Below are 53,414 nucleotides of genomic sequence, written 5' to 3'. Positions count from 1 at the left end.
CCGCCGTCGCCCCGCGCCGCGGGGGTGGGGGGGCGGGGCCCCGGGGGGGGGGGCGCGCGGGCCCCGCCCCCCCCCCCCCGGCCCCCCCCCCGCCCCCCCCCGGGCCCCCACGGCCGCGGAACCCGCCGGGGCCGACCGGCTCCCGCCGCTGGACGGCTCCTTCGAACTCTCCGACGTCTCCTTCTCCTACGGCGCCAACGCCGACCCGGTCCTGGACGGCTTCGACCTCGCGGTGCGCGACGGCGAACACCTGGCCGTCGTCGGCCCCTCGGGCATCGGCAAGTCGACCCTCGCCGACATCGTCGCCGGCGTCGTCGCCCCCGGCCACGGCAAGGTCCTGCTCGGCGGCGCGGCCCCCGCCGAACTGACGGGCACCGACCTCGCCCGGGCCCGGGTGCTGCTCCCGCAGGACCCGTACGTCTTCACCGGCACCGTCGCCGAGAACCTGCGCTGGCTCGCCCCGCACGCCACCGACTCCGCCGTCCTGACGGCCGCCCGGGCGGTCGGCGCCGAGCCCCTGCTGCAGCGCCTCGGCGGCCTGGACGGGCAGCTCGCCCCCGCCGCACTCTCCCCCGGCGAGCGCCAGCTGATCGCCCTCACCCGCGCCCACCTCAGCGACGCCCGCCTGGTCATCCTGGACGAGGCCACCCGCCACCTCGACGCGGCCGCCGAACTCCGGGTGGAACGCGCCTTCCGCGCCCGCCCCGGCACCGTCGTCACCATCACCCACCGCCCCGGCCCGGCCCGCCGTGCGGACCGGGTCCTGTTCCTGGACGGCTCGCAGCCCCGACTCGGCACGCACGCGGGCCTGTTGGCCGACGCCCCGGCCTACCGCCACCTCACCGGCGAACCGGCCCCCGACGCCCCCGATGCCGCCGGTGCCGCCGGTGCCGCCGGTGCCCGCCCCTCCTCCGGGACGTGACGGGCGGCCCGTGCCTTCGGGCCGCTCACTCCGGCTCGCCCTTGCGCAGCCGGATCATCTTCGCGAGCTCCTGGAACCCGACTCCGCTCAGCACCCCGTCCCGGTAGTCGCGGGCCTCGGGGCGAAGGGTCTCGGGGAGCGGGCAGAGGTAGCTGAAGAACCAGACGTGGGCCGCCTTGTCGCGGTCGTCCATCGTCCTCCAGTGGTGTCCGCACTCCGCCGCCAGCGCGCGAAGGCAGGCGGCCAGGGCGGCGGCCTCGTTCCCCTGCCACAACAGCTCCACCCACAGCTCGAAGTTCCGCGCGGCCTCCGCGGTGTCCTCCGCCGAGCCCTCGCCCCTGAAGATCCGGGTGACGATCACTGCTTGCCGTTCGGTCTTCTCCGTCATGGCGTCATGATCGCCGCCGTGTGCGGATGTGGCAATGGACCCGCAGGCGGCCGAGCTGGCCGACGCTCGTCGGCCGGCTCGGCACCATCGGGATCAGGCGACTCGGCGGCTCAGCACCCCGGACGGATCGTCAGCTCGCTCAGCGTCCCGTCCAACGGGAAGTCCAGCACCCCGACGAGGGCCTTGGCGGCGGACTCCACGGTCAGGCAGATCCCCGGGTCGTACTCCAGGCCGAGCGCGCCGTGCAGCCGGACCTGCATCGGCGTGTCGACCTCGCCCGGGTACACCGACGTCACCCGCACCCCGTTGCGGAACTCCTCCGCACGCAGCGACTCCGCCAACGCCCGCAGCGCGAACTTCGAGGCCGCGTAGCCCCCGAGGCGCGGCGGCGCGTGCAGCCCGGCCCCCGAGTTCACGAACACCACCCGCCCCGGGGCCGCCCGCAGCGCGGGCAGCAGCGCGCGGGTCAGCTCGGCCGGCGCCAGCAGGTTGACCGCCAGCATCTCCTGCCAGACGGCCGCGTCGAACTCGGCCACCGTGCCCGGCTCCAGGGCGCCGGCCACGTGCAGCAGCGAGTCCAGCCGGTCCGGCAGCTCCTGCTTCTCCAACTCGGCGGCCAGCGAGGTCGGTTCCGCGAGGTCGACCGCCACCGTGCGGCACCCCGGGAACCGCGACCGCAGCACCTCCGCCCGTGCCTCGTCCCTGGCCAGCAACCACAGGTCCTCGCCGCGCTCGGCGAGCAGTCCGGCCACGGCCGCACCGATTCCGGAGCCCGCTCCGGTGATGAAGTGAACGCCCATGGCCGCCCACCTACCCCCGACCACCGCGCCGGAACGGCGCATCGGCGCCGGCCTGACGCACGCCCCGGGGCACGCGCCCGGCCACGCACACGCCCCCATCGGCCGGCGTAACTCCCTGCATTCATAAGCCTGTTGGACCGAAGTGGCCGATCTCCACGGCGCCGCGCCCACACCATCGTTCGCATCCGCACAGCATTGCCCCGGGCACCCTCCGTGACCGGCGGGCGGGAGCCGTGCGCGGAAAGTCGGCGGGTCCGACTTTCCGCGCACAGGCACCCCGTCGTCGCCGACGACGTCGACGGGACCCGGCCGGCCGCACCGGAGCGTTCGCGGGAACTTTGCGCCCGCGCGCCACCTCCCCGGCGACCGGCCCGTGTCGATCGTGTAGGGAGCTTCACGGTGCCGCATACTCGCAACCGCAAAAGCTCCATATGTGAGCAAAACACCCGCCAGAGTCTGGCGGAACGAGTCCAGCGGAGGACACATGGCCACGCCTCAGAGCAACCCGGCCGACGACCCCGTCGTCGCGGCGCCGACCTACCTGGCGGACATCCGCACCTACTTCCGGCCTGAGGACGTGGCCCACATGGCCGCCAAGGGAATCGACCTCGGCACCTACGACGGGGTGAAGAAGAACGCCCTCGCGGTGTTCACCCACACCGCGCCGCCGAACGCGGACATGCCCCCGGACGCGGCGGGGCAATGGAGCGCCAACCGCTCGCAGACGTTCAAGAACTGGATCGTCAACGGCTTCCCCCTCGGCACCGCGCCGACCGCACCCCCGGCGCCGGGCCCGGCACCGACCCGGCTGCGCAAGGACATCACGACCCTGACGGCCGACGAGTTCGCCCTCCTCACGACGGCGTTCAACGGCGTACTGGCCCGCAGCACGACGGCGCCGGACGGCTACTTCGTGCTCGCCGGGAAGCACGGCCTCCCGGAGAGCTGGTGCCTGCACCACGAGAACCGCTTCAACCCCTGGCACCGCCAGTACCTGATCGAGTTCGAGGACGCGCTGCGCTCCGTCCCGGGCTGCGCGGACGTCACGCTCCCCTACTGGGACATCTCGACCCCGCTGCCGGACCGCCTCCAGCACCCGCCGTTCGACCGGTACGTCCTGCCGACCGACCCCGGCGCCACCGCGAATCCGCCCGTGACCGGGTACTTCCCGTACACGACCCAGCGCTACTCGCTCGCCGACATCACGACGAACCTCACGACCTACAACGTCCTCGGCGAGATCACCACCTCGCTGGCCCAGTCGCTGTGGGGCGCGTACAACACGAACGGCTACCAGGACTTCTCGATCCAGGCCCACGACGGCGGCCACGGCTCGATCGGGCCGACGATGGCCGACCAGAACGTCTCCTCCTTCGATCCGGTGTTCTGGTTCTTCCACTGCAACATCGACCGGCTCTGGCTGAGCTGGCAGACGAACACCAACGCGACCACGCTCGCCGGGTTCCGCACCACACTGGCGGGCCAGGACGACACCTGGCTCAAGAGCTCCCCCTTCGACTCACTGCCGCCCTTCACCCAGACCGCCGAGCAGATGATCGCCACGGACATCTCGTACGACCGCCTGGAACTCGCCGGCCACGCGGAGACCACCATGGAGAACCTGTCCGGCAGCATCGACGCCGCCCGCACCTTCGCGTTCCGGAGTTCCGACCCGGTCTCGGTGCGGGTCAAGGGCATCGACCGGCTGAACATCCCGGGGTCGTTCAGCGTGACCCTGCTCGCCGACGCCGAGCCGATCGCGTCGCGGTTCTTCTTCCAGCCGAACAACCCGCGGGGCTGTGAGACGTGCATGAAGAACGGCGTCATCAACCTCGACTTCCGGATGCCCCAGGCCCAGCTGATCGATCGGACGCTGTCCGTCCGGATCGACGTGGCGGGGCACTCCGACGAGATCGGCACGGCCTTCCCGCTCTCCCAGGCGGGCAATCCGACCGTCAACGCGCGGCTGCTGGTCGGCGAAGCGTAGGAATCGCGCTACTGCCGTCGGTGACACCGCCATCACTCGTTCGTGTGACGCGCGATCAGGACGTTCCGGCGCCGCCCCACCGTGGGCGGCGCCGCTGCCGTCTGCCCTCTGGTGTGTAGATCAGTTGATCTGACAGTGTCACGTCGCTCCCCGGTGACCGGAATTCGATCTTGCTGCCGGGCGCGGCCCTCCCCAGGATGACGCACCGGCGGTGGGGCCCGCGGAGGCAGGGCTGTGCCCTCCGACCTGTCACCGACTGCGAAGGGCGCGCCTGATGGCTGATGCCACGATCGACCTACCGCTGAGCTTCGACGTTCCCGAGGCCTTCACCGACATCGACTTCTCCGTGTCGGCGGAGGTGAACACCAACCGGCTGATCGAGCGGCTGAACATGGTCGACCCGAAGCCGTCCGACGAGGAGATCGGCGCCGCGGTCATCACCCAGCAGTCGATGTACGAGCTGCTGTCCGCCGCCGGCGCCGTCTACGCGGGCACCCTGCTGTACGGGCCGTCCAAGGAGCAGCCCGAGGCGAAGCTGGCGTCGGCGATCCTCGCCGTCACCGCCCGCCCCAGCGAGCTGGCCAACGACCAGACCGTGCACCGCCTCGCCCGCACCATGGGCGCCATCTACCCGGACGCCGAGGTCGGCGTCGTCCGCCTCGAAGCCCCAGGGGCTGGATCAAGGACGACCGGCTGTACGACCTGATCGACATGGCGCTGGCGCTGCAGGCCGAGCTCCAGTTGCAGTGCCTGCTCACCGACCGCGAGTTCACCCGCGTCATCCAGACCCGCGGCCAGGAGTTCGCGTGGCTCAAGGCCGAGGCGGCCCGCAAGGCCGCCGAGGAAGCAGCCAAGGGAAGCTTCTGGGGCCTGTTCGGGGACATCCTCGGCATCGTGTCCGCCGTCGCCGGTGTCCTCGCCCTGATCCCGGTCCTGACCGCGATCGCCGGCCCGGTCGCCGCGGTCACCGCGATCGCCTCGCTCGGCGCCCACACCGTCGACGCGGCGATCAAGGGCGACTGGGACGCGTCCACGATCGTCGGCCTCGGTGCCGACGCGCTCGCGGCCCTGCCCGGCGTGGGCGCGGTCGCCAAGGGCCTCAAGGCGGGCCGGGCGATCACCAAGACGATCGGTGTCGGCGCCAAGGCCAGTTACAAGGCCAGCGTCGGGGTCCGCCGGGCCGGGCTCACCTTCCTCGCCGAGACTGGCGGTTCCGGGGCCTCCGACGCGACCAAGGTGTTCAACTACATCGGCACCAAGGGCGCCAAGGTCGTCGGCGCCTCGGAGAAGGCGGGGAAGCTCACGGGCAAGGTGCTCCAGGGCTCCGTCAACCTCTCCACCCAGGTTCCGCTGGTCGTCGAGATGTCCACGGGCGCGGACATGGGCCAGGAGAAGGACTACGCCAGCCGCGCCGCGCTGACCGCCAACTACGGTCAGACGATCGGCAGCTGGGGCGTGGTCGGCAGCGCCGCCCAGAAGGCCGGTACCGTCTCCCTCGCGACCTTCGCCAAGATCATCGGCCGCCGCTGACCCCACCCCGTCCCGCCCCGCTGCCCGGCCCCGGGCGAGCGGACGCCCCCGAAACCACCGCGACAGCAGGAAGAGAGCCACCGTGGAACCCGGAGACGACCGCCCCGCCCGCACCGCCCCCAGGGCGGCCGCGGCCGCCCTGGGGGCGGTCTTCTTCGTCCTCGCCGTCACCGTGCCCGCCCGCTGGGCCTACGGCGTCGGCGCCCTGCTCCTCGGCGTGTCCGTCCTCCTGGGCCGTCGGCCCCGGCGCTGACGGCCCACCTGCCGGCCTCGTCCCGCACAGGAAGTCGGCGGATCCGACTTCCTGTGCTCGTGCCTCGATTCAGGGGCTGATGGCGTGCTCGACGAACTGGCCGCAGTCGCGGAACCCCAGGCGGTGGTAGACGGGGCGGCCCTCCTCCGATGCCTGCAGGACGGCGGTGTGGTGGCCGTGCGCGCGAGCGGTGCGCAGGGCGGCGAGGGTGATGGCCCCGCCGTAGCCGCGACGGCGGTGGGCGGCCAGGGTGGCGATGTTGTAGAGGCCCGCGACGTCCGCGTACAGGAAGACCTCCGCCGAGCAGACCGGCCGGTCGTCGACGTAGCCGACCAGGTAGCGGGCCGGGCAGTCGGCGGCGCCCAGACGGGATGTTCCGTCTCACTCATGGTGTTGCTCCCCTCACGTGGAAGTCGGGGCGTTCTCTTTCAGGAGCGGCCGAACCAGCGGCGCTTGGGGCGGGGTTGGGGCACGGCGCCGTTAGCCGCGACCACTGCCGGGTCGTCGTACTCGCGGGAGATCACGTGGACCCGGCCCGACGCGGCATCCACGCGCACGGTGTCCAGGCCCTGGCGGTCCAGGTCGGCGATGGCGTCGGCGTGGGTGGTGGTGTTCAGATTGAGCATCCCGACCTCCGGATGCTCCGGACCGAGCTCCACCTCCTCGCGGAGCAGGACCTGCATCAGGCGGTGGGCGGAGGCCGAGGGCAGGTCCTCGTCCACGGCGATGTGCAGCATCAGCTGTTCCTTGCCGCCGACCCGCCACCGAACGTGCGTCACCCACGCCGAGCGGACGGCCGGGAACTCGCGGATCCGCCGGGCCAGCGCGTCGCGCAGGGCGACCGCGACCGGGTCGGCGGACCAGTCGAGCTTCATCTCCGCGCCGGACCCGAAGGTCGCCCAGCGCCGCAGTGCCTGCTCAGGGAGGATCGCCTGGCCGTTCCCGGAGCGGACCGCGAGCACAGCGACGCCGGCCTTCTCCAGGATCTCGCACAGCCGCGCCGCGTCGCAGTGCACCATCCCGGCGGCCGCCGGCAGCAGTCGCGCGCCGACCGCCGCGTCGGTGAACCCGAGCAGCGTCGGCGACTGCTCGTCGTCGACGCCGAACACCACCGATCCGGCGTCAGTGACGGGAACGAACACCCCGCCCTCGAACAGTTCGGTCAGCACCGCCTCCGGCCCGGGTTCGTGCCCTTCCGTCCAGCGGTCGAGAAGGTCGGCGAGAGGTACGTTCGCATGCTCGATCACGCGTGCAGCGTAGTGCCCGGGCGGCCAATGCCGACAAGCGCCCCATCGGCAGTCAGCCGTCACCCTGGCCGTGTCGGCCAGCAGAAGCCTCGTGCCAGGCTCACCAGTTCGTCCGGCTGCTCCAGTTGGACGGCGTGGCCACTGTCGATCTCCGCGTACCCGCTCGCGGGGATCGCGGTGTGCGGGGCCTTGGCGTGGTGGGCGGTACCAGATAGTCCTGGGCAGGCCGACGACGAGAGTGGGCGGGGTGATCCGGCCGAGGTCGATTGACCGGCTGGGCGGAGCTGCTGCGCGAGAAGGCGGCGGGTCCGACTTCTCGCGCAGGCCACGGCCGGCCCATCCGGTCACGTGAATCGCCCCCTGACCAGACGCGGCAAGGCATACCCGATCAGCCGGAATTCGTCATCCCACCCAAGGGAACACGCCGTGCCGACACCTTGCGATGGCTGATCCGCCAGCCGTCCGCGGTGCGCACGACGGTGTCGTCATAGCTGACGGAGCCGCAGGAGCCGTCCGCCTTGATGCCCAGCCCCTTGGACCGGACGTGCACCCGGCCGTCCGCCGACGCCGTCACGACGACGTTGGTGACGTGATGCGCGACGGGGTTGGCAAGTCCCAGCGCCCAAGCGGCTTCTCGGACGGCGTCCAGCCCGAGCAGCGGCCCCTGGCCGAAGTCGGTGAGCTCGTAGACGACATCGGAGGTGAACAGTTCGTCGAAGCGGTCAAGGCTTCCGTCGTCGACAAGGTGGCCGTGCAACGAGATCAACTCGTGGATGGCCAGGCGATCTTCGAGAGTGTGTGACATCCCGCGATCGTCTCCTACGGTCTTGAGTGGGAAGTCGGCGGGGCCGACTTCCGGTGCGCATGCCGCGGCCGCCCGGTGGGTCCGGCCGGGCGGCTCGGGCGGCTCGCGACGCGGCGTCTGGTGACAGAGCTACGGCGAGCGCCGCATCTGTCCGGCCCTCAGCGGGCGAGCTTGGAGATCTCGGCGGCGACGGCCTCCGGGTCGGCTGCCACGCTCACCCGGGCGACACCGTCCAGGCCGGGGTGGGTGCCGACGCGGACGGAGTGCCGTGCGTTGCGCAGCAGGTCGAGGTCGTTGATGTCGTTGCCGAAGGCGTTGTAGTCCTCGATGCCGAGCGAACTCAGCGCCTCCCACTTGTTCGTGGCGCCGGGGGCGAAGTCGATGATCGCCTCGTCGAGGTGGTGGTTGACGGTCATCCCGAGTCCTCGACCGGCCTCCGCCAGCGCCGCCAGGTCCGTCGCGGCGACGACCAGGAACTTCACGACGGCGGGCAGTTCGGGCAGCTCGACCCGCCGGGCGAGCGCACCCTGGTCGACGCGGCCGAGGATCGGGTGGTCGGCCGGGCCCGTGTAGGCGTAGTCCCAGGGGCCGTCCGCGAGGTACCCCGCCTGGAACCGCTCCACCTCGGCCAGCAGCCGGCCGAGCTCCTCCGCCTCGAACGCGGCCCGCGCCCGGACCTCCCCGTCGACCGAGACGAGGCTGCCGTTGCCGCCGATCAGCGTCGCGGCGGGGAACGCCCCGCCGAGGACGGGCAGCAGGTCGCGGACCGGCCGCGCGGAGGCGAACACCAGCCGGTGTCCGGCGCGTTCGCAGCTCTCGACGGCCGCGAGGATCCGGCCGTCGATCGCTCGCCCGTCGAAGCAGAGTGTGCCGTCGATGTCGAAGACCGTGGTGCGGGCGCTGGAAGTGATCATCAGAAGATCGTAGCGAGTCACCGCCGTACACGATCCATCGGCCTCCGGGGTCAGCCCTGCTGACGGACACCCCGGGCCTGCTCGACCTCGTCGAGGTGGGATTCGCCCCACGCCAGCAGGGGTTGCAGTGCCTGCCTGAGCGATCGTCCGAGGTCGGTGAGTTCGTACTCCACGTGCGGCGGCACGACCGGGTACACCGTCCGGCTCAGCAGGCCGCTGTGCTCCAGCGAACGGAGGTGCTGGGTGAGCACCTTGGGGGTGATGCCGACGACGGACCGCTGCAACGCGCTGTAGCGGGCCGTCCCTTCGGACAGCACGCACAGGATCGACAGCATCCACTTGTCGGCGATCAGGTCGAAGACCCGACGGGTCGTGCAGCCCTGCGCCAGCTGCGTCGGGGTGGTGACACTATCCATGAGGGAAGTATGGCACTTTGTTGTGCATACTTCCTGGTCAGGGGCGTACTCCCGAGACTGGACGCGTGACTACATCGGAATTCACGGACACGCCCACGGCCGTTCAAGGCTCCGGGGCGGTCCTGGCCGTCCTGTGCACCGCTCAGGCGCTCGACATCATGAACCTCTCCTCCGTCAACATGGCGCTGCCCGAGATGGCGCGGGACTGGAACGCCTCCCCCGAGCAGCTCTCCTGGGTGGTGTCCGCCTACTCCCTGATGTTCGCCGGCTTCCTGATGGTGGCCGGGCGGGCCGCCGACCTGTACGGGCGGCGCCGGGCGCTGCTGGCTGGGATGGTGCTGTTCGCCGCGGCGTCCGCGGTGGTGTGGGCCTCCCACTCGCTGCTGCTCGCGGTCACGGCCCGGGCCGCCCAGGGAGCCGGGGCGGCGGTGACGGTCTCGGCCGCGCTCGGGCTGATCGGCGCCCTGTGGCGTCACGAGCCGGGGCGGTCGAGGGCGTTGGGCGCGTTCGGCGCCATGGGCGGCGTGGGTCTGGCGTTCGGGCTGGTCGTCGGCGGCGCGCTGGCGGGGTCGATCGGGTGGCGGGCGATGTTCACGCTGAACGTCCTGGTGGTGCTCGCACTCGTCGCCGGCGTGCTCGCGCTGATCCCCGCGGACGACCCGCGGGACCGCGCCCGCGGACGCCTCGACCTGCCCGGCGCGGCGCTGGTGACGCTCGGTCTGCTGGGCCTCTCCCTGGCCCTGACCCGGCTCGGCGATGACGCGGCCGACAGGGCCGGTTGGGCGGTCGCGGCCGGTGCGGTGGCCCTCCTGGCCGGCTTCCTGCTCTGGCAGCGCCGGGCGGCTCAGCCGCTGGTCCCGCCGGCGGTGTGGCGGCGGCCGAACCTCGCCGCGGCCCTGGCGGTCGCCGTGTTCATGTACGCGGGATGGGTCGGGGTGAACTACTTCGCCGCCCTGCTGCTGCAGAACGTGCTCGGGTTCAGCCCGCTCGCCACGGGCGTGGCCTTCCTGCCGTTGGCCATCGGCGGCACGCTCCTGCCGCTGGCCGCGGGGCACCTGGTCCCGCGCGTGGGTGTTCGCCGGCTCATGCTGTTCGGCCTGACCTGCTACACGATCGGTCTCGCCCTGTTCGCCCTGGTCGGCCCGGGAGCGAACTACTGGGCCGTCATCCTGCCGATCCTGGTCGTCCTCATCATCGGCCTCTCGCAGACCTTCGTGTCGGCGAACATCACCGCGCTGTCCGGTGCGGGAACCGACGAACAGGCCCTGGCCGGCGCCATGTTCAACACCGCGCTACAGATCGGCGGCGGGCTCGGCCTCGCGGTCCTGTCCACCGTCGCCGCCACGGCCGGGGACGACCTGCTGACCGGCTACCGCACGGCCTTCCTCACCGCTGCCGGCATCGCCCTCGCCGGGCTACTCACCGTCCTGGCCGGCATCCGCGGCCCCCGCGGCGCGAACGGCTGAGAGCGGCGGAGAGCGGCGGAGGGCCGCGACCCCGCGCAGCGGTCCGCGGCCGTCCGACCGCGCCCTACGCTCTGCCCCACGGCCGGGGCCCGCCGACTGCCACGCGGCCGGGCACGCGGCCGGGGCCGAGGACAACGGGCGGGGAGCAGGCCTGAGCGACCGCCGGCGTCGCCGGGTTCTCCGCCCACCCGGTTCCGCGCGAAGTCCTAAGGCTTCGTCATGCGCCGGACCAGTGCGACCAGGGCCTCCCGGTCCGCGGCCGGGTCCGCCGCGCCGCCGAGGAGCAGGCGGACCATCTGCGGCAGGGTGAACCAGGCGTTCACCAGACCGATCACCGCGAACATCGTCCGCCCCGGGTCCACGTCGTCGGCCACCCAGCCGTCGCGCTGCGCGGCGGCGACCACGGCGACCTTCTCGCCGAGGTGCGCGGCCCGTTCCGGCCCGGCGGCCAACTCCTCGTCGGGCGTGCCGCGTTGCAGCCCCTCCCAGGCCAGCAGCCGGGAGAAGTGCGGACTCGCCGTGTGGTGGTCGTAGACGCGGCCGGCGTAGTCGCCGAGGTCCCGCCCCTCCCCCAGCACCATCGGCACGGCCTCCGCGAGCTTGCCCAGCTCGGACCTCAGCACGGCGGCGAACAGCTTCTCCTTGTCGCCGAAGTACTGGTAGATCCGCTCCTTGTTCACGCCCGCCCGGGTGGCCACCCGGGCGATCCGCGCCCCGTCCGGGCCGAATTCGGCGAACTCCTCGACCGCGGCGTCGAGGAGGAGCTGCTGCGTGCGTGCGGTGTCCCAAGCCATGGCCCAAGGGTAACCCAAATCTCCAACCGCATGGTTGGACATCCGCGCCGACGTCTGCCAGACTCCAACCAACGGGTTGGAGATTCGGGCTCCAACCGCCAAGGGGAGGCACGCATCATGAGCACCGACACCATCACCGCGCCCGCCACCGCGGCTCCGACCATGCCCGCCATGCCCGCCGCGCCGGCCATGCCGTCCGTGCACCGCCGGGCGCTGATCACCTGGCTCGCCGTCTACCCGACCATCACCGCCGCGTTCCTGCTGCTCGGCCCCTACCTCGGCAGCCTGCCCGTGGCGGTGCGGACCCTGGTGATGACCGCCCTCGTCGTCCCGGTCGTCGTCTACGCGGTGATGCCCCTGCTGCTCAAGGCGGAGCGCAAGCTCCCCCGCCGGAAGTGACGCCGCCGCCGGCCGCTCCGGTCCGTTCAACCGCGGAACGGCGCCTCGGCGGCCCAGGCCAGCAACATCCGCAGGGCGTCGTGCGACGCGCCGCCCGGCTCGGCGGCGTACATGATCAGCGCCTGGTCGGGATCGTCCGCCGCGCGCAGGGTCTCGTAGGCCAGTTCCAGGTCACCGACCACCGGGTGGTGGAACCGCTTGGTTCCCGAGGTCTTGTCCCGCACCGGGTGCCCGGCCCACCAGCGCCGGAAGTCCTCGCTCTTCATCGACGACTCGCCGATCACGGCGGGGACGGCCCCACACGGGTGGCGTGGAGACGTTCACCCGGTACGTCCCACTGTGTGCGAAGCGCCCTGGGCGCGCCACTCGCCGGCCGAACCGGCAAGCGCCGCTTGACGATCGGCGGGGTGCACGCCGGGTGAGCGCGACCGTCAGCGGTCGGCCTGGAAGCCGTTGATCTTGCTCAGCGGGCCCTTGCTGTCGTCGGCGTAGACCGGCTGCATCTGGACGTCGCCGACGATCTGGAACAGCTTCTTCGCGGGGTCGGCGGTGGTCGGGTTGCAGTTCGGGTGGCCGACGCACCAGGAGCTTATGATCCCAAGTTCCTTTGTTTGCCGACGAAGCGTCTTGCCGCCCACCCCGTTCGCGCCCCGCCCCCGCCGCAAAACCCCGTGCGCCGAACAGCCGAGGCCTCACCCGACCGGCCGAGGGCGACCGGCCGAGGGCGACCGGCCGAGGGCGACCGCTTGGTCCGTACCGCCCGAGCGCCCGATCGGCGCCCGCGCCTGGTGGACGCACCCCGGCGCCGCGGCGAGGGCCCGACAACGGGCGGCCTCCCGGCAAGCACTCCCCGCGCCGAGGCAAACGGCATGTCAACTTCCCGCCCCCACCCTTGTTGACGTGACCTTGCCCTCACTACGGTCATCGAGCTCTCGGCTTGACACTCCGTCACCAGACCCCAGGAGAAACCGCCTTGCGCCTGAGAAGAATCGCCCTGCTGGTCGGCCCGGCCCTGCTCGGACTCTCCCTCGTCTCCCCCGCCTCCTCGGCCGCCGCCGGTCCGGCGCTGCCCCAGGGCACCCAGAGCGACGACACCTACGCCGCGAGCCAGGCCGCCGACGCCGTCAGCAACGTGCAGGCCACCGCGGGCGTCGTCAGCTGCTACCGCCCGGAGGCGCCGTACGGCGTCAACAGCGGCCCGGCCGAGGGCTACAGCGGCATGACGCCCTGCCCGGCCTCCGGCGCCAGCACCGGCGAGGACACCGGCGCGGCCGGCCCGTACGCCAGCCAGGCCGGCAGCAACCCGGGCTACCCGGCGGCGACGCCGATGCTGGTCAAGGGGCACTCGGAGTCGGACCTGCGGATCGACCCGACCAACCCGAACCACCTGATCGGCGCCTCCAAGTGGGTGGCCGGCGCCGAGGGTTACAACCACCTGCTGGGCTTCTTCGAGTCCTTCGACGGCGGGCACAGCTGGCCGGTCCAGGGCCACATCCCCGGCTACGAGGGCTGGACGGACAACACCGACCCGGTCGGCGCCTTCGACACCTGGGGCAACTACTACTCGCTGCTGCTGCCCTACCAGTTCTCCTACGACCCCGACGGCACCCACGACTTCAACCCCGGCACCACGGTGGAGCCCAACCCGGCCGTCCCCTCGCAGGTCATCTCGGTCGCGGTCCGCCCGCACGGCGCCACCACCGCCACCCAGTGGTCCAGCACCCACGCCGGGCACCCGGACTACGTGGCGAGCTACGACAGCGTCGGCAACGGGCCCGACAAGCAGTGGATCGCGATCGACACCAACCCGGGCAGCCCGCACCTGAACCGGATCTACGCGATGTGGGTGGACTTCCACAGCAAGACCCCGGTGCCGTACGTCGCGTACGCCGACGCCCGCCCGGACGGCACCCACACCGACTGGTCGACCCCGCAGGTGCTCCCCGAGCCGGCCGCCACCCCGCAGGGCGCCACCTACCTGCTGCCGCACGTCGCCCCGGACGGCACGGTGTACACCACCCTCACCAACTCCGACCCGGCGCACCGGTTCTGCTGCGACCAGATCTTCCTGGACGCCTCGCACGACGGCGGCCGGACCTGGTCCACCGTCTCGACCCTGCCGGGCACCATCACCCCGCCGCCCGGCTCGTACGCCAACACCACCTTCCGCGACGGCATCGAGGACACCTTCACCCTCGGCAGCCAACCGGTGAACGGCCTCTACCCGCTGTACGTCGCGTACGAGGACTACGCGACCGGCGTCGTCAACGTGCTGCTCACCGCCTCCTACGACGGCGGCGCCAGCTGGAGCGCGCCCGTCCGGGTCAACGACAACACCGCGGCCGTGGACGAGTTCCAGCCCAACCTGACCACCGGCGCGGACGGCACCGTCGGCGTCGCCTTCTACGACCGGCGCCTGGCCTGCCCCGCCGCCGGCACCGCCGAGGCCCAGGCCGCCGGGCTCGCCCTGGACACCGCCAACCCCAAGCACCCCGGCGCGCCCTACGGCGCCGCGAACTACTGCGTGAACACCAGCGCCCAGTTCTACGACCCGACGCTCAACCCGCTCGGCCACAACATCCGGCTCAGCGCGCACTCCTTCGACCCGCAGCTCGACGCGCCGGTCGAGAGCGGCAGCACCTTCATCGGCGACTACTTCGGCACCGCGATCGGCGGCGGCACCGCGTACACCACCTCGGTGACCACGTACGACGACGGCACCAACCCGGGCCACCTGCAGCAGCAACAGGTGACGGCGGTCGCGGTGCCGCGCCACTGAGCCACCCGGCTCCCCCGACCGCCCCGTCCCCCGGTGTCCGCCGCTCCGGGGGCCGGGGCACACCCGAAACGCCGCCCGTCCGGATCATTGGCCGGCCCGCCCCGGCTGGATAGACTCCCCCGCCTGACCGGGTCTCACCAACGCCCCGGTACGGGAACGGCACAGCACCACCCAGGACAGCAGGCACCAACCGCCGACCATCATGGGGGTCTCCATGCAGTTCCGCAGCAAAGCGTCGCTCGCCACCGCGACCGCGACACTCCTCCTCGCCGCCGTCGCGGGCGGCAGCACCGCCGGCGCGAGCCCGGGCGACGCGAGCACGGGCGACGCGAGCACGAACCGCGCACCACTCGCCCTGATCTCGCCCGGCGACCCGTACGCCGCCTGCGACATCAGCGGGGACGGCCCCGGCACCAACCACCCCTCCGCGGAGGACGAACCCTACGCCGCCGCCAACCCGCTCGACCCGGCCGACACGATCGCCATCTACCAGCAGGACCGCTGGTCCAACGGCGGTGCCCGCGGCCTGAGTTCGAGCTACAGCACGGACGGCGTGCACTTCACCCAGACCGCCCTGCCGTTCACCCACTGCGCGCCCGGCGGCCTGCCCTACCAGCGGGCCTCGGACGGCTGGGTGAGCTTCGGCCCGGACGGCACCGCCTACGCCAGCGCCCTGGTCTTCGACGCCACCACGGCCCGCAACGCGGTCGCCGCCGCGACCTCGACCGACGGCGGGCGCAGCTGGCAGCACGTCACCGAGCTGATCAAGGACAACGACCCGGCGATCGGCGACGACAAGAACGCCGTCACCGCCGACCCGGTGCACCCGGGCGTCGCCTACCAGGTCTGGGACCGGGTCGACCAGGCCGGCGCCCCGAACCCGGTCTTCGACGGGCCGGGCTACATCTCGATCACCCGCGACTTCGGCCGCACCTGGTCCACCGCGACACCGTTCGTGATCACCGCGACGACGCCGAACACCCAGACCATCGGCAACCAGATCGTGGTCGACCCCCGCACCGACACGCTGTACGACTTCTTCGACTGGATCACCTTCACCGACGCGACCTCCACCACGGTCAGCGAGGTGCACTTCGGCATGGTCAGCTCCACCGACCAGGGCCGCACCTGGAGCCAGCCCGTCCGGGTCACCGCCGACACCTCCGTGCCCGAGGTCGACCCGAACGCGCCCACCGACGCCACCAAGAACCTGCGGGCCGGCGGCGGCCTGCCCAGCGTGGCGATCGACCCGCAGACCGGCGAGCTCTACCTCGCCTACGAGGGCTCGGACTTCACCGGCGGCCAGTACGACGCGATCCAGCTCGTCCACTCCACCGATGGCGGCAGGACCTGGAGCAGCCCGACCCGGCTCAACCAGGCCCCCGGCGCCCCGGCGTTCACCCCGTCCATCGCGGTGACGGCCAACGGCACCGTCGCCGTCAGCTACTACGACCTGCGCTACCTCACCCCGGGCAACACCACCACCCTGCCCGGCGCCGCCTGGCTGCTCAGCTTCCCGCGCGGCGGTGAGAACAGCCCGATCGAGCGGCAGATCTCGCCGGTCTTCGACTGGCTGCAGGCGCCCTACGCCGGCGGCCACTTCCTGGGCGACTACGAGGCGCTGATCAACGACGGCCGCCAGATCCGCCCGGTGATGGTCACCGCCAACACCGACCCGGCCAACTCCACCGACGTGTACAGCGGCCGCTTCCAGCCCGGCACCCTGCGCAACCCCGCCGCCGGCGCCCCGGACGCACTGGCCGCCCCGGCGGCGCACGCGGCCGGGCCGCGCACCTACGAGCACCTGCGGCGGTAGGCGAGTAGTTCCCGGTCAGGAGGGTGTCCAGCTCATCGGTCGTCACAACCCGATGCTGGACACCCTCCCTGCGTGTCCGAAGCGGAACCGCCCGGGGGCAGCGCAAGGAGTACGAGGTGTTCCCCGCCGGGCGGCCGGCGCTCACCGGGTGGGTCAAGTGGCTCACCCAGGCCATCGCGGGTACGGCGGAAGAGCTCTGACGGTCCCTGGGGCCTTGCCAGGCCCTGGCTAGGCCCTGGCTAGACCCACCCGAGGATGATCCCCGGTATGCACAGCACGGCGAACCAGCCGGCGGCGAACGCGAACGGGGAGTACACCACGCACACGCCCACCGCCCACAGGTACGTACCCTGCGCACTGTCGACGTCGTCCTCCCTGCCCGACACCGCCAGCATCGTATGGGTCATCCCGTGAGTGCTGGAGCTTTCGTGGCGCCGGATCCGGCCGTGCAGATCGGTGAACTCGTAGGCGTACACCGTCGTGGTCACGGACCTGGACGAATGGCTGGCGCTGTTGTAGCGGCGGCTGTGCCGGGTCCGGATGCCCGCGAATCTGGCCTCGAAATGGACGCCGTGCCGCCAGACCCGCCAGGCCCTCCCCAGGAAGAGATCTGCCCCTGCGAGCATGAGGAGGGTCGCCGCCCAGAGGACGACACCGATGACGGTGCCCACGGCCGCGCCGAGGCGATGCGCGGACAGCAGGTAGAGGAACTGGGCGAGCCACGCCGCCGCCAGCACGGCCACCGTGCACCAGAACACCACCTTGCCCTTCGTACTCAGCTCGCCGGACGATTGCGCACTGTGTGGTGTCGCATCGTGCGGCTCCGCGTCCGAGAGCAGGCGGTTGACCACCTCCGCGAAGGCGAGCGCGTCGTTGCGCCCGCAGCGCACGGCCAGGACCTCCACCTGGTCGGATTTCTCGGGGACGACCTCGATGCGCAGGATGCGGCTGCGGCGGTGCTCCGGCTCGGCCGACACGCGGCGGACCGAGTCGTACGGGATCAGGCGCTGAGTCTCTCCGTCCTGCTCCCAGGCGATCCCGTCCTCGGTCAGCTGCGCCCTGGTCCGTCCGGAACGGGCGACCACCGGCGGTACTGGGGTTGCTGAGCTGCTCGACATCACTGTGCCTTTCCCCTGTCGGCCGCTGGTGATCATACGGCCGAACGGGTGAGGAAAGTGGCTCTCGACGCACACGATGGCCTGGTAAAAGGAGTTTCGAGGCGCAGGGCGAGCGTGTTGTACTGACCCGCATGGGGGTTGGCGACGGGCGGATGCGGCTGCGGGCGACGAGCCATCCTGTGGCCGATTCCGGATCCGGGCTCAGCCGGATCCTGAGTGCCGGCCCCATGCTCCGCGACACCTTCGTCCACCCGCCCACGACCCGCGTCGGGTTCCTGCACGCGAGCCGCGCCGATCTCCTCCGGCTCGGCGCCCTGTTCCGCGTCGCCGCGACGAGCCCGCACAGCGCGATCCACATCCCCGTCCCGCCGGTCGTCCCTCCGATGCCCAGCGTCATCGGCGACATCCGCCCGCTGCCCGTGCTCCTGGCCCGCGAGGACACGGGACTTCGGCCTTCCGACTGGCCGGCTCTGCGGCGCGGGATGCGCCGCGCCTCGACGCCCCTGACGGTGACCGCCCCGGCGGCGCGAACTCCCGATCGGCCCGACGACGTCCGCCGCCGGGCCGATCGCCACCCCGCCCGCTTCGCCGAGCACGCCGCGACGATCGTCATCACCGCCCGCGCCGAACTCCTGTTCTGGATCGGTGACTGGCTCACCGACGTCGGCGACCGCGTCGCCGGGGACCCGCACGTCCATCGACACGGCGAGGGCTTCCTCGGCGACATGGTCGGCTTCTTCGACCCCGAAGGCACGAACGACCCCATGCACGCGTTCTGCGTCGTCGCCGTCGACCCGATCTTCCACCGGGACCGCTGGCGGAAGCAGCGAACGGCCGAGTCGGCGGACGTCCGGAGCTCCTGACTCAAGACGCTGCACCCGCGTCGCGCTGAGCACCACCACGTCCCGCGGCGGTCGCCCGGGGCAGACCGAAGAGGCGGCGTGGATCCGGCTGCGGGCGTGCCTCGCCGGACACGCCTGGCACTTCCACGATGCACCCGCCACCGCAGGGCCGCCCGCCAATAAAGCCGCGGGGCCAGGACAGCACATAACTCGTACAGGCCTGTTCAAGATGGTGATCTTACGGTATCCCTTAACTCAGACACCATCGTTCGAGTTAGGGGACCTCCGATGGCCCACACCGCGCACCACGCCACCCACCCCGCCGCGCCGGACACCCCGGCCGACCCGCGGCGCTGGATGCTGCTCGCCCTGCTCTGCCTGGCCCAGTTCATGCTCATCGTGGACGTGACCGTGATCAACGTCGCGCTGCCGAGCATCGGCGCCGACCTGCACCTCGGCCGCGCCACCCTCACCTGGACGGTGACCGCCTACACCCTCTGCTTCGGCAGCCTGATGCTCCTCGGCGGCCGGCTCGCCGACGCCTTCGGGGCCCGGCGCCAACTGCTCACCGGCCTGGCCCTGTTCACCACCGCCTCGCTGGTCACCGGGCTCGCCGGGAACGCGACCGTCCTGATCGGCGGACGGCTCGCGCAGGGCGTCGGCGCCGCGCTGCTCTCCCCCGCCGCCCTCGCCACGCTCACCCGCAGCTTCCACGGCGCCGAGCGGACCAGGGCGCTCGGCATCTGGGCCGTCCTCGGCGGCGCCGGCTTCGCGGTCGGTGCGATGCTCGGCGGCCTGCTCACCGCCGGGCCCGGCTGGAACTGGGCGTTCTTCGTCAACGTCCCGGTGGGGCTGGGCCTCCTGGCCGCCGTCCCCCGGCTCGTCCCCGGCTCGCTCGGGTACGGCGGCCGCCGGATCGACCTGCCGGGCGCGCTGCTCGCCACCGCCGCGACCGGATCGCTCATCTACGGCCTGATCAAGGCCGGCGACACCGGCTGGGCCTCGGCCGGGACGCTCCTCCCGCTGGCCGGCGCGGCGCTGCTCTACGCCGTCTTCGCTCTGGTCGAGCACCGGGCGGCCACGCCGCTGATCGACCTGCGGATCCTCGGCAAGCGGCCGGTCGCGGCCGGGTCGTTCCTGATGCTGGTCGGGACGGGCCTGCTGCTCGGCTCGGTCTTCCTCGGCTCGCTGTACCTCCAGGAGGTGCGCGGCCTGTCCGCCCTGGCCACCGGCGCGCTGCTGCTGCCCGTCGCCGTCGCGACCGCCGTCGGCGCCCACCTCACCGCGCACCTCATCGCCCACCTCGGCGCACGCCCGACCGCGGCCGGCGGCCTGCTCGTGTCGGCGTCGGGCAGCCTGCTGCTGTCCCGGGCGGACGGCACCACGGGCGTCGTCCTCGGGCTGGTCGTCGGGGCCCTCGGCGTCATCCCCGTCTTCGTCGCCGCGACCACCACGGCGCTCGGCTTCGTCTCCCACCACGAGGCGGGCATCGCGTCCGGCCTGGTCAACACCTTCCACGAGGTCGGTGGGGCGGTCGGCACCGCGACCGCCTCCACCGTCGCAGCGGCCGGGATCGCCGCCCACACCGCCACCGGCTTCTCCGGCGCCTACACCGTGCTCGCGGCGGTCGCGGCGGTGGCGGCGGTCGTCGGGCTGGCGGTGATCCCCCGGGGCCGGGCCGACCTGCCCGCGGGCATCCACGTCCACTGAGCCCGCGCCCGCGCCCCGGGCCCCGATCCCTAGACTCCGTCCATGGCATCCGAACAGCACAGCGGCACCACGAAGGCCCGGCGGGGCGCCTCCGCCCAACCCCGCCGGGCCGACGCCGAGCGCAACATCGCCGCGATCCTCGCCGCGGCCGCCCGCTCCTTCGGCAAGGACCCCAACGCGAGCATGACCGAGATCGCCGCGGCCGCCGGGGTCGGCCGGGTCACCCTGTACGGGCACTTCTCCTCCCGCGAGGAACTGCTCGGCGAACTGATGGAGCGTGCCCTGGCCGAGGTCACCGCCGCCATCGAGGCCACCGGCCTCGCCCAAGGACCGGCCGACGAAGCCCTCCTGGCGTTCGTCCGCTCCTCCTGGCAGCTGCTCGATCGCGACCTGCGGATGCTGGCCGCCGCCCGCCGCGCACTGCCCGCCGAGGCCGTCCACGACCACCACGCCGCGATCCTGTCGGCGATGGACGCGCTCGTCGCCCGTGGCAGGGAGGAAGGGTCGATCCGGGCCGACCTCCCCGCCTCCTGGCTGCTCGATTCCGTCTACGCCCTGGTCCTGCTCGCCGGGGACCAGGTCGAGGCCGGCCGCCTCACCTCGACCGAGGCGCTGGCCGCCCTGGAGACCACCCTCGCCTCCGTCCTCCGGCCCCCGGCCCGGTAGCCCCCCCGGCGGCCCGGCGGCTTCCGGGAAACCACCGTCGTCCTGGCCCCGCCGTGATGGGATGGGCCTCCCGTGTCCGACCGTGTCCGAACCCAGGGAGGCCGCCGTGCCCGCAACCCCGCAGGAGATCTTCCAACGCTACGTCCACGCCGGGTCGTTGACCCACGACGCCGACGCCCTCGCCGAGACCTTCACCGAGGACGGCGTGTTCGAGGTACCGCTCCTGCCGGCGGACGCCGTCCTCCCCCGGCGGATGGTGGGGCGCGAGGCGATCCGGACGGCGATGGCGGCCTACTACGAGCAGCTGCCGAAGGACGGCCGGGCGCCGAACTTCGCCAAGTCCGCCTTCGTGCTGCACACCACCGCCGACCCCGAGGTGTTCATCGCCGAGATCGACACCGTCTTCGACGGCGAGGGAGGCGGCGAGGACGAGGTCGTCTCGCTGGTGCAGATCTTCCGCACCCGCGACGGGCGGATCGCCCGCCTGCGCGACTACTTCTCCCCCGCGGCGCTCGACTGATCAGCCGCCCGCCGGGACCTTCAGGCTGCCGTAGCGCTGCATCCGCTGCCAGCGCAGCCGGGACCCGGCGAGGGCGGTGAACACCGACTGGATCACCACCAGGTACATCAGCTGCCGGTAGACGAACTGCTGCAGCGGCAGGCTCCACAGCGGGCCGAGCCGTTCCTTGTCCAGGCGGAACGCGTAGGCGCCCATGAGGAGTTGGAGCAGCAGGAAGGCCGACCAGAGGCCGACGATCCGGACCGGGTCGAGGAACACCAGGCCGTACAGGGCGAAGACGTCGACCACCGGCGCGAGCAGCGGCAGCAGCACCTGGAACATCAGCAGGTAGAGCAGCCCGCGGCGGCCCAACTTGCCCGCCTGGCCGCCCTGGACGAGCGCGCCGCGGTGCTTCCACATCGCCTGCAGGGTGCCGTAGCACCACCGGTAGCGCTGGCGCCACAGCGCGCTGAGGGAGGCGGGGGCCTCCGTCCACGCCTTGGCGTGCTCCTCGTAGACGACCCGCCAACCGGCCCGGCAGAAGGCCATGGTGAGGTCGGTGTCCTCGGCGAGGGTCTCCTCGCCGACGCCGCCGACCGCCAGCAGCGCGGAGCGGCGGAAGGCGCCGACCGCGCCCGGCACGGTGGGCATGCACTCGGCCAGGTCGAACAGCCGGCGGTCCAGGTTGAACCCGACGACGTACTCGATGTGCTGCCAACGCCCGAGCAGGCCGCCGCGGTTGATCACCTTGGCGTTGCCGGAGACGGCCCCGACCGAGGGGTCGGCGAACGGCTGGACGAGGTGGCGGACGGCGTCCGGCTCGAACACCGTGTCGCCGTCGACCATCACCAGCAGCTCCGCCCGCGCGGCCGCGATGCCGGTGTTCAGCGCGATCGGCTTTCCCGCGTTCTCCTGCCGGATCACCCGGGTGTACGGGAGGTTGAGCGATTCGACCAGGTCGGCGGTGCCGTCCGTCGACCCGTCGTCGACCACGATGATCTCCACCGGGTGGTCGGAGGCCAGCAGCGAGCGCAGCGCGGCCTCGATCCCGGCGGACTCGTTGTACGCGGGCACGATCACGCTCACCGGTTCCGTCACCGGCGGCCCCCAGGCGCGGCGGCGCAGCCGCTTGTGCCGGAACGCGGCGACCAGCACCGCGACGGCCCGCAGCACGCTGATCGCGCCCGCCGCCCAGAGCAGCCATCCGAGCACGGTGAGCGCCCAGTCGCCGCTCCGGAGGATCCAGATCAGCGCGACCCCCTGGAAGCGGTCCGCCGTACCCGCCCGGTGGACCGGGTCGGCCAGGCCGACCGCCTCGCTGACGGTCGCGAAGTGCAGGCCGCGCGCCTTGAGTTCGGGCAGCAGCGTCTGCAGGGCGGCGACGGTCTGCGAGCGGTCGCCGCCCGCGTCGTGCATCAGCATGATCTGGCCGGGGCCGTGCGGGGCGGCGTCGAGGTTCTTCACGATCTGCGCGACGCCCGGCCGCTGCCAGTCCTCGCCGTCCTGGGTGGTGAGCACGGTCAGGTAGCCGTCGTGCCCGGCCTGCCGCACGGCGTTCCATTCGCGGTCGTCCAGGGCGTTCGCGCTGGAGGAGTACGGCGGGCGCAGCAGGGAGCTGGTCACCCCGGCCGATCCGGCGAGCGCGAGCTGGGTCTCGCGCAGTTCCAGTGACCGGCGCCAGCCGGGCGCCGGGCCGAGGTCGGTGTGGGTGAAGGTGTGCACGCCGATCTGGTGACCCTCGGCGACGATCCGCCGGACCAGGTCGGGGTGCTCGGCCGCCTGGGTGCCGACCACGAAGAAGGTCGCGTGCACGCCTTCGTGGCGCAGCACGTCGAGCACCTTCGGGGTCCACTGCGGGTCGGGGCCGTCGTCGAAGGTGAGCGCGATGGTGCCCGGCTTGGGGCCGGCGCTGCGCGGCTGCGGGCCGGCGGCGTCGATCACCGGGCCGCCGTCGCGGACCGCCGCCGGCACGCCGTCCGCGGCCGAGGGCGTGGCGGCCTGGTCGGGGCGGTCGTCGAAGCTGTGCTGGGTGTAGCCCTGCAGGACGAGGGCGCCGGAGAGGGTGAGCAGCAGGGCGGTCAGCAGGAGCCAGTGGGTGCGGACCGGGCCCTGCCGGACCACGCCGCGCCGACCTCGGCGGGAGGAGGCGGCTGCGGGGGCGCTGGAGGCGGGGGCTCGTCGGCGGCGGGCGGCGCTCATGGTGCTGCTTTCGGAGGTTCGGGGTGGTCCGGGGAACGGTCGGGCTCGGGGCTCGGGGCCCGGAACTCAGGGCTCAGGGCCCGGAACTCAGGGCTTGGGCCTCGGGGCTCAGGGCCCGGAGCTCGGGCCTCAGGGCTTGACGGGCTTGCCCGGCGGAGCGGTCGGCCGGCCGTGCGTGGGCACCGGCGCGGGCGTGCCGACCGGCGTGCTGTTCGGCGGTGCCGCGGGCGTGGTGGCCGGCGCCGGCGCGCCGGCGGCGGCGGGGGCGCCCGCCGTCCCGGGCCCGTGCCCGGCCGGAGCCGCCGCGCCGGCGGTCACCGGGTGCTGGCCGCTCGCCTGGCCGGTGCCGCCCTGGTGGACGGGTGCGGCCGTGCGCGGCGCGCTCGGCTGGGCCGCGGCCTCCGGGGCGGCGGGCGGTGCGTCGGAGGGCGTCGCCTCCGGAGCCGGTGCGCTGGGCGCGGCCGGTTGGGGCAGCGGCAGGAACGGCGCGTTCACGGTCGGGCCGCCGAGCAGGGTACTCACCAGCAGCACCAGGTACCCGCCCGCCGGCACGGCCGCCACCGCTCCGAGCCGCCGCATCCGCCGCTGCCGCCGCCCGGACTCGTCCACGAACACCGGCGGGGGCGCCTCCTCGACCGGTTCCGTGCCGGCCGGTCCCGTGACGGCCGGCAGCTCGACGGTCGGTGCCCCCGCCGCCAGGTCACCGTGGGCGAGCACCTCGGTGGGCGCTTGGTCGGCGATCGGCCACGCATGGTCCAGGTTGGCGGTCACGGCATCGAGTCCAGGGAGGTAGTCGGTTCACAGGCCTGCCCGAGCGCGCCGGTCGGTCGACGGATGCACGGGTCGTATGGTTCAGCGCCGCCGCCACGCGTCCCGTCACACCGTTCCGGAAGAAACCGAAAAAAGGTGTGGCCTCACGCCCGGGCGAGCACGACCGTGACCGTCGCGGTTCCGCCGGCCGCGCCGCCGTCGACCGCGGCCGGCTCCACCCGGTCGAGCACCAGCCCCAGGCGGTCGAATGACGGCACGAGGACGGCCGGCGTCCAGATCGTGTCGAAGACGTCCGAGACGACGCACCGGATCCGCCCGTCCGGCCGCTCGACCGGCACCATCGCCGTGCGGTGCAGCAGGCCGGTCGCACCGTCGAACCGCATCGACCAGTGAATCAGCCGCGCCGCGCCCGCGGTGTCCCGGAAGGTGTCCAGGGTGTAGTGCCCGTCCAGGTGCGCCAGTTCCTCCCGGGCACCGTCCGCGAAGATGCTCAACCCGATCCGGCCGCCGGGGTTGAGCAGGTCCCGGGCCCGCGCCAGGAGTGCTTCCACGTCGGACAGTTCGGTGAATCCGTTCAGCGAGCAGTCGGCGACCAGCACGGCGTCGAAGGTCTCGTCGAAGCGGTGCTCGACGGCGTCGCCGCGAATGAGCGTGACACGCCCCGCGGCCCGGTCGGCCGGGCTGATCCTGGCGGCCGCGCGGTCGAGGGCCGGGCGGGAGGTGTCGATGCCGACCAGGCGGGCACCGGCGGTGTTGGCGGCGAGGTCGGCCAGGACCCGGCCCATGCCGCAGCCGATCTCCAGCACGGATCCGTCGTCCGGCACGGTGGAGCGCAGCGCCGGGAGGTCCCACTCGGTCTCCCCGGACCGGGCCTCGAAGTCCCGTTCGTAGGCGTCGAACAGCGGCGAGTCGAAGTAGTACCGGTCGATCCGGACCTCGACGTCGCGGGCCCGGAGCAGGCGGTCGAACGGCGGCAGCAGGGTCAGCTCGACCTGGTCGTTGCGGGAGTAGTCAGCTCTCATCGTGTCCTCCTGATCGGGCCGGCGGCAGAGCTGTGGTCCAGAGCACGCGGGTGCGCCTTTCCCCCGACTGCACGACGATGACCTCGCGGCTGAGTTCCGTCAGGCCGGTCGCGCGCAGGAACGCGCCGCCGCCGGTGTTCTCGGCGACGTGGCAGTCGACCCGCAGCCGGGTGGCACCCCGCTGCGCGGCGAGGTGGTCGGCCGCGCCCCGGAGCAAGCGGGTGCCCAGCCCACGGCGCCGGTACCCGGGGTGCACCAGGAGCATCCCGACGACGCCCTCGGCGGGCGTCGGGTACCCGCTGAGGAAGTCGATCGCCGCGACCAGCGCCGTGCCCGACCACACGCCGAGCAGGTGCTTGTCGGCTTCCGGCACGTACTGCAGGCCCTCCAGGAACTGGCTCTGCGCGTCCGCCGCGCCGGTGGGCAGGCCGAAGGTGACCCGGGCGTAGTCGTCGCACGCCTCCATCAGGCCCTGCAGCGCCCCGCCCGAGTCGAAGTCGAGCGGCGCGACCCGGTGGCCGGGCATCCGGAAGCTGTCCTCGATCACGCGTCGGCCTCCGACAGGCTCAAGTCGAACGGGTCGGGCTGCGCCCGCGGTGTCGGGTCGGCCGGGGGACGGACGATGCCTACCAGGCCGAGCGTCAGGCTGGACAGCACGGCGACACTGCCGGCGACCAGGTACACCGCCCGGCTCGCGTGCTGGGCGAACGGCGTGACCGTCACGATCCCGACCACGATCGCCGCGTTCACCCCGGAGAGGAAGACGCCGAACGCCCGGGGGGCCTGCCGGGGGCCCGCCAGGCGGTAGATGGTCGCGCGCAGACTCGCATTGAAGACGGCGTTGGCCAGCCCGCCGAAGACGAACAGGACGACCAGCGTCACCAGACGGGGCAGCGCGCCGGAGCCGGCGTAGGCGAGCCCGATGACGAGTCCGGCCAGCGACAGGCGGGCCACCGCCGCAGTCCCGCCCAGCCGGGCGGCCACCAGCCCGCCGGCCAGGATGCCGACCGCCCAGGCCGCCGTCGCGAGACCGTACGCCTGCGCGGCGTGCGGCACGTGCTCCCGGACGAGGAACACGAAGGCGACGTCGGTACCGGCGGTCGCGGCGATCACGAGGAAGACCGCGGCGACGATGAGGAGCACCGGGCCGGACAGCCGAACCGCGGGCACCTGCGGGGTGACCGGCTCCGGCCCGGGCTCCGGGGCGGGTGCCGCCGTGGACCAGTGCGCCAGTCCGTAGGCGCTCACCGCCAGGAAGCTGGCCGCGTCGATCGCCAGCGCCGGACCGGCACCGACCGTCGTGTACAGGGCCGCGCCCAGCATCGGGCCGACCAGCATGGCCACCGAGGACATGGTCTGCGACAGGCCGTACGCCTGTTCCGGCTCTCCTCGGTGGAACACCGGAAGGCTCGCCGTCAGGGCCGTCGCGCTGACCGTGCCGACGACCGCGAGCAGGACGACGAGCGCCACTGTCGGCCCGACGGCCCCGGCCGCCACCAGCCCCACGGCGGCGGCCGCCTGCGCGAGGGCGGCCGCCGCGAGCACCCGGCCCGGCGGACGGCCGACCAGCCTGGCGCCGACCCAGGCCCCCAGGAGCACGCCGGGCAGCAGGTTGGCGATCTGCAGGAGCGCCACGACCAGGGGCCCGTGGTCGGCCAGCTTGAACGTGAGCACGAACGCCGCGATCTCGTCACCGGCCGCCGTGACGAACAGGACGAGCAGCAGCCGTGCCGTCCCGGTTCGCCGCCGCCGCACGGTCATCAGCCGTGCCCCGGCACCACGTCGATCGCCCGCCAGCTGCGCAACCGGTAGAGCACGGCTGCCACGACCTCCGCGCTGTCGCCGGCGAGGGCCTCGGCCGAGCGGCCGGTCACGACCTCACCGGCGTTGAGCATGTCGATGAGTTCGGCGACGGCAGCGCTGCCCGGCACGGTGACCGCGTGCCCGTTCCCGGCGACGATGGTCCGGGTGCCGTTCGTGGTCGGGCGGTACAGGACCGGGAATCCGTGCAGGCACACCTCGTCGTCGCCGTCGACCGGCTCGACGTCGAAGGCCGGGAACGGGTGCCCGAAGCCCTGTGCGCTCACCCGGCGGAGCCAGCGGGACGTCAACCGGTCGCGCACCCGGTCGACGTCCATCGCCGCCCAGGCGTCCACCGCGTTCCGGACCGCGTCGGGCAGGGCCGTGCCGTGGCCGTCCTCGCGCCGGTTGTAGAGGCCGGAGGAGTCGACCGGCCCGACCTTCGACCGGAGGTCCGCGGCCACCGTGGCGATGAGCGCGTCCACCGGATCGCCGTCGAAGAACAAGGCGATGTTGAAGGTCGCCGAGGCTCGGGCGGGTGAGACGCCCACGTGCCAGAACCGGGCCGGAAAGTACCCGACGTCGGTGGTGCTCGCGACCAGCTCGACGGCCCGGTCCTCGGCTCCGGCCCAACTGGGCGTGTTCACCGGGAGGTTGTCGCTCCGGTCGGGCGGCCAGACGAGGATGCTCTTCGTACCGGAGAGACCGAACATGAAGTTGCCCGCGTCGTCCTGATGGATGCCGACCGGAGTTCCGGCGTACCGGCCGATGAAGACGTCCGTGTCCGCGAAGCCGCAGGTCATGCCACCGAGTTCGCGCCACAGGCCCTCGACGAACCGCGCGCCGCGCTCCCACAGCTCGAAGCTGGCCGAGTGCAGCCGGCTCATGCCGAGGTTCCATTCGCGGTCGCCGGCCCACGCGTCCACCCGCCGGAGGTAGCCGTCGACGGAGCCGTCCGAGTGCCGGGGCAGGTAGGGGCTTTCCGCCAGGTCCGCCTTGGAGCCGTCGGCCCACAGGCGGACCAGCGGACCGTCCGCACGGGGCGGGGTGGTGGCGGCCCGGACGAGCACGTCGAAGAACCAGTCCTCGCCCAGCGCCAGGTCCACCGGGGGCGGGCCGACCGTCGTCGCGCGCTGCTCCCAGGTCTCGGCGACGAACTCCCGCCAGAAACCGGCGATTCGGTCGGGCACCCGTACGCCGCTCGTCATCGTCATCCGTATCCTCACCCGGCTCGTCGGGAAGTGGTGAGCACCTGCTGATCGACCAGCAGGACGAGGTCCTGGGTCGCCATCCCGCGGACCGCGCGCCACCAGCGGGCGGGGTCCTCCGCGCCCTCGGGCCCGGGGGCGCGGCCCAGCCCGTCCCAGAGGAGGTAGGCAGCGGCGTTGAGCCGGACCTGACGGCCGGTCGCCGCATCGACCATCTCCACCAGTTCGCCGTCCGCCGACATCGCGGCGCGCCAGCCCCGCACCGGCAGGGCGGCGACGGTGCCGTCGTGGTCGGTGGGTGCCTCCGTGTACGCGTCGATCTCCAGCGCGCCCAGTGCGGCCAGGCGGGCCAGTTCGGCGAGGGCGTCGAGCGCGGCCACCCCATCCGCCACCAGGGTGTCCAGGACGTCGGCGACCGTGCCCGTGGAGGCGGCGAGGCCGGTGAGGACCGTCCGCCACGCGGGCGAGCCGGACACCAGGGCATCGGCCCGGGGGCTGTGGACCCGGACGCCGTCGCTCCGCTGCCGCCACCCGATGTCGGCCGCCGGCCGGACCGCGGTGTCGCGGCTCGGCCGGAACACCCGCGCCGGGAGCGGGCCGTGCGGCTCGGGGATTCCCGCGGCGTGGACGCAGCGGAGGAAGGTGTACTCCTCCGACTCCCCCACCAGCCGCTGGTGCTGGAACGGGGCGTCCGCCGTCGCCCACCGGTCGACGTCCGTACCGGCCGACGCCCGGGCCGCCGCGGCCTGGTCGAGCCCGTCGACCACGTGGTAGTCGGCGCTGAGCGCCAGGTCCTCGCCGGCGGGAGGCGGGACGACCCGCACGCCGAAGGCGTCGGGGTCCGTCCCCACCGGCGACAGCAGATCGAGCACGAACGGGCCGTTGACCGAGGTCGAGTACGGGATTCCGTACTCCTCCCGGGACCGGCGCAGCGTGTCGTCGACGAACCGGGCGGTGCGCTCGGCCTCGTCGGGACGCTCTCCCGGGAAGCCGGTCATGCAGAACAGGTGCACGGGGACTCCGGCGCCGAGCAGGGCGTCGATGTTCGGCGCCACGTCTTTCACGTCGACGCCCTTGCGCATGAGGTCGAGGACGCGCTGGTTGTACGACTCCAGCCCCAGGTCCAGCCGACGGCACCCGGACCGGTACAGCAGGTCGGCGAGGTCCGGGGTGAGGCCCTTCGCGAACCGGGTCTCGCCGTACCAGCGCAGGTCGGAGTCCCGGCGGACCAGTTCGGCGCCGACCTCGCGGAGGGTCCGCTGCGTCATGATCTCGTCGACGAACATGAACGTCCGGGTGCCGTAGCGCTCGCTGAGGTGTTCCAGTTCGTCGGCGACCGCGGTGGCCTCCCGGTGCCGGAAGCGGTTGCTCGCGAACGGGATGGAACAGAAGGCGCAGTCCCAGGCGCAGCTCCGGGAGGCGAGCACCGGGAGCACCAGGCCCGGCGCCAGGTAGGCGTGCAGGTCGTAGTCGTCGAAGTCCGGTGCCGGCAGGGAGTCCAGGCGCACGTCGCGCGGACGGGCCCGGGTCAGGCCGTCCGCCGTCGCCCGGACCAGGCCGGGCACGTCGGTCCGCCCGTCGCCGAACAGGTTCTCGCACAGGGCGACGATCGCGTCCTCGCCCTCGTACAGGATGAAGTCGTCGACGAGGTCGAAGAACGGGTTCCGGCCGGTCCACCGGCCCACCACCCGGGTGATGAAGTTGCCGCCCATCGTGATGTGGACGTCGGGCCGCAGTTCGCGGACGATCGCCGCGACCGTCATGGCGGCGATGAGTTGGGTGTCCGCGGAGACCGATATGCCGACCAGCTTGATCCGGGGGTCGTCGAGGTGGGGCGGCAGCAGCCGCTCGAAGCTCCATCGGTAGGGATTGCGGTCGGGGTCGCGACTGGCCAGCAGCACCTGGTCGGTGGAGCGCTCGCTGTAGAACTGGCGGTTCGCCGACAGGTCGCCGCGGAAGCCGGGGAACGCGGCCGAGTGGCAGATGAGCGCGTTCCGCACGGTCGCGACCGCCGACCGGAACCGGTCGTGGTCGAAGAGGACGGACGCGTCCCCGGTGAGCGACTTCCAGGCTCCGTCGACGTCGCGTTCCACCGAGGGCAGGAGGACGTCGGCCAACGCCCGGATCGAGGCGTCCTCGGCGGCGGGCGATCCGCCGGCCAGGCGTTTCCCGGCTTCGCCCACCCCCTCGCCCGACAGGGTCCAGGCCATGTGGCGCGCGCTGAGATCCAGCGCCCGGACCGGCCAGCCGTGCCGCCGGAGCACGCCGGTGAGCAGCGGGACCGCGAGGTGCGGCGCGTAGACGTTCCAGAGCGGCGGATTGATCAGCAGCGTCGTCGGCCGCTCGTTCATGTGCGCGTCCCCCGTCGTCGTGATGAGCAGCGGCAGGCCCGAAACAGCCACTGCGGTGCCGGAGCACCACAGTGGCTGCCGGCAGACCGCGGGGTCAGAGAGTCTCGCTCTCCTCGTCCGCCAGGACGGCGTCCTTCGGGACCGCGAACGGCGCGTACTTCGAGGTCCGGATCTGCGGGTCGAGCGTGGTCACGCTCGGCTCCTCGTTGTCCTCGGCCGCGATGGCCTTGAGTCGATCGAGGTCGATCTTCTTCACAGTTCTTCCTCTCCTTTCGTGTGATCGGACTCGTGCACTTCCTCGACAAGCCCCTTGGCCAGAAGGTCGCGCAAGCCTTCCTCGACCATTGCGCGGGCTTGCTCACCCCGGCCCGGCATGACGTCCTGCAGGGCGCGGGCGATCTCCTCGGCACTGGTCTGCTGGCACAGCTCCAGGAGCAGCCAAGAATTCGAGTTCAGCCAGTGCAGTGCCGGCTTGTCCGGCGTGTAGGCCATGGCCGCGTGCCACGGTTCGTACGGGCGCAGCCGGAGGCGACTGTTCTGCCGGTAGAGCACGGTCATCATCAGACTCCCGACATCGCGGCCGGCGCACCGAACGGCAGGTCCACGATCCGCGGCGGCAGCTCGGTCAGGTCGACCCCGCTGTTCATGTGCTCGCAGTACGGGTCCGGCGCGTCCCAGGTCCCGTTGAAGGCGAACGCGGTCGACCGGCAGCCGCCGACCCGGTTCTCGTCGTTCTCGGAGCACTCGACGCATCCGCCGGGTGTCGACGCGGCCCGGACCGCCCGGTAGGCGGGATTCCGCCAGGTCTCCATGAATGACATCCGGCGCACGTTCCCGTAATTCGCGAAATCCCGCAGGTACGGGCAGCCGATGCTGTTCCCGTAAGCGTCGACTGCGCTCATCTGCCAGCAGCAGTTGGGGTCCTTCGGATGCCACGACTGCATGAGTTGAATGCCGTCCGGAACGACCAGCGAGTCGAGCGTGGCGATTTGCCTCGACAGCGGGAGGGAGAGTTCCTTCCAGTTCTTCCGGGCCATTCCGAGCGGGTACAGCCGGAGGACTCCGAGTTTGTCCGCACCGATGTCCGCGGTGAGGTTCAGGAGTGCCTGCATCTCGTGGTGATTGCGGCGGTTGAGAATGGTGGAGATGTACGTCGTGACGCCGGCCTCGACGAGGTGGCGGGCACCCCGGAGCGCGCGCTCGAAGGCGCCGTCGACTCCGACCAGGCCGTCATGGGTGCCGGCCGTGGCGCCCTCCAGGTCCACACAGACGATGGCGGCGTTGGAGTCCTTCAGCCGCCGGGCGGACTCGGCGGTGATCAGCGTGCCGTTGGTGCGCACCATCGTGAACGCCATGGGCGTGGCGAACTCGACGAGGTCGAGGAAGTCCTCGCGGAGGAAGGGCTCGCCCCCTTCCAGGAAGACGCTGTTCAGGCCCAGGTCGAACATCTCCTGCAGCACGCCCTGCATTTCCGCGAGGGTCATTTCCTGACCGTTCGGATCCGGGACGTCATAGGCGAAAAGACTTCGGAGATTCGAACGCTTGGTGGGCTGGACCCACAGCGTGAATGGTGCCGCCATTTGAACGACCACAGAAATCCACGTCCTCCCCGTAAGCATGGATGTGAGCCATCGGGAAGGGTAGTAGCCGCGCCGAGAACATGTCAACGCATCAGACCAGGGTGCGATCACCCGATTTATCGCCACCCACCCGCGGTTGCCGCGACCCGAATCCCACCGGCCCCTGTTTTCCCTCCGGAAACACCAGGCGATTCCGGAACGGCAGGAAAAGCATCATTCGCCACCCGGGCGGGGGCGGGAGGATGTCACCCACCCGGGCCAGCCGCCCCCTACGTCACCTCCCCCGGCGGCCGGGAAGGTGCCACCCCGGTCCCTCGCCCGTCGTTGGCGTTCGACATACAACAGCACTTATACAAGTACTGTTACGCTTCCGCCATGGCTGACGACGACCCCTCCCCCGACCCGACCCAGCAGAGCCTGTGGCGCCCCCTGCGCCTCCTCCAGGCCTCGATGGACGCCGACATCGGCCGGCTCTACACCGAGGCCCGGGTCGAGGGGCTCAAGCCGAGCTTCGTGATGGAACTGCTGCGCCTGCACGCCCTCGGCCCGATGACCATCACCGAGCTCGCCGAGTCGGTCGGCCGGACGCACTCCGCGCTCAGCCAGAAGGTCGCCGCGATGCGGGCGGCCGGGTGGGTGGAGACCGCCCCCGGCGAGGACGCGCGCAGCAAGAAGGTGACGCTCACCGAGCGGGCGCGCGGGGTCGTCGGCCGGCTGGCGGCGGAGTGGCGGGCGACCGAGGCGGCGCTCGCCGACCTGGAGGCCGAGATCCCGTACCCGCTGAGCCGGGTCGTCACCGACCTCGAACGGGCGCTGGAGCGCCGGAGCTTCCACGACCGGATCGCCGAGAAGCTGGCCGAGGACCCGTCGTGGAACGCCTGAGGGGCGCACTGCTGGACGTGACGCCGCTGCGCGCGTCCCCCGTCTTCCGCCGGCTGTGGGCGGGGCAGGCGCTGTCCTGGTTCGGCAGCCAGATGACGCTGGTCGCCGTGATGTTCCAGGTGTGGGAGGCGACCCGCAGCACCGCCTGGACGGGCGCGGTCGGCCTGGCGCAGGCGCTGCCGCTGGTCGGGCTCGGACTGTTCGCCGGATCCCTGGCGGACCGGGTGGACCGCCGCGCGCTCTACCTGGTCACGACCGCCGGCCAGGCCGGGTGCTCGCTGCTGCTCGCCCTGCAGGGCGTCCTCGGCCGGCTGCCGGCCGGCGGGGTGCTGGCGCTGGTCGCCGCACAGGCCTGCTTCGCGGCCGGGAGCGGCCCGGCGTCCCGGACGTTCATCCCGCACCTGCTGCCGAAGGAGCAGCTGGCCGCCGGGCTGGCGCTGCGGATGATCGCCTTCCAGGGCGCACTGCTGCTGGGCCCGGCGCTGGGCGGGCTGATCGTCGGCTGGTGGGGCGTGGGCGCCTGCTACCTGGTCGACGCGCTGACCTTCCTCGCCGCCTGCTACGGCGCGCTCGCGCTGCCCCGGCTGCGGCCCGGGGACGAGCCGGCCCGACCGGGGCTGCGCGGGATCGCGGACGGGCTGGCGTTCCTGGCCCGGACGCCGGTCGTGCGCGGGGCCCTGCTCACCGACCTGGCGGCCACCGTCCTCTCGATGCCGATCAGTCTATTCCCGCTGGTCAACGCGGAGCGCTTCGGCGACGACCCGCGCACGCTCGGGTTGTTCCTGACGGCGCTCGCGGTCGGCGGCATCGCCGCGTCACTGCTCTCCGGGAGCTTCACCCGGCTGCCCCGGCCGGGCCTGGTGATGCTGGGCGGTTCGGCGGCCTGGGGCGCGGCGCTCGCGCTGTTCGGCCTGGCCTCGAACGCGTGGGCCGGGCTGGCGTTCCTGGCCGTGGCCGGCGCCGCGGACACCGTGGCGGTGGTGTCGCGCGGCACGATCGTGCAGACCCACACGCCGAGCGGCATGCTCGGCCGGGTCGGGGCGGTCGAGCAGATCGTCGGGCAGGCGGGGCCCGATCTCGGCAACCTGCGGGGCGGGCTCGTCGCACACGCCACCTCGGGCACGGTGGCCGTGGTCACGGGCGGGCTGCTCTGCCTCGGCGCCGTCGCCGCGATAGGAGTCGGCACCCCCGGCCTACGACGGGCAGTGGCCGCCCGCGAAGCGGTGGCCCAGTGACCGGGAGTTCATCGGTCGCCCGATGAACTCCCCTTTCATGTCGGCGAGTTTCGACCCCCGCTAGGTGGCAGCCGAGAGCATGCGGAGGTGGGCCTGAGCGGCAGCCAGCGTGTAGAACCGGCGGATCCGGCGAGCGGAGCCCGGGGCGCGGAGGTAGTCGTGGCGCCGGTGGTCCCAGATGCCCCAGCATTCGAGGAGGAGGAAGTGGGGGCTGCGGAAGTCGATGCAGCGGGTCTCGTAGCGGAGGCGGGGGCTCACGTCGCGGGCCTCTCGTTCTTGTGGATCCAGGCCTGGGCGTGGTCGTAGGAGTAGAAGCGCAGCGGCTCGGGGCGCGGCGGGAGGGCCTTGACGAGGTCGCCGGTGCGGTGGTCGCGGACGACCCAGACGGGGAAGTCGACGCCGGCCGGCGGGTCGGCCGGGACGATCCCGTAGCGGCCGGCGGTCATCGGGCGGCCACCTGGACGAAGCCGCCGGCCTTCTCGACCTGCCGGGAGAACTCGTCGAACTCGCCGGTGATCGGGGAGATGGTCGACCTGGCCGGGACGAGGATCGCGCAGGCGGCCTTGCTGCGGACACGCAGCAGGGCCGCCTGGAGCATCGGCCGGCGCTCGGGCGACAGAACGTCGACGGAGTCGTCCACGACGATCAGGGAGACGCCCCAGTGGAAGGCGAGCGCGTAGGACTCACAGGCGCGCAACTCGCGCTCGGGGAAGGTGGATCCGGTCTTGGCCAGGTAGACGACCACCTGGAGCCGGTCGGTGAAGCTGTCGAGCCTCGGGTTGCTGATGGGGGTGTCGAGGGACATGGGTGTCTCCATGGTTGCGCATCGCGCCCGGAACCTCACCGGGCGTAGCCATGGTGGCCCGCCGGGTCGTACGATCTCTAGGCCTCAACTTTCACGGTTGTATCGAGTGACAGGCGTGGGTTCATCATGGAACTGCAGGAAACTGATGCGTCGTCATCACCGGCGGTCCGCTTCGGCCAGGAGCTTCGCAGGTGGCGCCGATCGAGGAGGTGGTCCCAGGCCGAGCTCGGTCGGCGCATGGGATACAGCCACGGCCTGGTCTCGTACGTCGAACGGGCTAAGAAGCCTGTGACCTTAAAATTCGCGGTGGCGGCCGACCAAGTATTCGAGGCCGGTGGCGTCTTCAAGGAGTTGTGGCGACGAATCTCGAACGCCAGTCTGCTGGAAGGATTTGCCGAGTTCGCGGATGCCGAGTCGCGTTGCAGGAAGCTCAGGACCTTCGAGTTGGGAGTCATCCCCGGCCTCATACAGACCTTGGACTATGCCGCGGCGCTCGAAGCGGGGAGTGTCCGCCGGGGCACCATCACCAAGGAACAGGCAGACGGCCGAGTTGATGTTCTGGCACGGCGTCAGAAGCTCCTGGAGAAGGACTCACCACCGATCATCCATGCTGTGCTCGATGAGAGTTGCCTTCTTCGAACTGTAGGTGGGGCGGAGATCATGGGACCTCAGTTGGATCATCTGTTGGCGCTGGCTGAGCGCCCGAACATCACGATCCAGGTGGCGCCCTTTCGCCTTGGCGAGCAACGGCCTTTCCTCTTACCGGTGGTGTTGTTGACGCTCCCGGACAGGTCTGTGGTGGGCTACGCAGAGTCCCACTCACGAGGCCATCTGGAACGGGGGCGAGAGAGCCTTGCGTACTGGGAAGAGGACTACGATCACCTGAAGGTGGAGTCGCTGGACACGGTGACTTCGCTCGCCATGATCCGCGCTGTTCGGAAGGAACTTCAATGACGACCCTTGACCTGGTCGGCGCTCGGTGGGTGAAGAGTCGCCACAGCGGCAACGGCGGCAACTGCATCGAGATCGCACCTGACTTCTCCGGCGTGATGCCCGTTCGTGACTCGAAGGACCCCGATGGGCCGGTACTCGTCTTCCCCTCCGAGGCCTGGCAGGCCTTCGTCACCGCAACCGCCACCGGCGAATTCGGCAACCCCTGACCTCGGCCACTGCCCGGAAGGAACCTCAATGACGACCCTTGACCTGGTCGGCGCTCGGTGGGTGAAGAGTCGCCACAGCGGCAACGGCGGCGAGTGCATCGAGGTGGCGCCGGACTTCACCGACGTCACGCCCGTCCGTGACTCGAAGGACCCCGATGGGCCGGTACTCGTCTTCCCCTCCGACGCCTGGCAGGCCTTCGTCACCGCAACCGCCACCGGCGAATTCGGCAACCCCTGACCTCGGCCACTGCCCAGAAGGAACCTCAACGATGACCCTGGATCTCAGCGACGCTCAGTGGGTGAAGTCGAGCTTCAGCCAGAACGGCGGCAACTGCATCGAGGTGGCGCCCGGCTTCACCGACGTCACGCCCGTCCGTGACTCGAAGGACCCCGAGGGGCCGGTACTCGTCTTCCCGGCCGACGCCTGGCAGGCCTTCGTCACCGCAACCGGCGCCGGGGAGTTCGGCGAGCTCTGACTCCTCCGCCTCCTCCCCTGAGCCCCGGGCCGACCGGCCCGGGGCTCAGGGCGTGAAAACCATCCGCCGCGACGGACCACTTCCGGGGCGGGACACTGGTCGAGGGGCCTCAGGACGGGAGTGAGCGGCATGTCCGACAGCCCGCTGGTCGGCGAGCTGGCCGCCCTGGTGCGGCTGGCGCACGTCGCACTGCGCGGCGTGAGCGCCGTCCTGACCGGTCCTGGCAGCGGCGCCGAGGGCATCCCGGCCGCCGAGGAGGCCCTGGCCGAGCTGCGCGAGCGGATCGAGGAGGACGCCGTCCTCGTCATCCCCGGCGGCCCCGCCGCCCTCGTGCTCGGCGTGCACGTCGGCTCCGAGGCCGAGGCGCTCGGGCAGCTGGCCGAGCGCCTGCTGGAGGCCGCCTGGGCTCGCCAGGAGCGCGAGCCGTTCGCCGAGCGGCTGCGCACGCCCCTGCGCGGCCTCGCGGACGCCGCCGTGGGCCTCGTCGCCCGGGCGGCCGACGTCCTGGAGTCCGGCGCCTCCGAGGACGTCGCGGGCGTCCTGGCGCAGCCCTCCGAGGTCGGCCGGCGGCAGGGCCTGCTGTACGAGCTGCTGCTGACCCCTGAGGCGACGGACCCGGTCGACGCCGCCGATCTGGTGGTGCTGTCCTGCTGCTACCAGCAGTGCGCCGACCGCGCGGCGGCCGTCGTCCGCCACGCCGGGCTCCTCGCGCCCGCCTCGCCGTGACTCCCCCGGTCCGTTTGCCCGCCTCCTGTGCCCGGCCGGATACTCGTGGTCGGGGTCGGCCCGGCGGAGGGAGCCCGGCATGGCGTCGTCCAGGGGCTGGCAGTTCTGGGTGGACCGGGGCGGTACCTTCACCGACGTGGTCGCGCTCGCGCCGGACGGCCGGCTGCTGACCCACAAGCTGCTCTCGCACGACCCGGACCGCTACCGCGACCCCGCCGTGGCCGGGATCCGGGCCCTGCTTCCCCCGGACGCGCGCATCGAATCGGTCCGGATGGGCACCACGGTGGCCACCAACGCACTGCTGGAGCGCACCGGCGAGCCGACCGCGCTGGTGATCACCCGGGGGTTCGCGGACGCGCTGCGGATCGGCTACCAGGACCGCCCGCGGATCTTCGCCCGGGCGATCACGCTGCCCGAGCCGCTGTACGCCCGGGTGGTCGAGGTCGACGAGCGGATCACCGCCGACGGCGAGGTGCTGCGCCCGCCCGACCTCGACCGCCTGGCCGACGACCTGCGCGGCTGCCTGGCCGACGGCATCCGCTCGCTCGCCGTGGTCTGCCTGCACAGCTACCTGCACCCCGCGCACGAGCGCCAGATCGGCGAACTCGCCGGGCGGCTGGGCTTCGACCAGGTGTCGCTGTCGAGCGAGGTCAGCCCACTGATGCGGCTGGTGCCGCGCGGCGACACGGCCGTGGTGGACGCGTACCTCGACCCGGGGCTACGCCGCTACGTGCGGCAGGTGGCGGACGAACTGGCGGGCGTGCGGCTGATGTTCATGCAGTCGAACGGGGGTCTCGCCGAGGCGGGGCACTTCCGGGGCAAGGACGCGATCCTGTCCGGGCCGGCCGGCGGCATCGTCGGCATGGTGCGGATGTCCGAACTCGCGGGCTACCAGCGGGTGATCGGCTTCGACATGGGCGGCACCTCGACGGACGTGTCGCACTTCGCGGGCGAGTACGAGCGGGTGGTGACCACCCGGGTCGCGGGGGTGCGGCTGCGGGCGCCGATGCTGGCGATCCGGACGGTCGCGGCGGGCGGCGGCTCGGTGCTGCGCTTCGACGGGGAGCGGCTGCGGGTCGGCCCGGACTCGGCGGGCGCCGATCCGGGGCCCGCCTGTTACCGGCGCGGAGGGCCGCTCACCGTCACCGACGCCAATCTGCTGCTCGGCCGGATCCAGGCCGAGCACTTCCCCCGGGTCTTCGGCCCGGACGGCGACCAGCCGCTCGACACCGGTCTTACGTCTCGTCAGTTCACCGAACTGGCGGGCGAGATCGGCGGGATGTCGGCGGAGGAGGCCGCCGAGGGCTTCCTGCGGATCGCGGTCGGCAACATCGCCAACGCGATCAAGCGCATCTCCGTCCAGCAGGGCCACGACGTCACCGGCTACGCCCTGACCACCTTCGGCGGCGCGGGCGGCCAGGTCGCCTGCCCGGTGGCCGAGGAGCTGGGCATCCGCACCGTGCTGGTCCCGCCGATGGCCGGCGTGCTGTCCGCGCTCGGCATCGGCCTGGCCGACACCACGGTGCTGCGCGAGCACGCCGTCGAACGGCCGCTGGCGGACGGGGAGATGGCCGCCGTCCGCGACCGCGCGGACGAGCTTGCCACGGCCGCCGCCGGTGAGCTTCGCGACCAGGGCGTCCCCGAGGACCGCATCCGGCTGGCCCGCCGGGCCCGGCTGCGCTACCGGGGCACCGACACCGCCATCGCCGTGCCGCTGTCCGAACCGGCCGCCATGCGGGCCGAGTTCGAGGAGCGGCACCGCGCCACCTACTCCTTCCTGCTGGACCGGCCGCTGGTGATCGAGGCCCTGGCCGTCGAGGGCACCGGCCTCACCGAACAGCCCGGCCTGGACGCCCTGGCGGCGACATCCGAAACCCCCGCCGAGCCCGCCACCGTCCCCCTGTACACAGGCGGCGAGCGCCGCCAAGTGCCGCTCCTCCAGCGGGAGTCGATGCGCGCGGGCGACACCGTCACCGGCCCGGCCGTGATCGCCGAGGCCAACGCCACCACCGTCGTCGACGACGGCTGGGAGGCGACGGTCACCCCCGCCGGACACCTGCTGCTCGAACGGGTGCGGGCCACGGCCGGGGAGGACGTCGGCACCGCCGCCGACCCCGTGCTGCTGGAGGTCTTCAACAACCTCTTCATGGCGATCGCCCAACAGATGGGCGCCCGGCTGGAGTCCACCGCCCAGTCGGTCAACATCAAGGAGCGGCTGGACTTCTCCTGCGCCCTCTTCGACCGGGAGGGCAACCTGGTCGCCAACGCCCCGCACATACCCGTCCACCTCGGCTCGATGGGCACCACCGTCAAGGAGGTGATCCGCCGCCGCGGCGCCGAGCTGCGCCCCGGCGACGCCTACGCCGTCAACGACCCGTACCACGGCGGCACCCACCTGCCCGACGTCACCGTGGTGACGCCGGTGTTCGACGACTCCTGCGCGGAGGTGCTGTTCTTCGTAGCCTCCCGCGGCCACCACGCCGAGATCGGCGGCATCACCCCCGGCTCGATGCCCGCCGGGAGCCGCCGGATCGAGGAGGAGGGCGTGCTCTTCGACACCTGGCCGCTGGTGGTCGACGGGCGGCTGCGCGAGGCGGAGACCGTCCGGCACCTGACCGGGGCGAGGTACCCGTCCCGCGACCCGGACACCAACCTCGCCGACCTGCGCGCCCAGATCGCCGCCAACCACAAGGGGGTCGACGAAGTCCGGGCGATGATCGGGCACTTCGGCCTCGACGTCGTCCAGGCCTACATGCGGCACGTCCAGGACAACGCCGAGCAGGCGGTGCGCCGCACCATCGACGGCCTGTCGGACGGCTCCTACCGCTACCGGACGGACTCCGGCGCGGTGATCGCCGTCGCCGTCCGGGTCGACCGCCAACGGCGCAGCGCCGTCATCGACTTCACCGGCACCTCGCCCCAGCTCGACAGCAACGCCAACGCCCCCACCGCCGTCGTCACCGCCGCCGTGCTGTACGTCTTCCGCACCCTCGTCGCCGAGGACATCCCGCTCAACGACGGCAGCCTGCGCCCGCTGGAGATCGTCGTCCCGCCCGGTTCGATGCTCGCCCCCGAGTACCCGGCCGCCATCGCCGCCGGGAACGTCGAGACCTCCCAGGCCGTCGTCGGCGCGCTGTACGCCGCGCTCGGCGTGCAGGCCGAGGGCTCGGGCACGATGAACAACCTCAGCTTCGGCAACGAGGACCACCAGTACTACGAGACCATCGCCTCCGGTTCCGGCGCCGGCCCGGACTTCGACGGCGCCGACGCCGTCCAGACCCACATGACCAACTCCCGGCTCACCGACCCGGAAGTCCTGGAACACCGACTGCCCGTCCTGGTCGAGGAGTTCGCCGTCCGCCCCGGCACCGGCGGCGCGGGCCGCCACCGCGGCGGCGACGGCGCCCTGCGCCGGCTGCGCTTCCGCGCGCCGGTCACGGTCAGCCTGCTCACCGGCCACCGCCGCGTCCCGCCGTACGGCCTGGCCGGCGGCTCCCCCGGCGCCCTCGGCGCCAACCGCGTCCTGCGCGCCGACGGCACCGTCGAGGACCTGCCCGGCTGCGGCAGCACCGACCTCGCGGCCGGCGACGCCCTGGAGATCCGCACCCCCGGCGGAGGCGGCTACGGCGAACCGGAGGAGGACCGATGAACGTGCCCCTCGCGGCCGGCCACGTGCTGGTCCGGCTCACGGGCGGCGGGCCGGCGGCGGCCGACGCCGTCCTCGACCGGCTCGAAGCCGTCTTCCCGACCCACACCGGCCGCGGCCGCACCAGGCGCGGCAACCCGTGGGACGACCCACCCACGCTCACCTCCGAGGGCACCTGGACGGTCAACGCACCGGGTCCGGGCCCGCCGCCGGCCGTCTCGCAGACCTTCGACGTCTCCGCCGCCGTTCCCTCGGGGCAGGGGTTCGCGCCGGCCGGCGGCATCACCGCCAACCTGCTGGGCGCGCCCGAGGACGTCGAAGCGGTGCTGGGCGCCCTGGCCGGGTTCGGCCCGCTGCACGAGGAGGGCCGCGACCATCAGGGCCCGCTCCTCGCGGTCCGCGTGCGCCTCGGCGGCAGCACCGGCTGAGCGCCACCGGCTGAGCGTCACTCCCCCAGCGCGGCCAGCCGCCGCCGGGCCGGGTTCAGCGAGCGGCCCCGGCTCGGGGCGTCCCGCCAGGCGTCGGCCTTCAGTAGCCCCTCGACGGTGGCCAGGGTCCACCGCTGCGCGGTGAGGCCCGGGTCGTCCACGTCGTCCCAGCTCACCGGCGCCGCCACCGGCGCGCCCGGCCGGGCCCGCACGGCATAGGGCGCGACGGCGGTCTGCGCGTAGGCGTTGCGCTGGACGTCGAGGTAGAGGCGGCCCAGACGGGCCCGCTTCCTGGCCTCAGTGGTGAGGGTGTCGGGGTGCCGGGCGGCCAGCAGCCCGGCGACGTCGCGGGCGAAGTCGCGCACCTCGTCGAAGGACGCGCGCCGGTCCAGCGGCACTAGGACGTGCAGCCCGCGCGAGCCGGTGGTCATGACGGCGGACGGCAGCCGCAGCTCGTCCAGGAGCGCGTGCAGCAGCCGGGCGGCCTCGCGGACGGGTGCGAAGTCGTCGGCGGGAGGGTCGAGGTCGAAGACCAGCCGGTCGGGGTGGTCGGGCTTGTCGGCGCGGGAGAGGAAGCGGTGCGGGGTGAGGCAGGCCTGGTCGGCCAGGTAGACCAGGGTGGCGGTGTCGTCGCAGACCGCGTACGTCACCGTGCCGCCCTCCTTGGGCAGTTCGACCCGGTGGACCCAGTCCGGGAAGTGTTCGGGGACGTCCTTCTGCATGAATCCGTGGTCGTCGATGCCGTCCGGGTGGCGCTCCAGCATGAGCGGGCGGCCGCGCAGCTGCGGCAGCATCCGCCGGGCGACGGCGCGGTAGTAGTCGGCCAGGTCGGCCTTGGTGATGCCGTCCCCGGGGAACAACACCTTGTCCGGACGGCTGAGTTCGACGGTCCGGCCGCCGACGCGCAGGTTCCTGACCTCGGTCATGACGCACTCCTCCCCGCTCGCTCGCGGGTCACCTCGCGGGCCGGCTTGTCGTCGCGCAGGCCGAGGTAGCGGGGGTGGCGCAGCCGGCCCGCGCGGGTCCATTCGGTGAAGCCGATCTGCGCGACCAGCTCGGGGCGCACCCAGTGGGCGGTGCTTTCGCGGACCTCGTCGTCGAAGGGCGAACGGCTCCGTTCGAGGCCGTCCAGCCGCTCGCGCAGGCCGCGCAGGGTGGCGGTGTCGTAGCCGGTGCCGACCTTGCCCGCGTAGCGCAACCGCCCGTCCTGGTGGTAGCCGAGCAGCAGGGCGCCGAACCCGACCCGGCTGCCTGCGGGTTCGGTGAAGCCGCCGATCACCAGCTCCTGGCCGGCGTCGCACTTGAGCTTCAGCCAGTCGCCGGAGCGGCGGTGCCGGTAGGCGGCGTCGGCGCGCTTGGCGATCAGCCCTTCCCAGCCGCGTGCGCACGCCTCCGCCAGCAGGTCGTGCCCGTCGTGGTTGCGGTGCGGGGTGAAGCGCAGCGGTGCCCGGAACGCGAAGGCGTCGCGCAGCAGGGTCTTGCGGGCGCGCAGCGGCAGGCCGGTGGTGTCCCGGCCGTCGAGGCGCAGCAGGTCGAAGAGGTAGTACGTGACGGCGACCGGGCTGGTGCGCGCGGCGCGCGGGTCGGTGAGCCGCATGCGCTGCTGGAGCCGGGAGAAGTCGGTGCGGCCGTGCCGCAGGGCGACCAGTTCGCCGTCGACGTGGAAGTCCTCGCGGGGCTGGGCCCCGAGAGCGTCGGCGACCTCCGGGTAGGTGGCGTCGAGGTGCTGTCCGCTGCGGGAGCGCAGGTGGACGTCCCGGCCGTGCCGGTCGGCGAGGACGCGGACGCCGTCCAGTTTGCGTTCGAAGAGCCAGCCGTCGTCGAAGTCCCGGCGGTCGCTGAGCACGGCGAGCATGGGGCTCGTCATGACGCGCCGCCGGTCTGCTTCAGGGTGTGGCCGGTGCGGACGGAGCGGGCCCGTTTCGGGTCGGTCGCGCCGTTGCCGGTGGCGCTCGCGTCGTCGTGCTTGACCAGGAGCCAGGCCTCGCGTTCGCCGCCGCGCTCCTCGCGGATGCGGGTGAGGGAGTAGCCGCCGTGGAGCTTGTGCCCGTACAGGTGGAAGGAGGCGTGTCCGCGCTCCAGCGCGTCGGCGACCGGGAGCTCGTGGCCGGCGCGGTCGGTGGAGAGATTGCGGTAGGTGCCCTCGTCCCAGACGATCACGGTGCCCGCGCCGTACTCGCCCTCGGCGATGACGCCCTCGAACTCGCGGTAGTCCAGCGGGTGGTCCTCGGTGGGCATGGCGAGCCGCTTGTCGTGCGGGTCGCGGGACGGGCCCTTGGGGACGGCCCAGGACTTGAGGACTCCGTCGACCTCCAGGCGGACGTCGAAGTGCATCGCCGTCGCGTCGTGGATCTGGACGACGAAGGACGGGCGTCCGCCGGGCTCGGCCCGGCCACCCTCGGGTTCGGCGGTCCTGGTGAAGTCGCGGCGCCGGCGGTAGGCGGCGAGCTTGTCGTTCACGGGGTGCTCCATCGTCCTGTCGCCCGCGCGCCCGCGACGGCCCGGGCGAGGGCCCTCAGCAGCAGGCGTTCGGCCCGCGGGACCAGTGGGGGCGCCGCCACCGCGACGGCGATCGAGGCGGCGACGCCCGCCCAGGCCACCGGGCCGAGCGGGGTGCAGCCGAAGAACCGGCTGACGCCCGGCGTCTGGACGACGACGGCGAGCGCGGCGGCCGAGCCCAGGACGGTCGCGAGGACCAGCGGGCTGCGCGCCCGCCCGGTCAGGGTCTGGGCGAGCTGCGCGCCGACGACGCCGCACAGCGCCATGGTGCTGGTGCGCCGGGCGGAGCCGGGGGTGACGGTGCCGATCAGCCAGGCGGTGGTGGCACCGAGGACGGTCACCAGGCCCCGGTGCCGGATCTGGCGGGCGAGCGGCGCGTCGAGCGCTGCGGTGCCGACGCGCGGGGTGCCCTCCTCGTCCGGCGGGTCGTCCCGCGGCGTGACCGCGACGGCCATCGCCGGGAACATGTCGGTGAGCAGGTTGACCAGCAGGATCTGGCGGGTGGACATCGGGGCGCGGCCGGACAGCAGGGTGCCGAGCAGGGAGAAGCCGATCTCGCCCGCGTTGCCCCCGATCAGGATGGTGATCGCGTCCGCGACGCTGCGCCACAGGGCCCGGCCCTCGTCGACGGCGTCGGTCAGCACGGTCGGCCGCTCGTCGGTGATCACCAGGTCGGCCGCGTTGCGGGCGGCTGCGGAGCCGCGGGCGGCGATGCCGACGCCGACGTCGGCGGCGCGGATGGCGGCGGCATCGTTGGCGCCGTCGCCGACCATCGCGACGACACGGCCCGCCTCCCGCAGCGCCTCGACGACCAGCACCTTCTGCTCGGGCGCGACCCGGGCGACGATGTCGCAGGCGCGCAGCCGGTCGGCCCGGCCGGTGCGGTCGAGGGCGGCCAGGTCGTCTCCGGTGGCCAGGTCGGAGTCCGCGGGCCAGCCGAGCGCGAGTGCCACCGCGCGGGCGGTGGCCGGGTGGTCGCCGGTGAGCATGACCGGCCGCACCCCGGCCCGCCGCAGGCCGGCGACCAGCTCCGCGGCGCCGGTGCGCGGCGTGTCCGCGAGGGCCACGAACCCGGTGAGCTCCAGGTGCTCCAGCGGCCGGTCGAGCAGATCCTCGGCATCCGCGACCCCACTCTGCTCCGCCAGCTCGTGGGTGGCGACGGCGAGCACCCGCAGGCCGTCCGCGCCGAGCGCGGCGACGGTCGCGTTCTCCATCTCCCCGGCGCCGGCGCAGGCCGGCAGGACGCTCTCGGGCGCGCCCTTCACCACCAGCAGGGCGCGCCCGTCATCGTCCGTGCCGGTCGCTGCGGCATAGCCCCGGGCGGCCTCGAAGGGCAGCGTCCGGCTGGGCGTCCAGCGGAGGTCGTCGGGAGCGGCGGCGAGGACGGCCTCGTCGGTGGAGTGCGCGTGGACGGCGGCGGGGTCGCCGGCCGGCGGGCAGGCACGGGCCGCGGTCCGCAGGACGGGCGTGGCGGCGGGGTCGTCCGCGTCGTGCAGGGTGCCGTCCGCCGTGCCGACGCGGACGACCCGCAGGCGGTTCTCGGTGAGGGTGCCGGTCTTGTCGAAGCACACGGTGTCCATCCGGCCGAGCGCCTCCAGGGCGCGCGGGGTGCGGACCAGGACGCCCTGCCGGCCGAGCCGGCGGGCCGCGGCCAGCTGGGCCACCGTCGCCACCAGCGGCAGGCCTTCGGGCACGGCGGCCACCGCGACGGCCAGTCCACCCCGGACGGCCTGGCGCACCGGACGGCCGCGCAGCACGGCGATGCCCGCCACGGCGGCGCCGCCGAGCAGGGTGAACGGCAGGCTGCGGTCGGTGAGTTCACGCAGTCGTGCCTGGACGCCCGCGGCCGGCGGGGTGCGGGCGGCGAGGTGGGCGGCCCGTCCGGCCTCGGTGTCGTCGCCGGTGCCGACGACGGCCGCGCGGGCGTGTCCGGCCACGACGGTGGTGCCCTCGAAGACCATGCAGCGGCGGTCGGCGACGGCCGCGTCGGGGGTGGCGTCCGGCTGCTTCGCGACGGGGAGGGATTCGCCGGTCAGCGAGGACTCGTCGACCTCCAGGTCGTCGGCCTCCAGCAACCGGGCATCGGCGGGCACCACGTGACCGGTGGTCAGCTCGATCACCTGGCCGGGCCTCAGGTCGGCCGCCCTGACCCTTCTGGTCCGCTCCCCTTCGACCACGACGACGCGCTGGTGCTGCGTCATCGCCAGTGCGGAGAGCGCCTGTTCGACCCGCAGCCGCTGGACCGCGCCGATCAGGGCGTTCATCACCAGGGCCCCGGCGACCAGCAGTGCGTCGACGGTCGCCCCCAGCAGCGCGGAGGCGGCCGCGCCGACCAGCAGGACCGGGGTCAGCGGATCGTTCAATTCTGTTCTCAGTGCGCGGAACAGACGGATCGTCAGGTCGACGGGGGCGGACTCCCGCAGACCCTCGGGGCGCACCGGACTGCGCGGCCGGCGGACGGTCTTGAGCCGGGCCAGCGCGTCCTGCGGTGCGAGCGCGTGCCAGGCGACGCGCGGCGGCGGGTGCGGGGCGCGGCGGGCACCGACCCGCTGGGCGGCGCGCCGGCCGGTGACGAGGGCCGCCGCGGCGGCGAGGTTGACGGGCGAGAGGCGGACGCCGAGCGGCAGGGTGCCGTGCGGCCGTCGGCCCCGGGTGACGACCAGGAGGCCGGACAGCGCGGCGCTCGCCTCGGCCAGGGTCTTGGACTGCCGGGCGACGGTGCGGGCGGCGGGGATCGCGGCCAGCAGCCGCCAGACGGCTTCGAGCCCACCCGGCAGGAGGAGGTCCGCGCCCCACACCACCGCGCTGCGGTCGTCGGTGACCGCCGCCGCGAGGTCGCCGCGCAGCAGCCCGGCCAGCAGCTCCCGGCAGTCCGCCGTCTCCGCCGCGCCGCGTCCCTCGCCCTCGCCGTCTCCCCCTCCCCCGCCCTCGCCCTCGCCCTCCTCGCCGACGGCCGGGATGCGGGCCACCGTGAGCACCACCCGCCCGCTGCGCTGGAGTTCGCGCACGGCCTCGGCCAACGGCTTTTCCGAGCCGAGCAGTTCGTCCGCGAGCGCGCCGAAGTCACCGAGTGTCCCGTCGTCGGCCACCACCACGCGCATCCCGGCGCGGCGGGCCGCGTCCAGCGCGGCCTCGGCGAGCGGGTCGATCTCCCGCCCGACCAGCACGGTGCCGACCTCCACCGCGTCCGCGAGGGCGACCATCAGGCCCGTATCGGAACCCAACTGGTCGGGCACCGGACGGAGTTCAAGACTCTCCCCGTCTGCTGACGGCCCCAGCGCCGCCGCGGCGCACTGCCACAGCCGGTCGTGGTCCCACTCCGGCGCGCTGGGGTGGACCTCCAGGACCGTGCGGCCCGCGCCGCGCAGCGCGTCGGGGTGCAGGACGACCGTGTCAACCAGTTCCAGCCGGCGCAGCCGCTCCAGGTTGCGGACCAGGACGCCCTCGCGGGCGAGCCCGGTGCCGAGCGCGGCGGTGAACGCGGCCGGGCCGTACCGCGCGGCCTTCGGGTTCCCGGCCACCAGGCCCTCGGCCGCCTCCGCCGCGTTCCGGGTGAACAGCAGGGCGGCGGCGGAGCCGAGCAGCGTGCCGCCCACCGCCTGTTCGGCGAACTCCTCGTTCGGCAGCCGGCGCAGGGGCGGGCGGGCGGTTCCGCCGCTCGCCACACTGAGCCGTCCGGGCACGCAGAGCGAGTCGTGCGCGGCGTCGAAGGCGGCGGCCTCCGCGACGGTCTCCAGCAACCGGCCGGTCCGCAGCACCGTGTCCAGAAGCAGCGCCGTGGGCGAGCGCCCGAGGCCGTACGCCGCCGCGCCGGCGGCCGCCAGCGCCACCTCGGAGCCGGTGTCGCCGAGTCGCCGGCGCAGGATGGTGCGGACCTCCGGGTCCTCGCGGACCAGCGCGGTCGCGGCGGCGACCAGCCGCGGCGCCGTCCGCAGCGGGATCGCCCGCGCTCCCACGACGGCGGCGAATCCCGCCGCGTCGCCGGCGAGGGCGACCGCTTGGGCGCGGACACTGCCGACCCGGCCGGGGTGGGCGGTCTCCAGGACGTCTTCGTCCACCCGGTCCAGGCGCTGGTCGGCGGCGAGTTCGGTGGCGCGTTCCACCACCCGCTCGGTCACCGCGTCCTCGGTCAACTGCACGACCAGCCGGGCGAGTCCGCCGTCCCAGTAGGCGGCGACCACGTCCGGCCGCTTGGCCAGCGCCGACGCCACCCGCCGCGCAGCCGCCTCGACGTTCCGCACCCGGCCGGCGGCCCGTGGGCGCAGCGACAACTGGATGCGCGAGCCCGCGTGCCAGTAGCCCCGGCCCGCCTCGGCCACGGTTCGGGCCACCCGGCCGACCGTACGCGCCCGCGCGACGGTCGCCGCCGCCGTGCGCACCGTGCTCCGGACGGCGGCGCTGCCCGCCCCGGCCGTCACCCGGGCGGCGGCGCGGGCCGCGGGCCCTGCCGTGCGCGCGGCAGCGACCGGCACGGCGACGGTCAGTCCGAGGCCGGCGGCCGACAGTCTGGTCAAGCGGCGCAGCACCATGGCTCACCTTCGGCCGGCCGGATCAGGCGGCCTTCCGCGCAGCGGGGGTGGCGGTGCGGCGCGCGGTCTTCGCCTTCTTGGCCGCCGTGGTGCTCCGCTTCGCGCCCGAGGGCGCGGCCGTCCGCTTCGTGCCCGCGGACGCCGCCTTCGGGGCCGACGTCGCGCTGTCGGCGTGCAGGGGCCGCGGCTGGGTCAGCCAGACGGCCGCCGCGCCGACCGCCGCCACCGGCCAGTCGACGGCGCCGAGCGCGCCGAGCAGCCCGGCCCCGGTGTAGGCGGCGATGCGGCGGGCGCGCGGCGAGACGAGCCCGATGGTGTCGAGGACGCCGTTGACGACGTCGCCGACCGCGTCGGCGCCCGGGACGCGGCGCACGGCGGACGCCACCGTGTCGGCGGGGCGGTGCAGCAGCGCCGTGCCCGTCGAGGCCGGGGTGGAGGGGGATCTGTGCTCGTTCATGGTCGTGTCCGATCAGCTGTCCTGTCCGTGCGTATGCCCGGCCGCGCCCGATCGAACAGCCGCCCCCGAGCCGGGTGCGCCCGGACGTCCACCCCGGCCGGGATCGTCAGCCGGGAGACCTTCGCCACCGGTTCCGCCCCGTCCGTGCTCGCGCCCTCCTCGGTGACGAAACGGGTGAGCGCGCGGACGCTGGTCAGGAACCGGGCCGGGAGGACGATGGTCGAGTTGAGCCGGAACACCACGCCGCGCTCGTACTGCCGCACGATCGCGATACCGAGGTCGGGCACGGCTCATCGCCTCCTCACCGGGCGGTGCCCGCTGCGAACGGGCACCGTCGGCGTCTGCCCGGACGCGGCCGATCCATGCCCCCGGTCCGCCGGTCCTGCTGTCGGGCGGACCGGCCAGGTCCTCGGGCCGGCCGGGCTCCGGGCCGTTCACGGCACCAGCAGCACCAGCACCGGCCCGGTGGCGAAGGCCATGACCGCGCCACCGGGCAGCGTGAACGCGGTGCCGGCGGCCGGGTCGGGCCGGCTCCAGCGCACGGTCCACACCCGGCCGTCGCGCAGCACCTCGGCCTGTCCCGAGCCGGTGGTGCGGCTGAACACCTCGTTGTCGGGGTGCCCGGCGTTGAAGTCGGTGAACCGGCCGGGGACGATCGCGACGTGCTGGACGACCACGGTCCTGGTGCCCGACCAGCCCGGCCGGCCGTCCACGGTGACCTGGTACGCGCCGCCGTCGAAGCGCGCGCCGAGGGAGGCGGCGGGCAGGTGCCAGGTCATCGCCGCGAGCGGGTCGCCCCCGCCCGGTGCGGGGCCGAACACGAAGCCCGGGGAACGCGCGGGTACGGACGGGGCCTCGGCGAGGATCCGGTGCGGGTCGACGAAGGTCGGGTCGACGGCCTGGTCGGTGAACGCGCCGGGGTCGGTGGCCGGGGTGACGTTGCGGACGTCCGCCGCGTCCAGCAGCGGTAGGAGCCCGCTGATCGCACCGCTGTAGGCGAAGTCGAGGTGCCCGTATTGCTGGAGCAGCGGGATGTCGGTCTGCCGGGCGGAGCGTACCGGCCCGATCAGGGCGGGCAGGTGGTTCGCGTCGTAGACGGCGAGGAACCGGGACTGGCCGCCCTCGACCTCGATCCAGTACACGATGTCGGCCTGGGCCAACCCCTGGTGGATCGCCTGCACCCGCGCGCCGACGTTGTCGATCTTCACGGCCAGCGCGTCGCCCGCCGTGCCCACGCCGTCGAGCGGGTTGCCCGCGGCCGCCCCGGGCGGGCTGCCCGCGCCCTGGCCGGGCGGCGAGGACGGCACCGCGCTCCGGTGCGCCGGGCCGCCGCACCCCTGGACGACGACCAGCCCGGCCACGGCCCCCGCCGCGAGCAGCGGCCACCGCACCTTCATGCCGCCGCGCATGCCCCCGCACCGGCCGCCGAAACGCCGCCGACGTTCCCCGCCCCGGCGTCCGGCCGCTCCGTCCCCGTCGTGCGCGCCCTCCACGTCCGGCCCGTCACCCGGGTGCCGGGCCGTACTGGCGGTGGCGTCGAGCGGCCCGCACGGTGAAGGGGGGCGACGACCGACAGGACGGTACAGATGGAAGCCAACGAATCCGCTCCCCGCGTGGTGGTCGGCGTGGACGGCTCGCCGTCGTCGCACGCCGCCCTGCGCTGGGCCATCCGGTACGCCGCGCTGCTCGGCGGGGTCGTCGACGCGGTCGGTGCCTGGGAGCCGCCGAGCCACTTCGGCTGGTCGGCGCCCGTGGTCGACCCCACCTTCGACCGGGAACTGGCCGACCGGCGGTTCTCCGACGAGCTCGACGCCGTGATCGGCGAGGACCAGCCGGTCCCGGTCCGCCGGGCGATGGTGCTCGGCGACCCCACCGACGTCCTCCTGGAGGCGGCGCAGGGCGCCGAGGTCCTGGTGGTCGGCAGCCACGGGCACGGCGGCTTCACCCGGGTCCTGCTCGGCTCGGTCAGCACGCGCTGCGCGCAGCACGCCAGTTGCCCGGTGGTCATCGTCCGCGCGCAGTGAGCCCCCGGCGCACCGCCGCGAGGGAGAGGAACCCGCCATGACCGCACGGATCGCCTACCGCCGGATCTACGAGGAGTCCTCGCCGCAGGACGGGCAGCGGGTGCTCGTCGACCGCGTCTGGCCGCGCGGGATGACGAAGGCGGACGCCCACCTGGACGAGTGGCTGCGCGACGTCGCCCCGTCGACCGAGCTGCGCCGCTGGTACGGCCACGACCCGGAGCGCTTCGCCGAGTTCCGCCGCCGCTACCTCGCCGAACTGCGCGACGCCGGACACCGCGAGGCCGCCGGGCACCTGCGCGACCTCGCCTCCCACGACGGCGTCACCCTGCTGACCGCCACCAAGGACGTGGACCGCAGCCAGGCCGCCGTGCTCGCCGACTGGCTGGCGAAAGAGGCGCCGAAGCAGGAGCGGTGACCGGCGGGCGCCTCAGCCGAAGCCGAACGGGCGCGGCGCCGTGACGTCGAGGGTGTCCCGCAGCATCGCCAGCGCCGCGCCCAGCGGGCTCGACCGGCCGCCGCTGACCGTGATGTCCCCGGCGTCGGGGCAGCCGTAGACGACCGCCTTCTCCGGCCCGGTGAGGCCGTGCAGCGGGTCGCCGGGGGCCGTCCGTTCCAGCCGGACCTCGACCACGGACGGCCGGTCCGCGCTCGCGCTCGCCACCGCTCGCAGCCGGAGGCCCTGCGCGGCGGCGGCCGCGGCCTCCCGGCCGGCCCGTTCGTCCACCGGCTCGGTGTCGACCCGCACGGTCGACGGGTCCCAGCCCCACACCAGGGCGGCGAGCAGCCGGACCTTGGTGGCCGCGTCGCCCCCGGAGAGGTCGGCCGAGGGGTCGGCCTCGGCGATGCCGCGGCGCTGGGCTTCGCCGACCGCCTCGGCCAGGGTGTCGCCGGCCGCCAGCCGGTCGAGGACGAAGGTGGCGGTCCCGTTGGGGCAGGCCCGGATCGTCCGGCAGCCGAGGCCGCGCACCCCCGTGCGGGCCAGGTCGGCCGCCGGGAGGGCGGCGCCGGTGGCCCCGGAGATCCGGATCAGGCTGCCGCCGGCCCGCGCCGCCTCGCCGAGCTCCCGCCAGTGGCTGAGGAGGTGGCTCTTGGTCGCGGTGACCACGTGGACCCCGCGGCGCAGCGCCAGGGCGGCCTCCTCGGCGGCCTGCTGCCGGGCCTGCGGCGAGGAGGGGAGCGCCTGGACGAGCACCCGGGCGCCGGTCCGTTCGAGGGTCTGCTCCAGCGGGGCGAGCGGGCTCCACGCCGCGCGCGGCGGGACCCGCCCGCCGTCCGGCAGGAGGACCTGCGCGGATCCGACCCGGACGGCCGCGAGCCTCGGCCGTACGGCGTGGTCCCGGGCGAGTTCGTCTCCCCGGGTGAGCAGCCGCTCGGCGTAGGCGCGGCCGACCGGCCCGAAGCCCGAGAGCACGATCGCCGGGTCGTCGGACTGTCCGGGCGGCGCGCTGGTCCTACCGCGTGACGAAGGCATCCCGGCAGGATACCCGGAGGCGTTCGGGCCGTTCGTCCCTCGGACGGTGTCCTCCCGCCGGCCGCGCCGCCGGCGGAGCGCCACGGACCGGCCGTCTTCTCGACGGCCCGGAAACGCGGGCCCGTGGCGGCGATTGACGGCGCGGATTCGGGGCAGCCGCTCGGTACGTCCCGGCTGCGGAACGACCACCGGGGCGGCCAACGCCACCGTGGTACCCGGCTCCGGCCCCGGGACCACGGTGCGCCGCGTCGCCCCGCCGACAGGCCGGACCCCTCCCGGCCACCGGCGCGGGTGGGTGTCCGGCGCCCCCGCCGGCGGCCGGATTGGCCGCCACCCGTCCGGGTAGCCGCACGGTACCGGCGGGCGCTGGGAGCCCGCCCCGGAACCCCCGGAGGCCGTGATGACCGTCAGACGCAGGTCCTGGGCCGTGGCGATGCGCGGGAGGGCGAGCGACCACCGGCGCACCCCGCCCGACGAACCCGACCGCTCGCCGCTGGACGGCAGCGGTCCGCCGCGCCCCCGGCCGTCGATCGCCGACGCACCGGCGGCGGGCCGGGACGACGAGGACCAGCCCGACCAGCCGGAGCCACCGGCGGCGGACACGGCCGCACCGTGATGACCCGTCCATGCCCCAGGACCACGTGGTCAGAGCGGACGCCACCGGTCGGCGGGATCCGCGTGCGGCGGGGCGGGGGGGCCCCCCGCCCCCCCCCCGCCCCGGCCCCCCGCCCCCCCGGGCCCGGGCGGGGGGGACACCCCCCCGCCCCCCACGAACCCCGTGGTGACGGGGTGGG

The 53,414-nt window shown here is 73.5% G+C and carries 56 protein-coding genes and 1 pseudogene; 25 read left to right on the top strand and 32 right to left on the bottom strand.

Annotated features, from left to right (window positions below):
- Positions 1-232: 232 nt before the first annotated feature.
- The gene (locus ACPC54_RS34125; RefSeq protein WP_498970336.1) at positions 233-922 is read left to right on the top strand and encodes an ATP-binding cassette domain-containing protein; all 690 of its coding nucleotides are present in this window, start codon (positions 233-235) and stop codon (positions 920-922) included.
- Between the two features lie 25 nt (positions 923-947).
- Here ACPC54_RS34125 and ACPC54_RS34120 read toward each other — a convergent pair whose 3' ends face one another.
- Together ACPC54_RS34120 and ACPC54_RS34115 are read right to left on the bottom strand one after the other, a co-directional pair.
- Positions 948-1,310: a hypothetical protein gene (locus ACPC54_RS34120; protein WP_498970335.1), complete on the bottom strand. Its 363-nt coding sequence runs from the start codon at positions 1,308-1,310 to the stop codon at positions 948-950.
- A gap of 110 nt (positions 1,311-1,420) precedes the next feature.
- Positions 1,421-2,110, bottom strand: coding sequence for an SDR family oxidoreductase (locus ACPC54_RS34115; RefSeq protein WP_498970334.1), 690 nt, complete (start codon positions 2,108-2,110; stop codon positions 1,421-1,423).
- A 484-nt stretch (positions 2,111-2,594) separates the two neighbouring features.
- Between ACPC54_RS34115 and ACPC54_RS34110 the strand changes: the two genes are divergently transcribed.
- The 4 genes from ACPC54_RS34110 to ACPC54_RS34095 all read left to right on the top strand — a co-directional run bounded on the left by ACPC54_RS34110 (position 2,595) and on the right by ACPC54_RS34095 (position 5,880).
- Positions 2,595-4,097 carry a tyrosinase family protein gene (locus ACPC54_RS34110; RefSeq protein WP_498970333.1) on the top strand — a complete coding sequence of 501 codons (1,503 nt, stop codon included), beginning with the start codon at positions 2,595-2,597 and terminating at the stop codon, positions 4,095-4,097.
- Positions 4,098-4,371: 274 nt separating this feature from the next.
- Complete coding sequence (locus ACPC54_RS34105; RefSeq protein ID WP_498970332.1) at positions 4,372-4,803, top strand: hypothetical protein; 432 nt, start codon at positions 4,372-4,374, stop codon at positions 4,801-4,803.
- Between the two features lie 5 nt (positions 4,804-4,808).
- The gene (locus ACPC54_RS34100; protein ID WP_498970331.1) at positions 4,809-5,627 is read left to right on the top strand and encodes a hypothetical protein; all 819 of its coding nucleotides are present in this window, start codon (positions 4,809-4,811) and stop codon (positions 5,625-5,627) included.
- A gap of 82 nt (positions 5,628-5,709) precedes the next feature.
- On the top strand, positions 5,710-5,880 hold the full coding sequence (locus tag ACPC54_RS34095) for a hypothetical protein (protein WP_498970330.1): 171 nt from the start codon (positions 5,710-5,712) through the stop codon (positions 5,878-5,880).
- Positions 5,881-5,949: 69 nt separating this feature from the next.
- Here the strand turns inward: ACPC54_RS34095 and ACPC54_RS34090 are convergent.
- From ACPC54_RS34090 to ACPC54_RS34070, 5 genes and pseudogenes are all read right to left on the bottom strand, one after another.
- Positions 5,950-6,240, bottom strand: a pseudogene (locus ACPC54_RS34090) (GNAT family N-acetyltransferase); the annotation flags it as partial.
- Between the two features lie 68 nt (positions 6,241-6,308).
- A complete protein-coding gene (locus tag ACPC54_RS34085) occupies positions 6,309-7,127 on the bottom strand; it encodes a hypothetical protein (RefSeq protein ID WP_498970329.1) in 819 nt (272 codons plus the stop codon).
- A 388-nt stretch (positions 7,128-7,515) separates the two neighbouring features.
- On the bottom strand, positions 7,516-7,932 hold the full coding sequence (locus tag ACPC54_RS34080) for a nuclear transport factor 2 family protein (protein ID WP_498970328.1): 417 nt from the start codon (positions 7,930-7,932) through the stop codon (positions 7,516-7,518).
- A 158-nt stretch (positions 7,933-8,090) separates the two neighbouring features.
- Positions 8,091-8,846, bottom strand: coding sequence for an HAD hydrolase family protein (locus tag ACPC54_RS34075; RefSeq protein WP_498970327.1), 756 nt, complete (start codon positions 8,844-8,846; stop codon positions 8,091-8,093).
- 50 nt (positions 8,847-8,896) lie between these two features.
- On the bottom strand, positions 8,897-9,262 hold the full coding sequence (locus ACPC54_RS34070) for a winged helix-turn-helix transcriptional regulator (protein WP_498970326.1): 366 nt from the start codon (positions 9,260-9,262) through the stop codon (positions 8,897-8,899).
- A gap of 65 nt (positions 9,263-9,327) precedes the next feature.
- Between ACPC54_RS34070 and ACPC54_RS34065 the strand changes: the two genes are divergently transcribed.
- Positions 9,328-10,728, top strand: coding sequence for an MFS transporter (locus ACPC54_RS34065; RefSeq protein ID WP_498970325.1), 1,401 nt, complete (start codon positions 9,328-9,330; stop codon positions 10,726-10,728).
- A gap of 206 nt (positions 10,729-10,934) precedes the next feature.
- Here ACPC54_RS34065 and ACPC54_RS34060 read toward each other — a convergent pair whose 3' ends face one another.
- Positions 10,935-11,522, bottom strand: a complete 588-nt coding sequence (locus tag ACPC54_RS34060; RefSeq protein WP_498970324.1) for a TetR/AcrR family transcriptional regulator — start codon at positions 11,520-11,522, stop codon at positions 10,935-10,937.
- Between the two features lie 117 nt (positions 11,523-11,639).
- Between ACPC54_RS34060 and ACPC54_RS34055 the strand changes: the two genes are divergently transcribed.
- Positions 11,640-11,921 carry a hypothetical protein gene (locus ACPC54_RS34055; RefSeq protein ID WP_498970323.1) on the top strand — a complete coding sequence of 94 codons (282 nt, stop codon included), beginning with the start codon at positions 11,640-11,642 and terminating at the stop codon, positions 11,919-11,921.
- A 26-nt stretch (positions 11,922-11,947) separates the two neighbouring features.
- Here ACPC54_RS34055 and ACPC54_RS34050 read toward each other — a convergent pair whose 3' ends face one another.
- Both ACPC54_RS34050 and ACPC54_RS34045 read right to left on the bottom strand, forming a co-directional pair.
- Positions 11,948-12,205, bottom strand: coding sequence for an MmyB family transcriptional regulator (locus ACPC54_RS34050; protein ID WP_498970322.1), 258 nt, complete (start codon positions 12,203-12,205; stop codon positions 11,948-11,950).
- A gap of 147 nt (positions 12,206-12,352) precedes the next feature.
- Entirely contained in the window at positions 12,353-12,559 is a 207-nt protein-coding gene (locus ACPC54_RS34045; RefSeq protein WP_498970321.1) for a hypothetical protein, read from the bottom strand.
- A gap of 335 nt (positions 12,560-12,894) precedes the next feature.
- Here ACPC54_RS34045 and ACPC54_RS34040 point away from each other — a divergent pair, with 335 nt between their 5' ends.
- Positions 12,895-14,700 carry a sialidase family protein gene (locus ACPC54_RS34040; protein WP_498970320.1) on the top strand — a complete coding sequence of 602 codons (1,806 nt, stop codon included), beginning with the start codon at positions 12,895-12,897 and terminating at the stop codon, positions 14,698-14,700.
- 214 nt (positions 14,701-14,914) lie between these two features.
- Entirely contained in the window at positions 14,915-16,516 is a 1,602-nt protein-coding gene (locus ACPC54_RS34035; RefSeq protein ID WP_498970319.1) for a sialidase family protein, read from the top strand.
- Positions 16,517-16,755: 239 nt separating this feature from the next.
- Here ACPC54_RS34035 and ACPC54_RS34030 read toward each other — a convergent pair whose 3' ends face one another.
- Positions 16,756-17,601 carry a hypothetical protein gene (locus ACPC54_RS34030; RefSeq protein WP_498970318.1) on the bottom strand — a complete coding sequence of 282 codons (846 nt, stop codon included), beginning with the start codon at positions 17,599-17,601 and terminating at the stop codon, positions 16,756-16,758.
- Positions 17,602-17,861: 260 nt separating this feature from the next.
- Here ACPC54_RS34030 and ACPC54_RS34025 point away from each other — a divergent pair, with 260 nt between their 5' ends.
- The 4 genes from ACPC54_RS34025 (at position 17,862) to ACPC54_RS34010 (ending at position 21,372) form a co-directional block, all read left to right on the top strand.
- Positions 17,862-18,497: a hypothetical protein gene (locus tag ACPC54_RS34025; RefSeq protein WP_498970317.1), complete on the top strand. Its 636-nt coding sequence runs from the start codon at positions 17,862-17,864 to the stop codon at positions 18,495-18,497.
- A gap of 267 nt (positions 18,498-18,764) precedes the next feature.
- Positions 18,765-20,186, top strand: a complete 1,422-nt coding sequence (locus ACPC54_RS34020; protein WP_498970316.1) for an MFS transporter — start codon at positions 18,765-18,767, stop codon at positions 20,184-20,186.
- 42 nt (positions 20,187-20,228) lie between these two features.
- Positions 20,229-20,852, top strand: a complete 624-nt coding sequence (locus ACPC54_RS34015; RefSeq protein WP_498970315.1) for a TetR/AcrR family transcriptional regulator — start codon at positions 20,229-20,231, stop codon at positions 20,850-20,852.
- 106 nt (positions 20,853-20,958) lie between these two features.
- Positions 20,959-21,372: a nuclear transport factor 2 family protein gene (locus ACPC54_RS34010; RefSeq protein ID WP_498970314.1), complete on the top strand. Its 414-nt coding sequence runs from the start codon at positions 20,959-20,961 to the stop codon at positions 21,370-21,372.
- Here ACPC54_RS34010 and ACPC54_RS34005 read toward each other — a convergent pair whose 3' ends face one another.
- The 10 genes from ACPC54_RS34005 to ACPC54_RS33960 all read right to left on the bottom strand — a co-directional run bounded on the left by ACPC54_RS34005 (position 21,373) and on the right by ACPC54_RS33960 (position 32,282).
- A complete protein-coding gene (locus ACPC54_RS34005) occupies positions 21,373-23,550 on the bottom strand; it encodes a bifunctional polysaccharide deacetylase/glycosyltransferase family 2 protein (RefSeq protein ID WP_498970313.1) in 2,178 nt (725 codons plus the stop codon).
- A 129-nt stretch (positions 23,551-23,679) separates the two neighbouring features.
- Entirely contained in the window at positions 23,680-24,321 is a 642-nt protein-coding gene (locus ACPC54_RS34000) for a hypothetical protein (RefSeq protein ID WP_498970312.1), read from the bottom strand.
- Positions 24,322-24,464: 143 nt separating this feature from the next.
- On the bottom strand, positions 24,465-25,343 hold the full coding sequence (locus ACPC54_RS33995) for a class I SAM-dependent methyltransferase (RefSeq protein WP_498970311.1): 879 nt from the start codon (positions 25,341-25,343) through the stop codon (positions 24,465-24,467).
- Positions 25,333-25,890, bottom strand: a complete 558-nt coding sequence (locus ACPC54_RS33990) for a GNAT family N-acetyltransferase (RefSeq protein WP_498970310.1) — start codon at positions 25,888-25,890, stop codon at positions 25,333-25,335. The genes ACPC54_RS33995 and ACPC54_RS33990 overlap by 11 nt, the downstream gene beginning before the upstream one ends.
- Positions 25,887-27,104 (bottom strand): MFS transporter, encoded by a 1,218-nt coding sequence (locus ACPC54_RS33985; protein ID WP_498970309.1) that lies wholly within the window; start codon positions 27,102-27,104, stop codon positions 25,887-25,889. Before ACPC54_RS33985 ends, ACPC54_RS33990 begins: the two co-directional genes overlap by 4 nt.
- Entirely contained in the window at positions 27,104-28,357 is a 1,254-nt protein-coding gene (locus ACPC54_RS33980) for a hypothetical protein (RefSeq protein WP_498970308.1), read from the bottom strand. Before ACPC54_RS33980 ends, ACPC54_RS33985 begins: the two co-directional genes overlap by 1 nt.
- An 8-nt stretch (positions 28,358-28,365) precedes the next feature.
- Positions 28,366-30,702 (bottom strand): B12-binding domain-containing radical SAM protein, encoded by a 2,337-nt coding sequence (locus ACPC54_RS33975; protein ID WP_498970307.1) that lies wholly within the window; start codon positions 30,700-30,702, stop codon positions 28,366-28,368.
- Between the two features lie 94 nt (positions 30,703-30,796).
- Positions 30,797-30,958, bottom strand: coding sequence for a hypothetical protein (locus ACPC54_RS33970; RefSeq protein ID WP_498970306.1), 162 nt, complete (start codon positions 30,956-30,958; stop codon positions 30,797-30,799).
- Positions 30,955-31,260: a PqqD family protein gene (locus ACPC54_RS33965; protein WP_498970305.1), complete on the bottom strand. Its 306-nt coding sequence runs from the start codon at positions 31,258-31,260 to the stop codon at positions 30,955-30,957. Before ACPC54_RS33965 ends, ACPC54_RS33970 begins: the two co-directional genes overlap by 4 nt.
- 2 nt (positions 31,261-31,262) lie before the next feature.
- On the bottom strand, positions 31,263-32,282 hold the full coding sequence (locus tag ACPC54_RS33960; protein ID WP_498970370.1) for a radical SAM protein: 1,020 nt from the start codon (positions 32,280-32,282) through the stop codon (positions 31,263-31,265).
- 375 nt (positions 32,283-32,657) lie between these two features.
- On the opposite strand from ACPC54_RS33960, the gene ACPC54_RS33955 reads away from it, so the two are divergent.
- Both ACPC54_RS33955 and ACPC54_RS33950 read left to right on the top strand, forming a co-directional pair.
- Positions 32,658-33,164: a MarR family winged helix-turn-helix transcriptional regulator gene (locus tag ACPC54_RS33955; RefSeq protein ID WP_498970304.1), complete on the top strand. Its 507-nt coding sequence runs from the start codon at positions 32,658-32,660 to the stop codon at positions 33,162-33,164.
- Entirely contained in the window at positions 33,152-34,399 is a 1,248-nt protein-coding gene (locus tag ACPC54_RS33950) for an MFS transporter (RefSeq protein WP_498970303.1), read from the top strand. The genes ACPC54_RS33955 and ACPC54_RS33950 overlap by 13 nt, the downstream gene beginning before the upstream one ends.
- 60 nt (positions 34,400-34,459) lie before the next feature.
- On the opposite strand, the gene ACPC54_RS33945 is transcribed toward ACPC54_RS33950, so the two are convergent.
- The 3 genes from ACPC54_RS33945 to ACPC54_RS33935 are packed head-to-tail and all read right to left on the bottom strand — an operon-like array spanning position 34,460 to position 35,204.
- Positions 34,460-34,657: a hypothetical protein gene (locus ACPC54_RS33945; RefSeq protein ID WP_498970302.1), complete on the bottom strand. Its 198-nt coding sequence runs from the start codon at positions 34,655-34,657 to the stop codon at positions 34,460-34,462.
- Positions 34,654-34,845, bottom strand: a complete 192-nt coding sequence (locus tag ACPC54_RS33940) for a hypothetical protein (protein WP_498970301.1) — start codon at positions 34,843-34,845, stop codon at positions 34,654-34,656. The genes ACPC54_RS33945 and ACPC54_RS33940 overlap by 4 nt, the downstream gene beginning before the upstream one ends.
- On the bottom strand, positions 34,842-35,204 hold the full coding sequence (locus ACPC54_RS33935) for a recombinase family protein (RefSeq protein ID WP_498970300.1): 363 nt from the start codon (positions 35,202-35,204) through the stop codon (positions 34,842-34,844). The genes ACPC54_RS33940 and ACPC54_RS33935 overlap by 4 nt, the downstream gene beginning before the upstream one ends.
- Positions 35,205-35,330: 126 nt before the next feature.
- On the opposite strand from ACPC54_RS33935, the gene ACPC54_RS33930 reads away from it, so the two are divergent.
- From ACPC54_RS33930 to ACPC54_RS33900, 7 genes are all read left to right on the top strand, one after another.
- Positions 35,331-36,158: a DUF5753 domain-containing protein gene (locus ACPC54_RS33930; protein ID WP_498970299.1), complete on the top strand. Its 828-nt coding sequence runs from the start codon at positions 35,331-35,333 to the stop codon at positions 36,156-36,158.
- Positions 36,155-36,364, top strand: a complete 210-nt coding sequence (locus ACPC54_RS33925; RefSeq protein ID WP_498970298.1) for a DUF397 domain-containing protein — start codon at positions 36,155-36,157, stop codon at positions 36,362-36,364. The genes ACPC54_RS33930 and ACPC54_RS33925 overlap by 4 nt, the downstream gene beginning before the upstream one ends.
- Positions 36,365-36,392: 28 nt before the next feature.
- A complete protein-coding gene (locus tag ACPC54_RS33920) occupies positions 36,393-36,602 on the top strand; it encodes a DUF397 domain-containing protein (RefSeq protein WP_498970297.1) in 210 nt (69 codons plus the stop codon).
- 31 nt (positions 36,603-36,633) lie between these two features.
- Positions 36,634-36,840, top strand: a complete 207-nt coding sequence (locus ACPC54_RS33915) for a DUF397 domain-containing protein (protein ID WP_498970296.1) — start codon at positions 36,634-36,636, stop codon at positions 36,838-36,840.
- Between the two features lie 129 nt (positions 36,841-36,969).
- Positions 36,970-37,566, top strand: a complete 597-nt coding sequence (locus ACPC54_RS33910; RefSeq protein WP_498970295.1) for a hypothetical protein — start codon at positions 36,970-36,972, stop codon at positions 37,564-37,566.
- Between the two features lie 79 nt (positions 37,567-37,645).
- On the top strand, positions 37,646-41,215 hold the full coding sequence (locus ACPC54_RS33905) for a hydantoinase B/oxoprolinase family protein (RefSeq protein WP_498970294.1): 3,570 nt from the start codon (positions 37,646-37,648) through the stop codon (positions 41,213-41,215).
- Positions 41,212-41,640, top strand: a complete 429-nt coding sequence (locus tag ACPC54_RS33900; RefSeq protein ID WP_498970293.1) for a hypothetical protein — start codon at positions 41,212-41,214, stop codon at positions 41,638-41,640. Before ACPC54_RS33905 ends, ACPC54_RS33900 begins: the two co-directional genes overlap by 4 nt.
- Positions 41,641-41,657: 17 nt before the next feature.
- On the opposite strand, the gene ligD (ACPC54_RS33895) is transcribed toward ACPC54_RS33900, so the two are convergent.
- The 7 genes from ligD (ACPC54_RS33895) to ACPC54_RS33865 all read right to left on the bottom strand — a co-directional run bounded on the left by ligD (ACPC54_RS33895) (position 41,658) and on the right by ACPC54_RS33865 (position 50,534).
- A complete protein-coding gene (ligD, locus tag ACPC54_RS33895) occupies positions 41,658-42,566 on the bottom strand; it encodes a non-homologous end-joining DNA ligase (protein ID WP_498970292.1) in 909 nt (302 codons plus the stop codon).
- Entirely contained in the window at positions 42,563-43,507 is a 945-nt protein-coding gene (gene ligD / locus ACPC54_RS33890) for a non-homologous end-joining DNA ligase (protein ID WP_498970291.1), read from the bottom strand. The genes ligD (ACPC54_RS33895) and ligD (ACPC54_RS33890) overlap by 4 nt, the downstream gene beginning before the upstream one ends.
- On the bottom strand, positions 43,504-44,112 hold the full coding sequence (locus tag ACPC54_RS33885) for a DNA polymerase ligase N-terminal domain-containing protein (RefSeq protein ID WP_498970290.1): 609 nt from the start codon (positions 44,110-44,112) through the stop codon (positions 43,504-43,506). The genes ligD (ACPC54_RS33890) and ACPC54_RS33885 overlap by 4 nt, the downstream gene beginning before the upstream one ends.
- Positions 44,097-48,668 carry a cation-translocating P-type ATPase gene (locus ACPC54_RS33880; RefSeq protein WP_498970289.1) on the bottom strand — a complete coding sequence of 1,524 codons (4,572 nt, stop codon included), beginning with the start codon at positions 48,666-48,668 and terminating at the stop codon, positions 44,097-44,099. The genes ACPC54_RS33885 and ACPC54_RS33880 overlap by 16 nt, the downstream gene beginning before the upstream one ends.
- Positions 48,669-48,690: 22 nt before the next feature.
- On the bottom strand, positions 48,691-49,125 hold the full coding sequence (locus ACPC54_RS33875; protein WP_498970288.1) for a hypothetical protein: 435 nt from the start codon (positions 49,123-49,125) through the stop codon (positions 48,691-48,693).
- On the bottom strand, positions 49,122-49,412 hold the full coding sequence (locus ACPC54_RS33870) for a hypothetical protein (protein ID WP_498970287.1): 291 nt from the start codon (positions 49,410-49,412) through the stop codon (positions 49,122-49,124). The genes ACPC54_RS33875 and ACPC54_RS33870 overlap by 4 nt, the downstream gene beginning before the upstream one ends.
- Before the next feature lie 147 nt (positions 49,413-49,559).
- Positions 49,560-50,534 carry a DUF3048 domain-containing protein gene (locus tag ACPC54_RS33865; RefSeq protein ID WP_498970286.1) on the bottom strand — a complete coding sequence of 325 codons (975 nt, stop codon included), beginning with the start codon at positions 50,532-50,534 and terminating at the stop codon, positions 49,560-49,562.
- Positions 50,535-50,711: 177 nt separating this feature from the next.
- Between ACPC54_RS33865 and ACPC54_RS33860 the strand changes: the two genes are divergently transcribed.
- On the top strand, positions 50,712-51,149 hold the full coding sequence (locus tag ACPC54_RS33860; RefSeq protein WP_498970285.1) for a universal stress protein: 438 nt from the start codon (positions 50,712-50,714) through the stop codon (positions 51,147-51,149).
- Positions 51,150-51,186: 37 nt separating this feature from the next.
- Complete coding sequence (locus tag ACPC54_RS33855; RefSeq protein WP_498970284.1) at positions 51,187-51,564, top strand: DUF488 domain-containing protein; 378 nt, start codon at positions 51,187-51,189, stop codon at positions 51,562-51,564.
- 12 nt (positions 51,565-51,576) lie between these two features.
- On the opposite strand, the gene ACPC54_RS33850 is transcribed toward ACPC54_RS33855, so the two are convergent.
- On the bottom strand, positions 51,577-52,620 hold the full coding sequence (locus tag ACPC54_RS33850; protein WP_498970283.1) for a homoserine dehydrogenase: 1,044 nt from the start codon (positions 52,618-52,620) through the stop codon (positions 51,577-51,579).
- Between the two features lie 400 nt (positions 52,621-53,020).
- Here ACPC54_RS33850 and ACPC54_RS33845 point away from each other — a divergent pair, with 400 nt between their 5' ends.
- Positions 53,021-53,236, top strand: a complete 216-nt coding sequence (locus ACPC54_RS33845; RefSeq protein ID WP_498970282.1) for a hypothetical protein — start codon at positions 53,021-53,023, stop codon at positions 53,234-53,236.
- The last annotated feature ends 178 nt before the right edge of the window (positions 53,237-53,414 follow it).

Source organism: Kitasatospora sp. NPDC094028 (assembly GCF_049543595.1).
Lineage (GTDB): Bacteria > Actinomycetota > Actinomycetes > Streptomycetales > Streptomycetaceae > Kitasatospora.
This window is presented reverse-complemented; position numbering and strand designations above follow the sequence as displayed.

Excerpts from the sequence above, each read along its gene's own strand:
- ACPC54_RS34120 (WP_498970335.1), bottom strand. The coding sequence starts at position 1,310 with ATGACGGAGAAGACCGAACGGCAAGCAGTGATCGTCACCCGGATCTTC.
- ACPC54_RS34115 (WP_498970334.1), bottom strand. The coding sequence starts at position 2,110 with ATGGGCGTTCACTTCATCACCGGAGCGGGCTCCGGAATCGGTGCGGCC.
- ACPC54_RS34110 (WP_498970333.1), top strand. The coding sequence starts at position 2,595 with ATGGCCACGCCTCAGAGCAACCCGGCCGACGACCCCGTCGTCGCGGCG.
- ACPC54_RS34105 (WP_498970332.1), top strand. The coding sequence starts at position 4,372 with ATGGCTGATGCCACGATCGACCTACCGCTGAGCTTCGACGTTCCCGAG.
- ACPC54_RS34100 (WP_498970331.1), top strand. The coding sequence starts at position 4,809 with ATGGCGCTGGCGCTGCAGGCCGAGCTCCAGTTGCAGTGCCTGCTCACC.
- ACPC54_RS34080 (WP_498970328.1), bottom strand. The coding sequence starts at position 7,932 with ATGTCACACACTCTCGAAGATCGCCTGGCCATCCACGAGTTGATCTCG.
- ACPC54_RS34075 (WP_498970327.1), bottom strand. The coding sequence starts at position 8,846 with ATGATCACTTCCAGCGCCCGCACCACGGTCTTCGACATCGACGGCACA.
- ACPC54_RS34070 (WP_498970326.1), bottom strand. The coding sequence starts at position 9,262 with ATGGATAGTGTCACCACCCCGACGCAGCTGGCGCAGGGCTGCACGACC.
- ACPC54_RS34060 (WP_498970324.1), bottom strand. The coding sequence starts at position 11,522 with ATGGCTTGGGACACCGCACGCACGCAGCAGCTCCTCCTCGACGCCGCG.
- ACPC54_RS34055 (WP_498970323.1), top strand. The coding sequence starts at position 11,640 with ATGAGCACCGACACCATCACCGCGCCCGCCACCGCGGCTCCGACCATG.
- ACPC54_RS34035 (WP_498970319.1), top strand. The coding sequence starts at position 14,915 with ATGCAGTTCCGCAGCAAAGCGTCGCTCGCCACCGCGACCGCGACACTC.
- ACPC54_RS34025 (WP_498970317.1), top strand. The coding sequence starts at position 17,862 with ATGCTCCGCGACACCTTCGTCCACCCGCCCACGACCCGCGTCGGGTTC.
- ACPC54_RS34020 (WP_498970316.1), top strand. The coding sequence starts at position 18,765 with ATGGCCCACACCGCGCACCACGCCACCCACCCCGCCGCGCCGGACACC.
- ACPC54_RS34015 (WP_498970315.1), top strand. The coding sequence starts at position 20,229 with ATGGCATCCGAACAGCACAGCGGCACCACGAAGGCCCGGCGGGGCGCC.
- ACPC54_RS34005 (WP_498970313.1), bottom strand. The coding sequence starts at position 23,550 with ATGAGCGCCGCCCGCCGCCGACGAGCCCCCGCCTCCAGCGCCCCCGCA.
- ACPC54_RS33995 (WP_498970311.1), bottom strand. The coding sequence starts at position 25,343 with ATGAGAGCTGACTACTCCCGCAACGACCAGGTCGAGCTGACCCTGCTG.
- ACPC54_RS33985 (WP_498970309.1), bottom strand. The coding sequence starts at position 27,104 with ATGACCGTGCGGCGGCGGCGAACCGGGACGGCACGGCTGCTGCTCGTC.
- ACPC54_RS33980 (WP_498970308.1), bottom strand. The coding sequence starts at position 28,357 with ATGACGATGACGAGCGGCGTACGGGTGCCCGACCGAATCGCCGGTTTC.
- ACPC54_RS33975 (WP_498970307.1), bottom strand. The coding sequence starts at position 30,702 with ATGAACGAGCGGCCGACGACGCTGCTGATCAATCCGCCGCTCTGGAAC.
- ACPC54_RS33965 (WP_498970305.1), bottom strand. The coding sequence starts at position 31,260 with ATGACCGTGCTCTACCGGCAGAACAGTCGCCTCCGGCTGCGCCCGTAC.
- ACPC54_RS33960 (WP_498970370.1), bottom strand. The coding sequence starts at position 32,282 with ATGGCGGCACCATTCACGCTGTGGGTCCAGCCCACCAAGCGTTCGAAT.
- ACPC54_RS33955 (WP_498970304.1), top strand. The coding sequence starts at position 32,658 with ATGGCTGACGACGACCCCTCCCCCGACCCGACCCAGCAGAGCCTGTGG.
- ACPC54_RS33940 (WP_498970301.1), bottom strand. The coding sequence starts at position 34,845 with ATGACCGCCGGCCGCTACGGGATCGTCCCGGCCGACCCGCCGGCCGGC.
- ACPC54_RS33935 (WP_498970300.1), bottom strand. The coding sequence starts at position 35,204 with ATGTCCCTCGACACCCCCATCAGCAACCCGAGGCTCGACAGCTTCACC.
- ACPC54_RS33930 (WP_498970299.1), top strand. The coding sequence starts at position 35,331 with ATGGAACTGCAGGAAACTGATGCGTCGTCATCACCGGCGGTCCGCTTC.
- ACPC54_RS33925 (WP_498970298.1), top strand. The coding sequence starts at position 36,155 with ATGACGACCCTTGACCTGGTCGGCGCTCGGTGGGTGAAGAGTCGCCAC.
- ACPC54_RS33920 (WP_498970297.1), top strand. The coding sequence starts at position 36,393 with ATGACGACCCTTGACCTGGTCGGCGCTCGGTGGGTGAAGAGTCGCCAC.
- ACPC54_RS33915 (WP_498970296.1), top strand. The coding sequence starts at position 36,634 with ATGACCCTGGATCTCAGCGACGCTCAGTGGGTGAAGTCGAGCTTCAGC.
- ACPC54_RS33910 (WP_498970295.1), top strand. The coding sequence starts at position 36,970 with ATGTCCGACAGCCCGCTGGTCGGCGAGCTGGCCGCCCTGGTGCGGCTG.
- ACPC54_RS33905 (WP_498970294.1), top strand. The coding sequence starts at position 37,646 with ATGGCGTCGTCCAGGGGCTGGCAGTTCTGGGTGGACCGGGGCGGTACC.
- ACPC54_RS33900 (WP_498970293.1), top strand. The coding sequence starts at position 41,212 with ATGAACGTGCCCCTCGCGGCCGGCCACGTGCTGGTCCGGCTCACGGGC.
- ligD (WP_498970292.1), bottom strand. The coding sequence starts at position 42,566 with ATGACCGAGGTCAGGAACCTGCGCGTCGGCGGCCGGACCGTCGAACTC.
- ligD (WP_498970291.1), bottom strand. The coding sequence starts at position 43,507 with ATGACGAGCCCCATGCTCGCCGTGCTCAGCGACCGCCGGGACTTCGAC.
- ACPC54_RS33885 (WP_498970290.1), bottom strand. The coding sequence starts at position 44,112 with ATGGAGCACCCCGTGAACGACAAGCTCGCCGCCTACCGCCGGCGCCGC.
- ACPC54_RS33880 (WP_498970289.1), bottom strand. The coding sequence starts at position 48,668 with ATGGTGCTGCGCCGCTTGACCAGACTGTCGGCCGCCGGCCTCGGACTG.
- ACPC54_RS33875 (WP_498970288.1), bottom strand. The coding sequence starts at position 49,125 with ATGAACGAGCACAGATCCCCCTCCACCCCGGCCTCGACGGGCACGGCG.
- ACPC54_RS33865 (WP_498970286.1), bottom strand. The coding sequence starts at position 50,534 with ATGCGCGGCGGCATGAAGGTGCGGTGGCCGCTGCTCGCGGCGGGGGCC.
- ACPC54_RS33860 (WP_498970285.1), top strand. The coding sequence starts at position 50,712 with ATGGAAGCCAACGAATCCGCTCCCCGCGTGGTGGTCGGCGTGGACGGC.
- ACPC54_RS33855 (WP_498970284.1), top strand. The coding sequence starts at position 51,187 with ATGACCGCACGGATCGCCTACCGCCGGATCTACGAGGAGTCCTCGCCG.
- ACPC54_RS33850 (WP_498970283.1), bottom strand. The coding sequence starts at position 52,620 with ATGCCTTCGTCACGCGGTAGGACCAGCGCGCCGCCCGGACAGTCCGAC.
- ACPC54_RS33845 (WP_498970282.1), top strand. The coding sequence starts at position 53,021 with ATGACCGTCAGACGCAGGTCCTGGGCCGTGGCGATGCGCGGGAGGGCG.